The organism is Pseudomonas sp. BBP2017, from assembly GCF_003024385.1.
Taxonomy (GTDB): Bacteria; Pseudomonadota; Gammaproteobacteria; order Pseudomonadales; family Pseudomonadaceae; genus Aquipseudomonas.
In genome coordinates this window covers 1-56668 of the sequence record NZ_PVZN01000013.1, presented here as the reverse complement: position 1 = coordinate 56668, position 56668 = coordinate 1, and the positions used below count along the sequence as shown (strand labels likewise).

51 protein-coding genes, 3 tRNA genes and 3 pseudogenes (1 of these 57 cut by a window edge) are annotated in these 56668 nt (G+C 59.7%); 31 read left to right on the top strand and 26 right to left on the bottom strand.

Translation table 11 applies throughout. From position 1 onward, the window contains the following. Positions 1 to 150: the beginning of a bifunctional methylenetetrahydrofolate dehydrogenase/methenyltetrahydrofolate cyclohydrolase FolD gene (folD, locus tag C6382_RS16390; RefSeq protein WP_107025438.1), read on the bottom strand. Its footprint begins 705 nt before the window's first position; only the first 150 of its 855 coding nucleotides appear in the window; it begins with the start codon at positions 148 to 150; its stop codon lies beyond the left edge, outside the window. A 285-nt stretch (positions 151 to 435) separates the two neighbouring features. Between folD and C6382_RS16385 the strand changes: the two genes are divergently transcribed. From C6382_RS16385 to C6382_RS16340, 10 genes are all read left to right on the top strand, one after another. Next, positions 436 to 512: transfer RNA gene (locus C6382_RS16385), tRNA-Arg, on the top strand. Between the two features lie 41 nt (positions 513 to 553). Beyond that, a tRNA-His gene (locus tag C6382_RS16380) sits at positions 554 to 629 on the top strand. A 53-nt stretch (positions 630 to 682) separates the two neighbouring features. Then, positions 683 to 767: transfer RNA gene (locus C6382_RS16375), tRNA-Leu, on the top strand. Between the two features lie 280 nt (positions 768 to 1047). After that, positions 1048 to 1350: a DUF6388 family protein gene (locus C6382_RS16370; RefSeq protein WP_038613048.1), complete on the top strand. Its 303-nt coding sequence runs from the start codon at positions 1048 to 1050 to the stop codon at positions 1348 to 1350. 274 nt (positions 1351 to 1624) lie between these two features. Continuing rightward, a complete protein-coding gene (gene tig, locus C6382_RS16365) occupies positions 1625 to 2935 on the top strand; it encodes a trigger factor (protein ID WP_107025437.1) in 1311 nt (436 codons plus the stop codon). Between the two features lie 91 nt (positions 2936 to 3026). Next, a complete protein-coding gene (clpP, locus tag C6382_RS16360; protein ID WP_038613044.1) occupies positions 3027 to 3668 on the top strand; it encodes an ATP-dependent Clp endopeptidase proteolytic subunit ClpP in 642 nt (213 codons plus the stop codon). Between the two features lie 107 nt (positions 3669 to 3775). Beyond that, positions 3776 to 5059 carry an ATP-dependent Clp protease ATP-binding subunit ClpX gene (gene clpX, locus C6382_RS16355; protein ID WP_107025436.1) on the top strand — a complete coding sequence of 428 codons (1284 nt, stop codon included), beginning with the start codon at positions 3776 to 3778 and terminating at the stop codon, positions 5057 to 5059. 150 nt (positions 5060 to 5209) lie between these two features. Beyond that, a complete protein-coding gene (lon, locus tag C6382_RS16350; protein WP_107025435.1) occupies positions 5210 to 7606 on the top strand; it encodes an endopeptidase La in 2397 nt (798 codons plus the stop codon). A 148-nt stretch (positions 7607 to 7754) separates the two neighbouring features. Beyond that, the gene (locus C6382_RS16345; RefSeq protein WP_038613039.1) at positions 7755 to 8027 is read left to right on the top strand and encodes an HU family DNA-binding protein; all 273 of its coding nucleotides are present in this window, start codon (positions 7755 to 7757) and stop codon (positions 8025 to 8027) included. A 195-nt stretch (positions 8028 to 8222) separates the two neighbouring features. Next, the gene (locus C6382_RS16340) at positions 8223 to 10094 is read left to right on the top strand and encodes a SurA N-terminal domain-containing protein (RefSeq protein WP_107025434.1); all 1872 of its coding nucleotides are present in this window, start codon (positions 8223 to 8225) and stop codon (positions 10092 to 10094) included. Positions 10095 to 10144: 50 nt separating this feature from the next. Here C6382_RS16340 and C6382_RS16335 read toward each other — a convergent pair whose 3' ends face one another. The 7 genes from C6382_RS16335 to gloB form a co-directional block, all read right to left on the bottom strand. Next, positions 10145 to 11758: an ABC transporter ATP-binding protein gene (locus C6382_RS16335; RefSeq protein WP_107025433.1), complete on the bottom strand. Its 1614-nt coding sequence runs from the start codon at positions 11756 to 11758 to the stop codon at positions 10145 to 10147. Between the two features lies 1 nt (position 11759). Then, the gene (locus C6382_RS16330; RefSeq protein WP_107025432.1) at positions 11760 to 12779 is read right to left on the bottom strand and encodes an ABC transporter permease; all 1020 of its coding nucleotides are present in this window, start codon (positions 12777 to 12779) and stop codon (positions 11760 to 11762) included. A gap of 1 nt (position 12780) precedes the next feature. Then, complete coding sequence (locus C6382_RS16325) at positions 12781 to 13854, bottom strand: microcin C ABC transporter permease YejB (RefSeq protein ID WP_107025431.1); 1074 nt, start codon at positions 13852 to 13854, stop codon at positions 12781 to 12783. 1 nt (position 13855) lies between these two features. Then, positions 13856 to 15709: an extracellular solute-binding protein gene (locus C6382_RS16320; RefSeq protein WP_107025430.1), complete on the bottom strand. Its 1854-nt coding sequence runs from the start codon at positions 15707 to 15709 to the stop codon at positions 13856 to 13858. Further along, entirely contained in the window at positions 15706 to 17538 is a 1833-nt protein-coding gene (locus C6382_RS16315; protein WP_107025429.1) for an extracellular solute-binding protein, read from the bottom strand. The genes C6382_RS16320 and C6382_RS16315 overlap by 4 nt, the downstream gene beginning before the upstream one ends. A gap of 124 nt (positions 17539 to 17662) precedes the next feature. Beyond that, entirely contained in the window at positions 17663 to 19084 is a 1422-nt protein-coding gene (locus C6382_RS16310) for a transglycosylase SLT domain-containing protein (RefSeq protein ID WP_107025428.1), read from the bottom strand. A gap of 99 nt (positions 19085 to 19183) precedes the next feature. Next, on the bottom strand, positions 19184 to 19963 hold the full coding sequence (gene gloB / locus C6382_RS16305; protein WP_107025427.1) for a hydroxyacylglutathione hydrolase: 780 nt from the start codon (positions 19961 to 19963) through the stop codon (positions 19184 to 19186). 79 nt (positions 19964 to 20042) lie between these two features. Between gloB and C6382_RS16300 the strand changes: the two genes are divergently transcribed. The 4 genes from C6382_RS16300 (at position 20043) to C6382_RS16285 (ending at position 24471) form a co-directional block, all read left to right on the top strand. Further along, the gene (locus C6382_RS16300) at positions 20043 to 20801 is read left to right on the top strand and encodes a class I SAM-dependent methyltransferase (protein ID WP_038613021.1); all 759 of its coding nucleotides are present in this window, start codon (positions 20043 to 20045) and stop codon (positions 20799 to 20801) included. Between the two features lie 50 nt (positions 20802 to 20851). Beyond that, entirely contained in the window at positions 20852 to 21298 is a 447-nt protein-coding gene (gene rnhA, locus C6382_RS16295; protein ID WP_038613019.1) for a ribonuclease HI, read from the top strand. Between the two features lie 85 nt (positions 21299 to 21383). Then, complete coding sequence (gene dnaQ, locus C6382_RS16290; protein ID WP_256589120.1) at positions 21384 to 22133, top strand: DNA polymerase III subunit epsilon; 750 nt, start codon at positions 21384 to 21386, stop codon at positions 22131 to 22133. A gap of 76 nt (positions 22134 to 22209) precedes the next feature. Next, positions 22210 to 24471, top strand: a complete 2262-nt coding sequence (locus C6382_RS16285; RefSeq protein ID WP_107025425.1) for an arginine/lysine/ornithine decarboxylase — start codon at positions 22210 to 22212, stop codon at positions 24469 to 24471. Here the strand turns inward: C6382_RS16285 and C6382_RS16280 are convergent. Continuing rightward, positions 24455 to 24673: a hypothetical protein gene (locus C6382_RS16280; protein ID WP_107025424.1), complete on the bottom strand. Its 219-nt coding sequence runs from the start codon at positions 24671 to 24673 to the stop codon at positions 24455 to 24457. The genes C6382_RS16285 and C6382_RS16280 overlap by 17 nt on opposite strands. Positions 24674 to 24818: 145 nt before the next feature. On the opposite strand from C6382_RS16280, the gene C6382_RS16275 reads away from it, so the two are divergent. Beyond that, positions 24819 to 25373 carry an NADPH-dependent FMN reductase gene (locus tag C6382_RS16275; RefSeq protein ID WP_107025423.1) on the top strand — a complete coding sequence of 185 codons (555 nt, stop codon included), beginning with the start codon at positions 24819 to 24821 and terminating at the stop codon, positions 25371 to 25373. Between the two features lie 70 nt (positions 25374 to 25443). Here C6382_RS16275 and phnX read toward each other — a convergent pair whose 3' ends face one another. Continuing rightward, on the bottom strand, positions 25444 to 26271 hold the full coding sequence (gene phnX / locus C6382_RS16270) for a phosphonoacetaldehyde hydrolase (protein WP_107025422.1): 828 nt from the start codon (positions 26269 to 26271) through the stop codon (positions 25444 to 25446). A 30-nt stretch (positions 26272 to 26301) separates the two neighbouring features. Continuing rightward, positions 26302 to 27408, bottom strand: a complete 1107-nt coding sequence (locus tag C6382_RS16265; RefSeq protein ID WP_107025421.1) for a 2-aminoethylphosphonate--pyruvate transaminase — start codon at positions 27406 to 27408, stop codon at positions 26302 to 26304. A 112-nt stretch (positions 27409 to 27520) separates the two neighbouring features. Between C6382_RS16265 and C6382_RS16260 the strand changes: the two genes are divergently transcribed. The 7 genes from C6382_RS16260 to C6382_RS16230 all read left to right on the top strand — a co-directional run bounded on the left by C6382_RS16260 (position 27521) and on the right by C6382_RS16230 (position 35194). After that, positions 27521 to 28384 (top strand): LysR substrate-binding domain-containing protein, encoded by an 864-nt coding sequence (locus tag C6382_RS16260; RefSeq protein ID WP_107025420.1) that lies wholly within the window; start codon positions 27521 to 27523, stop codon positions 28382 to 28384. Between the two features lie 73 nt (positions 28385 to 28457). Continuing rightward, the gene (locus C6382_RS16255) at positions 28458 to 29480 is read left to right on the top strand and encodes an AraC family transcriptional regulator (RefSeq protein ID WP_107025419.1); all 1023 of its coding nucleotides are present in this window, start codon (positions 28458 to 28460) and stop codon (positions 29478 to 29480) included. Between the two features lie 146 nt (positions 29481 to 29626). Further along, a complete protein-coding gene (locus tag C6382_RS16250) occupies positions 29627 to 31279 on the top strand; it encodes an AMP-binding protein (RefSeq protein WP_107025418.1) in 1653 nt (550 codons plus the stop codon). Between the two features lie 12 nt (positions 31280 to 31291). Further along, positions 31292 to 32059 (top strand): SDR family NAD(P)-dependent oxidoreductase, encoded by a 768-nt coding sequence (locus C6382_RS16245; protein ID WP_107025417.1) that lies wholly within the window; start codon positions 31292 to 31294, stop codon positions 32057 to 32059. A gap of 17 nt (positions 32060 to 32076) precedes the next feature. After that, positions 32077 to 33270 (top strand): acetyl-CoA C-acyltransferase, encoded by a 1194-nt coding sequence (locus tag C6382_RS16240; RefSeq protein WP_107025416.1) that lies wholly within the window; start codon positions 32077 to 32079, stop codon positions 33268 to 33270. An 8-nt stretch (positions 33271 to 33278) separates the two neighbouring features. Continuing rightward, entirely contained in the window at positions 33279 to 34406 is a 1128-nt protein-coding gene (locus tag C6382_RS16235) for an acyl-CoA dehydrogenase (RefSeq protein ID WP_107025415.1), read from the top strand. Positions 34407 to 34420: 14 nt separating this feature from the next. Beyond that, the gene (locus C6382_RS16230; protein ID WP_107025414.1) at positions 34421 to 35194 is read left to right on the top strand and encodes an enoyl-CoA hydratase; all 774 of its coding nucleotides are present in this window, start codon (positions 34421 to 34423) and stop codon (positions 35192 to 35194) included. Positions 35195 to 35209: 15 nt separating this feature from the next. Here C6382_RS16230 and C6382_RS16225 read toward each other — a convergent pair whose 3' ends face one another. Next, complete coding sequence (locus C6382_RS16225; protein ID WP_107025413.1) at positions 35210 to 39751, bottom strand: DUF6543 domain-containing protein; 4542 nt, start codon at positions 39749 to 39751, stop codon at positions 35210 to 35212. 334 nt (positions 39752 to 40085) lie between these two features. Here C6382_RS16225 and C6382_RS16220 point away from each other — a divergent pair, with 334 nt between their 5' ends. Together C6382_RS16220 and C6382_RS16215 are read left to right on the top strand one after the other, a co-directional pair. Beyond that, positions 40086 to 40490: a TraR/DksA C4-type zinc finger protein gene (locus C6382_RS16220; RefSeq protein ID WP_038612989.1), complete on the top strand. Its 405-nt coding sequence runs from the start codon at positions 40086 to 40088 to the stop codon at positions 40488 to 40490. Between the two features lie 169 nt (positions 40491 to 40659). Continuing rightward, positions 40660 to 40875: a hypothetical protein gene (locus tag C6382_RS16215; RefSeq protein ID WP_107025412.1), complete on the top strand. Its 216-nt coding sequence runs from the start codon at positions 40660 to 40662 to the stop codon at positions 40873 to 40875. An 8-nt stretch (positions 40876 to 40883) separates the two neighbouring features. Here C6382_RS16215 and C6382_RS16210 read toward each other — a convergent pair whose 3' ends face one another. Continuing rightward, entirely contained in the window at positions 40884 to 41096 is a 213-nt protein-coding gene (locus tag C6382_RS16210) for a hypothetical protein (RefSeq protein WP_107025411.1), read from the bottom strand. Between the two features lie 315 nt (positions 41097 to 41411). Between C6382_RS16210 and C6382_RS16205 the strand changes: the two genes are divergently transcribed. Together C6382_RS16205 and C6382_RS16200 are read left to right on the top strand one after the other, a co-directional pair. Continuing rightward, on the top strand, positions 41412 to 41882 hold the full coding sequence (locus tag C6382_RS16205; protein ID WP_107025410.1) for a hypothetical protein: 471 nt from the start codon (positions 41412 to 41414) through the stop codon (positions 41880 to 41882). Then, entirely contained in the window at positions 41879 to 42088 is a 210-nt protein-coding gene (locus C6382_RS16200) for a hypothetical protein (protein WP_107025409.1), read from the top strand. The genes C6382_RS16205 and C6382_RS16200 overlap by 4 nt, the downstream gene beginning before the upstream one ends. A gap of 3 nt (positions 42089 to 42091) precedes the next feature. On the opposite strand, the gene C6382_RS16195 is transcribed toward C6382_RS16200, so the two are convergent. The 7 genes from C6382_RS16195 to C6382_RS16165 all read right to left on the bottom strand — a co-directional run bounded on the left by C6382_RS16195 (position 42092) and on the right by C6382_RS16165 (position 49248). After that, the gene (locus C6382_RS16195; RefSeq protein WP_107025408.1) at positions 42092 to 42457 is read right to left on the bottom strand and encodes a Na+/H+ antiporter subunit G; all 366 of its coding nucleotides are present in this window, start codon (positions 42455 to 42457) and stop codon (positions 42092 to 42094) included. Further along, positions 42454 to 42732, bottom strand: a complete 279-nt coding sequence (locus C6382_RS16190) for a K+/H+ antiporter subunit F (RefSeq protein WP_038612978.1) — start codon at positions 42730 to 42732, stop codon at positions 42454 to 42456. Before C6382_RS16190 ends, C6382_RS16195 begins: the two co-directional genes overlap by 4 nt. Next, positions 42729 to 43217, bottom strand: a complete 489-nt coding sequence (locus C6382_RS16185) for a Na+/H+ antiporter subunit E (RefSeq protein ID WP_107025407.1) — start codon at positions 43215 to 43217, stop codon at positions 42729 to 42731. Before C6382_RS16185 ends, C6382_RS16190 begins: the two co-directional genes overlap by 4 nt. Further along, complete coding sequence (locus tag C6382_RS16180) at positions 43214 to 44896, bottom strand: monovalent cation/H+ antiporter subunit D (protein ID WP_107025406.1); 1683 nt, start codon at positions 44894 to 44896, stop codon at positions 43214 to 43216. The genes C6382_RS16185 and C6382_RS16180 overlap by 4 nt, the downstream gene beginning before the upstream one ends. Then, on the bottom strand, positions 44893 to 45237 hold the full coding sequence (locus tag C6382_RS16175; RefSeq protein ID WP_010224297.1) for a Na+/H+ antiporter subunit C: 345 nt from the start codon (positions 45235 to 45237) through the stop codon (positions 44893 to 44895). Before C6382_RS16175 ends, C6382_RS16180 begins: the two co-directional genes overlap by 4 nt. Then, positions 45237 to 48152: a monovalent cation/H+ antiporter subunit A gene (locus C6382_RS16170; RefSeq protein ID WP_107025405.1), complete on the bottom strand. Its 2916-nt coding sequence runs from the start codon at positions 48150 to 48152 to the stop codon at positions 45237 to 45239. Before C6382_RS16170 ends, C6382_RS16175 begins: the two co-directional genes overlap by 1 nt. 148 nt (positions 48153 to 48300) lie before the next feature. Then, positions 48301 to 49248 carry a DMT family transporter gene (locus C6382_RS16165; RefSeq protein ID WP_107025404.1) on the bottom strand — a complete coding sequence of 316 codons (948 nt, stop codon included), beginning with the start codon at positions 49246 to 49248 and terminating at the stop codon, positions 48301 to 48303. An 83-nt stretch (positions 49249 to 49331) separates the two neighbouring features. On the opposite strand from C6382_RS16165, the gene C6382_RS16160 reads away from it, so the two are divergent. Continuing rightward, the gene (locus C6382_RS16160; protein WP_107025403.1) at positions 49332 to 49895 is read left to right on the top strand and encodes a helix-turn-helix domain-containing protein; all 564 of its coding nucleotides are present in this window, start codon (positions 49332 to 49334) and stop codon (positions 49893 to 49895) included. Here C6382_RS16160 and C6382_RS16155 read toward each other — a convergent pair. Further along, positions 49892 to 50461 (bottom strand): cysteine hydrolase family protein, encoded by a 570-nt coding sequence (locus tag C6382_RS16155; RefSeq protein ID WP_107025402.1) that lies wholly within the window; start codon positions 50459 to 50461, stop codon positions 49892 to 49894. The two genes, C6382_RS16160 and C6382_RS16155, sit on opposite strands and share 4 nt — an antisense overlap. Before the next feature lie 106 nt (positions 50462 to 50567). Here C6382_RS16155 and C6382_RS16150 point away from each other — a divergent pair, with 106 nt between their 5' ends. Continuing rightward, positions 50568 to 51545: a GlxA family transcriptional regulator gene (locus C6382_RS16150; RefSeq protein ID WP_107025401.1), complete on the top strand. Its 978-nt coding sequence runs from the start codon at positions 50568 to 50570 to the stop codon at positions 51543 to 51545. A gap of 33 nt (positions 51546 to 51578) precedes the next feature. Here C6382_RS16150 and soxR read toward each other — a convergent pair whose 3' ends face one another. Then, a complete protein-coding gene (gene soxR, locus C6382_RS16145; protein ID WP_107025400.1) occupies positions 51579 to 52049 on the bottom strand; it encodes a redox-sensitive transcriptional activator SoxR in 471 nt (156 codons plus the stop codon). 88 nt (positions 52050 to 52137) lie between these two features. Between soxR and C6382_RS16140 the strand changes: the two genes are divergently transcribed. Beyond that, positions 52138 to 52521, top strand: a complete 384-nt coding sequence (locus C6382_RS16140; protein WP_107025512.1) for an antibiotic biosynthesis monooxygenase — start codon at positions 52138 to 52140, stop codon at positions 52519 to 52521. Here C6382_RS16140 and C6382_RS16135 read toward each other — a convergent pair. Both C6382_RS16135 and C6382_RS16130 read right to left on the bottom strand, forming a co-directional pair. Next, a pseudogene (locus C6382_RS16135) lies at positions 52497 to 52712 on the bottom strand (alpha/beta hydrolase); the annotation flags it as partial. The gene C6382_RS16140 and the pseudogene C6382_RS16135 overlap by 25 nt on opposite strands. Beyond that, positions 52691 to 52825, bottom strand: a pseudogene (locus C6382_RS16130) (DUF3182 family protein); the annotation flags it as partial. The pseudogenes C6382_RS16130 and C6382_RS16135, both read right to left, overlap by 22 nt. On the opposite strand from C6382_RS16130, the pseudogene C6382_RS24380 reads away from it, so the two are divergent. Together C6382_RS24380 and C6382_RS16120 are read left to right on the top strand one after the other, a co-directional pair. Then, positions 52806 to 53006 (top strand): annotated as a pseudogene (locus C6382_RS24380) (IscS subfamily cysteine desulfurase); the annotation flags it as partial. The pseudogenes C6382_RS16130 and C6382_RS24380 overlap by 20 nt on opposite strands. A gap of 56 nt (positions 53007 to 53062) precedes the next feature. After that, a complete protein-coding gene (locus tag C6382_RS16120) occupies positions 53063 to 54871 on the top strand; it encodes an aminopeptidase P family protein (RefSeq protein WP_107025399.1) in 1809 nt (602 codons plus the stop codon). A 64-nt stretch (positions 54872 to 54935) separates the two neighbouring features. Here the strand turns inward: C6382_RS16120 and C6382_RS16115 are convergent, their stop codons facing one another. Continuing rightward, complete coding sequence (locus tag C6382_RS16115) at positions 54936 to 55217, bottom strand: hypothetical protein (RefSeq protein WP_107025398.1); 282 nt, start codon at positions 55215 to 55217, stop codon at positions 54936 to 54938. A gap of 182 nt (positions 55218 to 55399) precedes the next feature. Continuing rightward, positions 55400 to 56287, bottom strand: a complete 888-nt coding sequence (gene rhtA / locus C6382_RS16110; protein ID WP_107025397.1) for a threonine/homoserine exporter RhtA — start codon at positions 56285 to 56287, stop codon at positions 55400 to 55402. Positions 56288 to 56668 lie beyond the last annotated feature (381 nt).

Sequence of the window (56668 nt, the reverse complement as noted above, 5' to 3'; positions counted from 1 at the left end):
ATAGACCTGAGAAGCCGGGTCGGTGCCGACCAGGATCACCGCCAGGCCTGGAGTACGCAGGCCTTGCTGGCGACGCTCCACAACACGTTGGGCGATCTGCTGGCGCAGGCTGGCGGCGATCGCCTTGCCGTCTATAAGGTGTGCAGTCATGACGCGTGATTAACCATCGAGAGGGAATAAAAAGAGCGCGCATTCTCGCATGAAGGGGGCTGAGGGCAAAGGCGCTTGGTCCGGCTATTCCCCTAAGCCCTTAAATAAAATGAATTTTTTTCAAAAAAGAGTTGACGACCTAACCGCTCGTCTATAACATTCGTCGCACTTGTCGGGCAGAGCCTAGCACTGGTTAGCAAGGTCAGGCAGAATGAGCGGATTTGGTAGCTTGTTCGGTACGGCTAAAAGTTAATTTGTAATCGTAACAGAAAGCAGATTAAATATGCGCCCGTAGCTCAGCTGGATAGAGCATCCGCCTTCTAAGCGGATGGTCGCAGGTTCGAGTCCTGCCGGGTGCGCCAATAGGCAGCTTTGGCACAAGTAAAGCGGTAAGTGCAATATGGTGGGCGTAGCTCAGTTGGTAGAGCACAGGATTGTGACTCCTGTTGTCGTGGGTTCGATCCCCATCGTCCACCCCATATTCCAAAAGGCGCCCGATGAAAATCTGGCGCCTTTGCTTTAAAAGCTTCACGCGGACGTGGTGAAATTGGTAGACACACTGGATTTAGGTTCCAGCGGCGCAAGCTGTAAGAGTTCGAGTCTCTTCGTCCGCACCATCCAAGCTTTCACTGTCCTTCGCTGAAGTGCGTGAAAGCCTCGAAAAAGCCGCCTAGTGCGGTTTTTTTCGTTTTTGCTGCCTGCTCAGGCATGTCATCTTCCTGCTCACCAGCAGCCGTCCTTTTCTATGTTCAGATTTGCTCCTGGCGTTAAGTCGGTGCGTTGTGTTCGCCTGTCTGTCACCCCTGTGCTGCCGTGCACTGGTGGCAAGTGCTCAAAAGCTGATAGATTTCAGCTGGTTGAAGCCGTGGCCAACGGCAAGGTAGTGAGGACAGCTCGATGATTTCAAAAGAACGCCAGGCCAGCGCATTGCAGCGTTTCGCCGCAGCCAATCCGCAGCTACTCGAAGAAATTGCCGGGCTTAGCGCCCATGAGCAGCAACAGCAGATCGAGTGGGCCTTTGAAGATGCCGCGCAGGAGCAGGGGCTTGAGCCCTGGGAATTGACCCTGCAACTGATCGCCGGCTCCGACGCAGAGCTTCAGGCCATGCGCCTGGAAGTGCATCGGGAGGTCGCTGAGGCGCTGGGCATGGAATGGGAAGAGTATTGCAGTATCAACGAGATCGACGATGCGGCGCCCTGAGCGCCGAGCCGTGATCCTGTAGTGTTTTGACAAGTATTTCTGGCTGTTCGAGGTCAGGCGCGCCGTCATGATCAAAGGAGGCGTCCAGGCCTTGAGCAGCGGGTCTTGAGCGTCCCAAGGCAAGGTTTTTGCCGGGGGCTGTAAATGAAATGGACCGGCGTACTTTCCCGTCGTCTTGAACGGGGTGACTTCTGGTCTTTGAGCCACTAGAATGCTTGCCCTTGATTCTGGAGTCGGGTATCGCCGGCTAACGTCTGTGCAACGAGGAATATCCATGCAAGTTTCTGTTGAAAATACTTCTGCTCTCGAGCGTCGCATGACCATCGCCGTTCCGGCAGAGCGCGTCGAGAACGAAGTCAACAAGCGTCTGCAACAGACTGCCCGTCGCGCCAAGGTTCCAGGCTTCCGTCCTGGCAAAGTGCCGATGAGCGTGATCCGTCAGCGTTATGAAGATGCTGCCCGTCAGGAAGCCTTCGGCGACCTGGTCCAGGCTTCTTTCTATGAAGCTGTGGTCGAGCAGAAGCTGAACCCGGCTGGCGCCCCTGCCGTCGAGCCTAAATCGTTCGAAAAAGGCGGTGACCTGGAATACGTCGCCACTTTCGAAGTGTTCCCTGAGTTCACCGTTGCCGGTTTCGACTCGATCGCCATCGAGCGCCTGAGCGCCGAAGTGGCTGACGCCGATCTGGACAACATGCTGGAAGTACTGCGCAAGCAGAACGTTCGTTTCGAAGCCGCTGATCGCGCTGCCCAGAACGAAGACCAGCTGAACATTGATTTCGTCGGCAAGGTCGACGGTGAAGTGTTCGCCGGTGGCTCGGCAAAAGGCACCCAGCTGGTACTGGGTTCCGGTCGCATGATCCCGGGCTTTGAAGAAGGTCTGGTTGGCGCCAAGGCGGGTGAAGAACGCGTTCTGAACCTGTCCTTCCCTGAGGACTACCAGAACCTGGATCTGGCTGGCAAAGCCGCCGAGTTCACCGTTACCGTCAACAGCGTTTCCGAGCCTAAGCTGCCAGAGCTGAACGAAGAGTTCTTCGCCCAGTTCGGTATCAAGGAAACCGGCATCGACGGTTTCCGCGCCGAAGTTCGCAAGAACATGGAGCGTGAACTGCGTCAGGCCATCAAGACCAAGGTCAAGAACCAGGTAATGGACGGCCTGCTGGCTGCCAACCCGATCGAAGTGCCAAAAGCCCTGCTGGAAAACGAAGTGAACCGCCTGCGCGTTCAAGCCGTTCAGCAGTTCGGTGGCAACATCAAGCCTGAGCAACTGCCGGCCGAGCTGTTCGAAGAACAAGCCAAGCGCCGCGTCGTGCTGGGTCTGATCGTTGCTGAAGTGGTCAAGCAGAACGAGCTGAAGCCGGACGAAGCCCGCGTTCGCGAAATGATCCAGGAAATGGCTTCGGCTTACCAGGAGCCAGAGCAGGTCGTCGCTTGGTACTACAAGAACGACCAGCAGCTGAACGAAGTGCGTTCGGTTGTGCTGGAAGAACAAGTTGTGGATACTGTTCTGCAGAAAGCGACTGTGACCGACAAATCGGTCTCGTACGAAGAAGCGATCAAGCCAGTGCAGGCTCCTGCCGCTGACTGATTTCCTTCTCTCGTAGGAAAACACCACAAGCCAGCCTTCGAGCTGGCTTGTGCGTATTCAAGACATGACTATTTGGGAGTGAGTGCAGGACATGTCCCGCAATTCTTATTATCAGCAGAGCTCTGACATCCAGGCCGCAGGCGGCCTGGTCCCGATGGTTATCGAGCAATCCGCTCGTGGCGAACGTGCCTATGACATCTACTCGCGCCTTCTGAAGGAGCGGGTGATCTTCCTGGTCGGCCCGGTAGAGGACTACATGGCCAACCTGATCGCGGCGCAATTGCTGTTCCTTGAAGCGGAAAACCCGGACAAGGATATCCATCTCTACATCAACTCGCCGGGCGGTTCGGTGACTGCCGGCATGTCGATCTACGACACCATGCAGTTCATCAAGCCGGACGTCTCCACCACCTGCATCGGTCAGGCCTGCTCCATGGGGGCCTTCCTGCTCGCCGCCGGTGCCAAGGGCAAGCGTCACTGCCTGCCTAACTCGCGGGTGATGATTCACCAGCCACTGGGCGGTTTCCAGGGGCAGGCGACGGATATCGAAATCCACGCCAAGGAAATCCTCTCCATCAAGTCGCGGTTGAACGAACTACTGGCCTACCACACCGGTCAGGAGCTGGAAACCATCAAGCGTGACACTGAGCGCGACAATTTCATGAGCGCGCAACGTGCCGCCGAGTACGGTCTGATCGACTCGGTACACGAGAAGCGGCAAATGGCTGTCTGATTAAGGCGCTAAAGCAGGTGGTTGGGCTTTCCCGCCACCTGTGGACTTGAAAAAGCCCGCAATTGCCTTCATCTTGTGTTGCAAGCCTACCGGATTGGATCGATCGAATGACTGACACCCGTAACGGCGAGGACAACGGCAAATTGCTCTATTGCTCCTTCTGCGGCAAAAGCCAGCATGAAGTGCGCAAGTTGATTGCCGGCCCCTCGGTATTTATCTGCGACGAGTGCGTCGACCTGTGCAACGACATCATCCGCGAGGAGGTGCAGGAAGCCCAGGCCGAAAGCAGCGCGCATAAACTGCCTTCGCCGAAAGAAATCAGCACCATCCTGGACCAGTATGTCATTGGTCAGGAACGTGCGAAAAAGGTACTGGCGGTAGCGGTGTACAACCACTACAAGCGCCTGAACCAACGCGACAAAAAGAATGACGACGTCGAGCTCGGCAAGAGTAACATCCTGCTGATCGGTCCGACGGGCTCGGGTAAAACCCTGCTCGCCGAAACCCTCGCACGTCTGTTGAATGTACCGTTCACTATCGCCGATGCCACCACCCTGACCGAAGCCGGTTATGTCGGTGAAGACGTCGAGAACATCATTCAAAAGCTGCTGCAAAAGTGCGACTACGACGTGGAAAAGGCCCAGATGGGCATTGTCTACATCGACGAAATCGACAAGATCTCGCGCAAGTCGGACAACCCGTCGATCACCCGTGATGTCTCGGGCGAAGGCGTGCAGCAGGCGCTGCTCAAGTTGATCGAAGGCACGGTTGCCTCGGTACCGCCGCAAGGTGGCCGCAAGCATCCGCAGCAGGAATTCCTGCAGGTCGACACGCGTAACATCCTGTTTATCTGTGGCGGCGCGTTCTCGGGCCTGGAAAAGGTCATTCAGAGCCGTTCCACCCGCGGCGGCATTGGCTTCGGTGCTGAAGTGCGCAGCAAGCAGGAAGGCAAGAAGGTTGGTGAGTCGCTGCGTGAAGTCGAGCCTGACGATCTGGTCAAGTTCGGTCTGATCCCGGAATTCGTCGGCCGCCTGCCGGTGTTGGCAACCCTCGACGAGCTCGACGAAGCTGCCTTGATGCAGATTCTCACCGAGCCGAAGAACGCCCTCACCAAGCAGTACGCCAAGCTGTTCGAGATGGAAGGTGTGGACCTGGAGTTCCGCAGCGATGCGCTGAAGTCCGTGGCTCGCAAGGCCCTGGAGCGCAAGACCGGTGCCCGTGGCCTGCGTTCGATCCTCGAAGGCATCCTGCTCGACACCATGTATGAGATTCCTTCGCAGAAGGATGTCAGCAAAGTGGTGATCGACGAGAGCGTCATCGAAGGTGCTTCGCAGCCGCTGCTGATCTACGAGAACAGCGAGCCGCAAGCCAAAGCTGCACCCGACGTCTGAGTCGCTAAACGGCTCGAGTCTGCAAGGGGCCTTCGGGCCCCTTTGCTTTTCCTGTCGTAGAGCTTGTTTTTTTGCGGGGCTGCCCCCACATTGAACTCACGCTCAAATTCCACCGGTTTCCGGCCACAAGGCCGCTGTAGAGGCGAAATCATGAAGACCACCCTCGACTTGCCTCTTTTGCCATTGCGCGATGTCGTCGTCTATCCGCACATGGTTATCCCACTGTTCGTGGGGCGCGAGAAGTCCATCGAAGCCCTTGAGGCCGCAATGACGGGCGAGAAGCAGATTCTCCTGCTGGCCCAGAAGAACCCCTCTGATGACGATCCAGGCGAAGACGCCCTGTATCGCGTCGGCACCATTGCCACTGTCCTGCAACTGCTGAAACTGCCCGATGGCACCGTCAAGGTCCTGGTCGAGGGCGAGCAGCGCGGTGCAGTCGAGCGTTTCAACGAAGTCGACGGCCATATCCGTGCCGAAGTTTCGTTGATCGACGAGTCGCAGACCGCCGAGCGCGAGTCTGAGGTCTTCGTTCGTAGCTTGTTGTCACAATTTGAACAATACGTTCAGCTGGGCAAGAAAGTCCCGGCTGAAGTCCTCTCGTCGCTCAACAGCATCGACGAGCCAGGACGCCTGGTCGATACCATGGCCGCGCACATGGCGCTGAAGATCGAGCAAAAGCAGGAAATCCTCGAGATTCTCGACCTGGCTACCCGTGTCGAGCATGTGATGGCGCTGCTGGACGCTGAAATCGACCTGCTGCAGGTGGAAAAACGCATCCGCGGCCGGGTCAAGAAGCAAATGGAGCGCAGCCAGCGCGAGTACTACCTGAATGAGCAGATGAAGGCCATTCAGAAGGAGCTGGGCGACAGCGAAGAAGGTCACAACGAAGTCGAAGAGCTGAAGAAACGCCTCGACGCCGCTGGCCTGCCAAAAGATGCCTATGCCAAGGCTCAGGCCGAGCTGAACAAGCTCAAGCAGATGTCGCCGATGTCTGCTGAGGCCACCGTGGTGCGCTCTTACCTGGACTGGCTGGTGCAGGTGCCGTGGAAGGCTCAGAGCAAGGTGCGTCTAGACCTGGCCAAGGCTGAAGAGATCCTCGACGCCGACCATTACGGCCTGGAAGAGGTCAAGGAGCGTATCCTTGAGTACCTCGCCGTGCAGAAGCGGGTGAAGAAGATCCGTGGCCCTGTGCTGTGCCTGGTCGGTCCTCCAGGGGTGGGCAAGACCTCCCTGGCCGAGTCGATCGCCAGCGCCACCAACCGCAAGTTCGTGCGCATGGCCCTGGGTGGCGTGCGCGACGAGGCCGAGATTCGTGGTCACCGGCGTACCTACATCGGTTCGATGCCGGGCCGTCTGATTCAGAAAATGACCAAGGTCGGTGTGCGCAATCCGCTGTTCTTGCTCGACGAAATCGACAAGATGGGCAGCGATATGCGTGGCGATCCGGCCTCCGCGCTGCTTGAGGTGCTCGACCCGGAGCAGAACCACAACTTCAACGATCACTATCTGGAAGTCGATTACGATCTTTCCGATGTGATGTTCCTCTGCACTTCCAACTCGATGAACATCCCGCCAGCTCTGCTGGACCGGATGGAAGTCATCCGTCTGCCCGGCTACACCGAAGACGAGAAGATCAACATCGCAGTGAAGTACCTGACGCCCAAGCAGATCAAGGCTAACGGCCTGAGAAAGGGCGAGCTGGAAGTCGACGTCACGGCGATTCGCGACATCATTCGCTACTACACCCGTGAAGCCGGTGTGCGGGGGCTGGAGCGCCAGATCGCCAAGGTCTGCCGCAAGGTGGTCAAAGAGCACGCCGGCCTCAAGCAAGTGGCTGTGAAGGTCACTGGCGAGCAGCTGGAGCACTTCCTCGGTGTGCGCAAGTTCCGTTATGGTCTGGCTGAGCAGCAGGATCAGGTGGGCCAGGTCACTGGCCTGGCCTGGACCCAGGTCGGTGGTGAGTTGCTGACCATTGAGGCCGCTGTGATTCCGGGCAAGGGGCAGTTGATCAAAACCGGCTCCCTGGGCGATGTCATGGTCGAGTCGATCACTGCGGCGCAGACGGTTGTCCGTAGCCGGGCGAAAAGCCTGGGCATTCCGGCCGACTTCCACGAGAAGCGTGATACCCACATTCACATGCCTGAAGGCGCGACGCCCAAGGATGGTCCAAGTGCCGGTATCGGCATGTGCACCGCCCTGGTCTCGGCGCTGACGCAGATTCCTGTGCGTGCCGATGTCGCCATGACCGGAGAAATCACTCTGCGTGGGCAGGTGTTGGCCATTGGTGGTTTGAAAGAGAAACTGCTGGCAGCACACCGGGGTGGGATCAAGACGGTGATCATTCCTGAAGAGAATGTGCGGGATTTGAAAGAAATTCCTGAGAATATTAAGCAGGATCTTCAGATTAAACCGGTCAAATGGATTGACGAAGTCCTCCAAATTGCGCTGCAATACGCCCCGGAGCCCTTACCAGATGTGGCTCCCGAGATTGTCGCCAAGGATGAAAAGCGCGACAGCGATTCCAAGGAAAGAATTAGCACGCATTAGTACGTATTTGGCTGGGGGGCTTTCTTGACAGTTTTTTCAGGCCCTTGTTATAAAGCGGCGCTTAAGCGTCAATAGGCCACCCAGCGCTCGTTAGGCTTTTCATTACATACTTAGATACAAACTCAATAGAGATATAAGGGGACTTAGAGTGAACAAGTCGGAACTGATTGACGCTATCGCCGCATCTGCTGACATCCCGAAAGCTGTAGCTGGCCGCGCACTGGACGCAGTAATCGAATCCGTCACTGGCGCCCTGAAGGCAGGTGACTCCGTGGTACTGGTAGGCTTCGGTACCTTCTCCGTCACCGACCGCCCAGCGCGCACCGGCCGCAACCCGCAAACCGGCAAGACTCTGGAAATCCCTGCTGCCAAGAAGCCAGGCTTCAAGGCTGGCAAGGCACTGAAAGAAGCCGTCAACTAAGACCTTCCTTCAGGCTTACGCCTAACCGAGCCTGGCTCATGCCTGGCTTGGCTGCTGAGCATCGGGACACGCTGAAAAGCACCTGATGTTCGGCCGGTTACGAGAAGGCGCATCTTCGGATGCGCCTTTCTTCTATCAGGAATCTACCCACGCTCCACGGTTGTTTCATTCCGTACAACCGTTTCTGGGGGACGCATGCTGCAGAATATCAGGGACAATTCACAAGGTTGGATTGCCAAGACCATCATCGGTGTCATCGTAGCCTTGATGGCACTGACCGGCTTCGATGCCATCTTCCAGGCCACCACCAACAGCCAGGATGCTGCCAAGGTCAATGGTCAAACCATTAGCCAGAGCGAGCTGAGCCAGGCCGTCGATATGCAACGTCGGCAGCTGATGCAACAGCTGGGCAAGGATTTCGATCCGTCGCTGCTCAACGACAACATGCTGCGTGAAGCGGCGCTCAAAGGCCTGATCGACCGCAAGCTGCTGTTGCAAGGCGCCGAAGACGCCAAGTTCGCCTTTTCCGAAGCGGCACTGGACCAGTTGATCCTGCAGACGCCTGAGTTCCAGGTTGACGGCAAGTTCAGCGCCGAGCGTTTCGATCAGGTGATTCGCCAGATGGGCTACGGCCGTCTGCAATTCCGCGAGATGCTGGCTCAGGAAATGCTCATTGGGCAGCTGCGCGCAGGCCTGGCCGGCAGCGGTTTTGTCACCGACGACCAGGTCAATGCTTTCGCCCGTCTGGAAAAGCAGACCCGTGATTTCGCCTCGCTGACCTTCAAGGCTGACCCGGCTGCGGTCAAGGTCACCGACGAGCAGGTCAAGGCGCATTATGATGAGCACGCCAAAGAGTTCATGAGCCCGGATCAGGTCGTCATTGACTACATCGAGTTGAAGAAGTCGGCATTCTTCGATCAGGTCACTGTCAACGAAGACGAGCTCAAGGCACTGTACGAGAAGGAAATCGCCAACCTGGCCGAGCAGCGCCATGCCGCGCACATCCTCATCGAAGTCAACGACAAGGTGGACGAAGCGCAGGCCAAGGCGAAGATCGAAGAGATCCAGCAGCGTCTGACCAAGGGTGAAGACTTTGCCGCACTGGCCAAGGAATTTTCCCAGGACCCAGGCTCGGCCAACAACGGCGGTGACCTCGGTTTCGCCGGGCAGGGTGTGTATGATCCGGCCTTTGAAGAGGCGCTGTATGCGCTGAACAAGGATCAGGTTTCGGCGCCGGTGCGTACCGAGTACGGTTTCCACTTGATCAAGCTGCTGGACGTGCAGGCACCTGAGGTGCCGAGCTTCGCCAGTTTGAAAGACAAGCTGACCCGCGAACTCAAGACCCAGCAGGTCGAGCAGCGCTTTGTCGAAGTGACCAAGCAACTGGAAGACGCTGCGTTCGAGGCATCCGACCTGGCCCAGCCCGCCCAGGACCTCGGCCTGAAGGTCCTCACCTCGGCAGCCTTTGGTCGTGAAGGCGGCGAAGGTATCACGGCCAACCGTGCCGTGATCCAGGCCGCCTACAGCACCGAAGTACTGGAAGAGGGTGGCAACAGCACCGCCATCGAATTGGACCCGGAAACCATCGTGGTCCTGCGCGTCAAGGAGCACCGCAAGCCTGAGCAACTGGGTCTGGATGTGGTGTCTGACAGCATCCGCCAGCATCTGGCCAGAGAGCAGGCCACTGCGGCCCTGAAAGCCAAGGCTGACAAGCTGATCGCCGGTCTGCGCGACGGCAGCATCGCGCTGGATGCTACCCAGGAAGGTCAGCGCTGGAAGGTCCAGGAAGCGGTCTCGCGCAGCCATGAAGGCATCGACCCGGTCGAGCTGCAGGCAGTGTTCCGTATGGCCAAGCCAGAGGCCAAGGACAAGCCGGTGTACAGCAGCGTGACGCTCAACGATGGTAGCCTGGTTGTATTGCGTCTGAACGGCGTTAACGAAGGTGCTGCAGCCACCGATGAAGAGAAATCGGCATACCGCCGCTTCCTCGCCTCGCGTGCTGGCCAGCAGGACTTCGCCGCTTACCGCAAGCAGTTGGAAGCCAAGGCGGACATCACTCGTTACTGAGTGATCCGCGCTAGAAACAGAAAAGGCCGCTTATGCGGCCTTTTCTGTTTCTAGCACCTGGCTCCTCCAGGTGCCAGGAAAGCTGCCTCCAGCAACTGTCGGGTATAGGCATGTTGCGGTGCGGCAAAGATATCTGCTGCAGTGCCTTGCTCCACCACCTTGCCCTGTTTGACCACCATCAACTGATGGCTCAGCGCCTTGACCACTGCCAGATCATGACTGATGAACAGGTAGGTGAGGTTGTATTTGCTCTGCAGTGAGCGCAACAGCTCGACCACTTGGCGTTGCACTGTCCGGTCCAGCGCCGAGGTCGGCTCATCCAGCAGGATTAGCGCTGGCTTGAGCACCAGAGCGCGGGCGATGGCGATGCGTTGGCGCTGGCCGCCAGAGAACTCATGGGGGTAGCGGTGACGGGCCTGGGGGTCCAGACCAACTTCCTGCAGGGCGGCGATGATTGCCTGCTCCTGTTCGGCCGCAGTACCGATGCGATGAATGCGCAGGCCTTCGCCCACGATATCGCTGACGCACATACGCGGGCTGAGGCTGCCGAACGGGTCCTGGAAGACCACCTGCATCTGCCGGCGCAACGGGCGCACTTGGTGTTGATTCAAGCTTTCAAGCGCGGTGCCCTGGAAGCGAATGGCGCCTTGGCTGCCGAGCAAACGCAGGATCGCCAGGCCCAGGGTGGATTTGCCCGAACCGCTTTCGCCAACGATTCCCAGGGTTTGCCCCTGAGGCAGGCTGAAGTTGATGCCGTCCACTGCTTTGACGTGATCGACGGTGCGCCGCAGCAGGCCTTTTTTGATCGGGAACCAGACGCGCAGGTCTTCGACTTCCAGCATTGGCGGACCCGCCGGGTTGTCGGCCGGTCCGCCGCTGGGCTCGGCGCCGAGCAACATCTGCGTGTACGGGTGTTGCGGGCTGTGGAACAAGGTCGCGCAGTCAGCCTGTTCGACGATGCAGCCGCGCTGCATCACGCACACCCGGTGCGCGATGCGCTTGACCAGGTTCAAGTCATGACTGATGAGCAACAGAGCCATCCCCAGGCGCGCCTGTAGCGACTTGAGCAATTCGAGAATCTTCAACTGCACGGTGACGTCCAGCGCCGTGGTCGGCTCGTCGGCAATCAGCAGCTCCGGTTCGTTGGCCAGCGCCATGGCAATCATTACTCGCTGCCGCTGGCCGCCTGAGAGCTCGTGTGGCAGGGCTTTGAGGCGCTTGTGTGGCTCAGGGATGCCTACCAGGTCGAGCAGCTCCAGCGTGCGCGCAGTGGCCTCCTTGCCGCGCAGGCCCTTGTGCAGCAGAAGGATCTCGTTGATCTGCTTTTCGATGTTGTGCAGCGGGTTGAGCGAGGTCATCGGCTCCTGGAAGATCATCGCGATGCGGTTGCCACGAATATGACGCATCTGCTTTTCATCCAGGGTCAGCAAGTCGCGCCCTTCGTAATGAATAGTGCCGGATGGGTGGCGGGCCAGCGGGTAGGGCAGCAGGCGCAGGATCGAATGGGCGGTAACCGATTTGCCAGAACCGCTCTCACCGACCAGGGCCAGGGTCTCGCCGCGGCGGATGTCGAAGCTGATGCCTTCGACCACCCGTTGGCTCTGCTCGCCGGTGACGAACTCGACCGCCAGGCCACGCACTTCGATCAAGGTTTCATTGCTCATTTCATTTCCTCGGGTCGAAGGCGTCGCGGGCGGACTCGCCAATGAATACCAGCAGGCTGAGCATCAGCGCCAGCACGGCAAAGGCGCTGATGCCCAGCCAGGGCGCTTGCAGGTTGGACTTGCCCTGGGCCACCAGTTCACCCAGCGATGGCGCACCAGGCGGCAAACCGAAGCCGAGGAAGTCCAGGGCGGTCAAGGTGCCAATGGCACCGGTGAGAATGAAGGGCATGAAGGTCATGGTCGAGATCATGGCGTTGGGCAGGATGTGCCGGAACATGATCGGACCGTCCTGCATACCCAGGGCGCGTGCCGCACGAACGTACTCCAGGTTGCGGCCACGCAGGAACTCGGCGCGCACCACATCGACCAGGCTCATCCAGGAAAACAGCAGCATGATCCCCAGCAGCCACCAGAAATTGGGCTGCACAAAGCTGGCGAGGATGATCAACAGGTACAGCACCGGCAGGCCCGACCAGATCTCCAGGAAGCGTTGCCCGGTCAGGTCCACCCAACCGCCATAGAAACCCTGCAAGGCGCCAGCAATCACGCCGATGATCGAGCTGAGAATGGTCAGGGTCAGGGCGAACAGCACCGAGATGCGGAAGCCGTAAATCACACGCGCCAGTACATCACGGCCCTGATCGTCGGTGCCCAGCCAGTTCTGGGTCGAAGGTGGCGCTGGAGCAGGCACCTTGAGGTCGTAGTTGATGCTCTGGTAGCTGAACGGGATCGGCGCCCAGAGTACCCAGCTGTCCTTGGCCGCCAGCAACTCGCGGATGTAGGGGCTCTTGTAATTGGCCTCCAGCGGGAACTCGCCGCCGAAGGTGGTTTCCGGGTAGCGCTTGAGCGCCGGGAAATACCATTCGCCGTCGTAACGCACAGCCAGGGGCTTGTCGTTGGCGATCAGTTCGGCGCCCAGGCTCAGGCCGAACAGAATCAGGAACAGCCACAGCGACCACCAGCCGCGGCGGTTGGCCTTGAAACGCTCGAAGCGTCGACGGTTGAGAGGGGACAAGGTCATCTCAGTGCTCCCGGCTGTCGAAGTCGATACGGGGGTCGACCAGGGTATAGGTCAGGTCGCCGATCAGTTTCACCACCAGGCCGAGCAGGGTGAAGATGAACAGGGTGCCGAAGACTACCGGGTAGTCGCGGTTGATCGCTGCTTCGAAACTCATCAGGCCCAAGCCGTCGAGGGAGAAGATCACCTCGATCAACAGCGAGCCTGTGAAGAAGATGCCGATGAAGGCCGAGGGGAAGCCGGCGATCACCAGCAGCATGGCGTTGCGGAACACATGGCCGTAGAGCACCCGGTTCGGGCTCAGTCCCTTGGCTTTGGCGGTGACCACGTACTGCTTGTTGATCTCGTCGAGGAAGCTGTTTTTGGTCAGCAGGGTCATGGTGGCGAAGTTGCCGATTACCAGCGCGGTGACCGGCAGGACCAGGTGCCAGAAATAGTCGAGGATCTTGCCGGTGGTACTGAGCTCGTCGAAGTTGTTCGAAGTCAGGCCGCGCAGCGGGAACCAGTCAAGGTAGCTGCCACCGGCAAACACCACGATCAGCAAAATGGCGAAGAGGAACGCCGGGATTGCGTAGCCGACGATAATCGCCGAACTGGTCCAGACGTCGAAGTGGCTACCGTGACGGGTGGCTTTGGCGATCCCCAAGGGGATCGACACCAGGTACATGATCAGGGTGCTCCACAGGCCCAGGGAGATCGACACCGGCATCTTCTCGACGATCAGGTCGATGACCTTGGCATCGCGGAAGAAGCTGTCGCCGAAATCCAGATGGGCGTAGTTCTTGATCATGATCCACAGGCGTTCCGGCGCCGACTTGTCGAAGCCGTACATCGCTTCGATTTCCTTGATCAAGGCCGGGTCCAGGCCTTGCGCGCCGCGGTAGTTAGAGCCCGCCACCGAGACCTCGGCACCGCCACCGGCGATGCGGCTGGTGGCGCCCTCGAAGCCCTCGAGCTTGGCGATCATCTGCTCGACCGGCCCACCGGGTGCGGCCTGGATGATCACGAAGTTGATGATCAGAATGCCCAGCAAGGTCGGAACGATCAGTAACAGACGACGAAAGATATAGGCCAGCATGCTATTGCGCCCCTGCAGTCGGTGGTGCATCTGGCGCAGAGTTGACGGGCACGGCCGGTTCGACGTCCGGCTTGATCCACCAGGTATTGATGCCAATGTCGTACTTGGGCGATACCTTCGGGTGGCCGATGTGGTTCCAGTAAGCAACTCGCCAGGTCTTGATGTGCCAGTTGGGGATCACGTAGTAGCCCCACTGCAAGACCCGGTCCAGGGCGCGGCAATGCTCGATCAGGCTTTGCCGGGAGTCGGCATTGATCAGCGCCTCGACCAGAACGTCGATGGCCGGGTCCTTGAGGCCGATGAAGTTGCGGCTGCCCGGATTGTCGGCGGCGGCGCTCTGCCAGAATTCGCGTTGCTCGTTACCCGGCGAGTTGGACTGCGGGAAACCACCGACGATCATGTCGAAATCTCGCGAACGCAAGCGATTGATGTACTGGGAGACGTCCACCCGGCGAATCACCAGGTCGATACCAAGGTCAGCCAGGTTGCGTTTGAACGGCAGCAGGATCCGCTCGAACTCGGTCTGGGCCAGGAGAAATTCGATGGATACCGGTTTGCCCTGAGCGTCGACCATTTTGTCGTCGACGATGCGCCAGCCGGCGTCCTGCAGCAACTTGTAAGCCTTGCGCTGTTGTTCGCGGATCATTCCGCTGCCATCGGTGATCGGGTTGGCGAAGGCCTGGGTGAAGACCTGCCCAGGGATTTTGCTGCGCAGCGGGTCGAGGATTTTCAGTTCGGCTGCATCAGGCAAGCCTCTGGCGGCCATTTCGGAGTTTTCGAAGTAGCTGCCGGTGCGGGTGTAGGCACCGTTGAACAGTTGCTTGTTGGTCCACTCGAAGTCCAGCAGCAGGCTCAGTGCCTCACGCACCCGTACATCCTGGAACACTGGGCGGCGAATGTTGAAGACGAAACCTTGCATGCCGGTCGGGTTGCCATTGGGCAGCTCCTCCATGATCAGGCGCTTCTCCCGCACGGCGGGCACGTCATAAGCGGTGGCCCAGCTTTTCGCCGCGGTTTCCAAGCGGTAGTCGAACTGACCGGCCTTCAACGCTTCCAGGGACACCGTACTGTCGCGGTAATAATCGGTGGTCATCACGTCGAAGTTGTAGAAGCCACGGTTGACCGCCAGGTCCTTGCCCCAGTAGTCCTTGACCCGCTCGTAGCGGACCGAGCGTCCGGCCTTGACCTCGGCGACCTTGTACGGGCCGCTGCCCAGTGGGAGTTCCAGGTTGCCCTTGGTGAAGTCGCGCCCCTCCCACCAGTGCTTGGGCAGCACCGGCAACTGCCCGAGGATCAGCGGTAGTTCGCGGTTGTTGCTGTGCTTGAACTTGAACAGTACCCGCTGCGGGTCTTCGGCAATCACTTCGGCGACATCGGCGTAATAACCACGAAACAGTGGCGCGCCACTGTTGATCAGGGTGTTGAAGGTGAACACCACGTCTTCGGCGTGAATCGGGTGGCCATCATGAAAGCGTGCTTCCGGGCGCAGGTAGAAACGAACCCAGCTGTTGTCCGGGGCCTTTTCGATTTTGCCGGCCACCAGGCCGTACTCGGTGAAGGGCTCGTCCAGACTCTGGGTCATCAAGGTGTCGTAGATCAGCGTGATGTCATCGGCCGGGACGCCCTTGTTGATGAACGGGTTGAGGCTGTCGAAACCACCAAAACCGGCCTGGCGGAAAGTGCCACCTTTTGGTGCGTCCGGGTTGACATAGTCGAAGTGTTTGAAGTTGGCCGGGTACTTCGGTGGTTCGTCATACAGGGTCAGGGCGTGTTGCGGTGCAGCCAGAGCCTGGAAACTGAAGCAGGCCAGCAGCAGGACGCAGGCCTTCAGGCGTAGGCCGGGCAGTGACATCATTGGGCGTTCTCCGAAGGCTTTATCCACCAGCTATTGAGCCCCAGGGTGTAGGGCGGCGTGGTGACGAAGGCGAACCGGTTACGGTAGGCCAGGCGGTGATTGTCCAGGTACCAGTTGGGAATCATGTAGTAGTGCCACAGCAACACCCGGTCCAGGGCCCGTGCGGCCGCCACCTGATCGTCGCGGCTCTGGGCGGCGATCAGGGTGTCGAGCAGGTGATCGACTACCGGGTCTTTGACCCCAGCGTAGTTCTTGCTGCCTTTGGTCGCGGCCTGGCTGGAGTGAAAGTACAACCATTGTTCAAGGCCGGGGCTGAGGGTCTGGTTCAGGGTCATCAGAATCATGTCGAAGTCGAACTGGTCCAGACGTTGTTTGTACTGAGCCCGGTCCACGGTGCGCAAGCGCGCATCGATGCCAATGCTGGCAAGATTTTCGACATAAGGTTGCAGGATCCGCTCCAGGTTCGGATTGACCAGCAACAGCTCGAGCTTCAGCGGGTTGCCTTTGTTGTCGAGCAGGCGCTGACCGTTGAGCTTCCAGCCAGCCTGGCCCAGCAGGTTAAGGGCTTGGCGTAGCGTCTGTCGGTTGATGCCGCGCCCGTCGGTGTGGCTGACTTTGTAAGGCTCGGTGAACAAGGCGGCGGGCAGTTGCTCGCGGTAGGGGGCAAGTAACAGCCACTCTTTGCCCTCCGGCAGGCCACTGGCGGCGAATTCGCTGTTGGGATAGTAGCTGCTGGCGCGGCGATAGGCACTGCTGAACAGGGTGCGGTTGGTCCACTCGAAATCCAGCATCAGCCCCAGGGCCTGTCGGACCCTGGCGTCGCTGAAGGCTGCACGGCGGCTGTTCATGAACAGGCCTTGGGTCTGGGTCGGGATCTTGTGTGGAATCTGCGCCTTGATCACTTGGCCACGGCGCACCGCCGGGAAATTGTAACCATTGGCCCAGTTCTTGGCCTGGTGCTCGATGTAAATATCGAACTCGCCGGCTTTGAACGCTTCGAAGGCCACGGCGCTATCGCGGTAGAACTCGTACTCGACCCGGGCGAAGTTGTATTTGCCGCGATTGACCGCCAGATCCTTGCCCCAGTAATCCTTGACCCGCTCAAATACCAGTCGCCGCCCTGGCTGGACCTGGGTGATGCGATAGGGGCCACTGCCCAGCGGCGGCTCGAAGGTGGTGGCCTTGAAGTCGCGGCCTTTCCAGTAATGCGCCGGGAGCACCGGCATCTCGCCCAGGCGCAGGATCAGCAACGGATTGCCGGCGCGCTTGAACACGAAGCGGATACGCCGTGGGTTGAGGATGTCGACCCGCTGCACTTCCTGCAAGTTGGTTCGGTAGATCGGGTGACCTTCCTTGAGCAGGGTGCGGTAGGAAAAAGCCACGTCGCTGGCCGTGATGGGATGGCCGTCATGAAAGCGGGCTTGCGGGCGCAGGTTGAACACCACCCAGCTGCGGTCTTCGCTGTACTCCACGGAGCCTGCGATAAGGCCGTAACTCGAGGTCGGCTCGTCACCCGAGGGGTCGTATTGCCCGGTGCCAACCATCAGGGGTTCGTTAAGCTCGGTTACCCCATACTGCAAGAAATTCGGCGTGGTGACCGGGCTTGACCCCTTGAAGGTGTAGGGGTTGAGCGTATCGAATGTGCCAAATGCCATGGCGCGCAAGGTGCCGCCCTTGGGCGCTTGCGGGTTGACCCAGTCGAAGTGGGTAAATTTGGCTGGATACTTGAGCGTGCCGAACTGGGCGTAACCGTGGCTTTCGCTGATTGTTGCGCCCGCGGGAAAGCTCAAGGCCAGGCTGAATGACAGCAACAGGAGGGGACGTATCAAGTCGGCGATCCGATCCAGGCGGCTTGGGCTTTGTTCCAGCTACAGTAACAGCTTGTATCGGCTGGAAAAAGGGGGCCGCCAGGACGGTCGGTGTGGCTCCGGTCTACGGCGCGGAGCCTGATGCTCAGTGTGGCAGGTAAACGGTCAGGGTCTGGCCTGGCTTGAGGGCGTGACCGCTGCGAGGATTCCAGCGCTTGAGGTGCTGCATTTCGACGTTGAAACGCTTGGCCACCAGGTACAGCGAGTCACCTTTGCGGACCTTGTACTGGGTGGATTTTTTCTGGTTTTTGCCCTGCACCGGCTGGGCGCTTTGCATGACCAGTGTCTGCCCCGCCTTGAGGCGGTTGCCAGACAGCTTGTTCCAGCGCTGCAGGTCTTTGACGCTGACCTTGTTGGCCTTGGCGATGCTGCCCAGGCTGTCGCCACGTTTGACCCGGTAGCGGCTGTTGCGGGTTGTGGTTGTGCGCGGTGCGGTTTCGGCCAGTGCTGCTTCGAATACGGCCTTTTTCGGCTGCAGCGAGAGCAGCTCTTCCGGCTTCATGTTCGACAGGCTGGCGGTCAGCAACTGCGCCTTGGCGGTCGGTACCAACAGTTGTTTGGGGCCATCGACGGTCATGCGCTTCTTGAACGCCGGGTTGAGCTGGAACATCTCGTCTTCGTCGATATTAGCCAGCTCGGCGACCCGCGACAGGTCCAGACGGTCGTTGATGGCAACGGCTTCGAAGTAGGGTTCGTTGGCGATCGGGTTGAGATTCACGCCATAGGCCTGCGGCGTCATCACCACCTGCGACAGGGCCAGGAGCTTGGGCACGTAGTCGCGGGTTTCCTGCGGCAGCGGCAGGTTCCAGTAGTCGGTCGGCAGGCCGAGCCTTTCGTTACGCTCGATGGCGCGGCTGACGGTGCCTTCGCCGGCGTTGTAGGCGGCCAGGGCGAGCAACCAGTCACCGTTGAACATGTCGTGCAGGCGGCTCAGGTAGTTCAGCGCGGCGTTGGTCGAGGCGGTGATGTCGCGACGGCCGTCGTAGAAGCGGGTCTGGCGCAGGTTGAAGTGGCGACCGGTGGACGGAATGAACTGCCACAGTCCCACCGCATGGGCACGCGAATACGCCATCGGGTTGTAAGCGCTTTCGATGGCCGGCAGCAGGGCCAGCTCCAGCGGCATGTTGCGCTCTTCAAGACGCTCGACGATGTAATGGATGTACAGGCTGCCACGGTCGCCGGCGGTTTCCAGGAACGAGGGGTTGCTGGCGAACCACAGGCGTTGCTGTTCGATGCGCGGGTTGACCGCCATGTCGTCTTGCAGGGCGAAACCCTGGCGCATGCGCTCCCAGACATCCTGGGGCGCCTGCTCGGTTTGCTTGACCGGGACGAACACCGGTTTTTGCTTCATCCGCGCCTGGTAGTTGTGCGCGCGAACGCTCTCGGATTCGTCGAGCTGACGGGTGCTCTGGCAACCCACCAGGGTGGCGGCCAGGGCCAGCGCACTGGCTTGGGCCAGACGCGTCAGGGCGACGGAATTGAAGGTTCTGCGGCTATTAGACGACATTGGCTGGGACAAAGTTCCGGGCAAAAATGTCGGGCGATTCTAGAAAGCAGCCCCTCTGTGGTCAACCTTTGAGAACTTTCAGGACCTGGCAGCCGCTGTTTAGAAGCTGTCCTTCCAAGCCCGCAACCCAGCAAAAACAGCACTTGGCGTAGGGTTTATAAGGGCGTTCCGTTCGTCTAGTTTTTCTTTAACGGATGTTTCGGTGGTGCGCAAAAAGGGGTTGGTCAGCTTTTCCAGTGCCAGGGTTGATGGCAACGTGATGCGATCGTGCTCGCGAAGTTGGGTAACGTCGGCGAAGCGTTGGGCAATGTGCTCGTTATCGGGCTCCACGGCCATGGCAAAACGCAGGTTGCTCAGGGTGTATTCATGGGTGCAGTACACCAGGGTCTGGGCGGGCAGGGCCGCGAGGCGCTCTAGGGAATGGTGCATCTGCTCGGCGGTGCCTTCGAACAGGCGACCGCAGCCCGCCGCGAACAAGGTGTCGCCACAGAACAGCAGCGGAGTGGCGGTTTGCCCGCAATAATAAGCAATATGTCCCAAGGTGTGTCCAGGTACTGCAATGATCTGGAAGTCCAGACCCAGGACGCGCACGCTGGCGTTGTCGTCCAGGGCCAGGTCACGCCCCGGGATGCGCTCGTGAGCTGGGCCGCAAACCCGCGCAGCGGTGGTTTTCTTGAGCTGCTCGACGCCGCCGACATGGTCGTGATGGTGGTGGGTGATCAAGATGTCGCTCAGTTGCCAGCCCGGGTGACGCTCGAGCCAGGCCAGCACCGGTGCCGCATCACCCGGGTCGACCACCGCACAGCGCTGGTTGGCAGAATCCTGTAACAACCAGATGTAGTTATCGCTGAAAGCGGGCAGGGCATCGATCTGTATCATGGTGCAATTCGCCAAACGTTGGACATGGGTGCATCTTAGTAGTTATGCACGTTGTCGAGAACCTTCAAGGGAGACTGCAATGACCGATCAAGCCTTCGCCCAGGCCGATCCGCAGTGGCTGGAGCTGATCAGCCTGGCCCGCGACTGGTTCGCCGGCCCCCTGGGGCAGTTGATGCTGCATGAAGAACAACGCCTGCTCGAAGAAGAGTTGGGGCGCTACTTCGGCGGCTATCTGGTGCACTACGGTCCCTGTGCCGAAGCGCCGCCCAAAGCCCCGCAAGTGCAACGCAATGTGCGCCTGGGCGCACCGCTGCCCGGGGTCGAGATTGTCTGTGAAGAACAGGCCTGGCCGTTGAGCGAGCACGCCGCCGATGTGGTGGTGCTACAGCATGGCCTGGATTTCAGCCTGTCGCCCCATGGTCTGTTGCGTGAAGCCGCCAGCAGCGTGCGTCCGGGCGGGCACCTGGTGATCATCGGCATCAACCCCTGGAGCAGTTGGGGCGTGCGTCGGGTGTTTGCCCATGATGCCCTGCGCAAGGCGCGCTGCATTTCCCCGTCGCGGGTCGGCGACTGGCTTAACCTGCTGGGCTTTGCGCTGGAGAAACGCCGCTTCGGGTGCTATCGTCCGCCGCTCGCGTCCCCGGCCTGGCAACAGCGCCTGGCGGGCTGGGAACGAGTCGCCGGTGGCTGGCAAGGCGCGGGTGGCGGCGTCTACCTGCTGGTGGCGCGCAAAATGGTGGTCGGCCTACGGCCACTGCGCCTGGAACGCCGCGAGCCGATGGGCAAGCTGCTGCCATTGCCGATGGCCAAGGTCAACCGGCGCCACTCCGAACCCTGAGTTCCGGGCCCGCAGGGCGCGGGCCCCAATCATTGATGAAAAGGCTGTAAATGAGCGATAGCGTCGAGATCTTTACCGATGGTGCCTGCAAGGGTAATCCCGGCCCGGGCGGCTGGGGCGTGCTGATGGTTTGCAAGGGCGTCGAAAAGGAGCTGTGGGGCGGCGAGCCGGAGACCACCAACAACCGCATGGAGCTGATGGCGGCGATCAAGGGCCTGGAAGCGCTCAAGCGCGAGTGTGAAGTGCTGCTGGTCACTGACTCCCAGTACGTGATGAAAGGCATCAACGAGTGGATGGTCAACTGGAAAAAGCGCGGCTGGAAAACCGCCGCCAAGGAACCGGTGAAGAACGCCGACCTCTGGCAGTTGCTCGATGAGCAGGTCGGGCGCCATAAGGTAACCTGGAAGTGGGTCCGTGGGCACATCGGCCATCATGGCAACGAGCGCGCCGACCAACTGGCCAACCGCGGTGTTGACGAAGTGCGCGGGCTGCGCTGAGCACACCAGCCGCCACTCGGCCGCGAGCTGAGGTAGAATGGCCAGCTTTCACCAGACAAGCTGTACTCGACAGGAGACCACCGGCGTGGAGATTCAGAGCAACAGGTCGGTCGTCCTCGACACCGAAACCACGGGTATGCCGGTCACCGACGGTCACCGGGTCATCGAGATCGGTTGTGTCGAACTGATGGGCCGGCGCCTGACCGGGCGGCATTTCCACGTCTATCTGCAGCCTGATCGCGAAAGTGACGAAGGCGCTATTGGCGTACACGGTATCACCGACGCCTTTCTGGTCGACAAACCACGTTTTGCCGAAGTGGCCGATGAATTCTTCGACTTCATCCAGGGCGCCCAGCTGATCATCCACAACGCGGCGTTCGACGTTGGTTTCATCAACAACGAATTCGCTTTGATTGGCCAGCACGACCGCGCCGATATCTCCCAGCATTGCACCATTCTCGATACCCTGATGATGGCCCGCTCGCGGCATCCGGGGCAGCGCAACAGCCTCGATGCATTGTGCAAGCGATACGGCATCGATAACTCCGGCCGGGAGTTGCACGGCGCTTTGCTCGACTCGGAGTTGCTCGCTGACGTCTACCTGAGCATGACCGGTGGCCAGACCAGCCTGTCACTGGCCGGACAGGGCGCCGATGGCGAGGAAAACAGCGAGGAGCGCCGTGGTAGCGAAATCCGCCGCCTGATCGGTCGTCAACCGGGGCGTATCATTCAGGCCACCGAGCAGGAGCTGGAAGCTCATCTGGCGCGTCTGGATGCCATTGCCAAATCGGCTGGTGGTCCAGCGTTGTGGCAGCAATTGTCCGAGGCCAACTGAGGAAGAATCCGCGCAAGGGGGCTGGCGAGCTTCTACCCTGAAATGACCGACCCGTCATTCGGAGCAGTCCCCTCTAATGTACAAGGACCTCAAGTTCCCGGTTCTGATCGTTCACCGCGATATCAAGGCCGACACCTTGGCCGGCGAGCGCGTGCGCGGTATTGCCGAGGAGCTGGTCCAGGATGGTTTCAGCATCCTTACGGCTATCGATTACGCCGAAGGCCGCCTGCTAGCCTCGACCCATCACGGCCTGGCCTGCATGCTGATTGCGGCTGAAGGCGTTGGCGAGAACACTCACTTGCTGCAGAACATGGTCGAGCTGATTCGCTTGGCCCGACTGCGTGCGCCGCACCTGCCGATCTTTGCCCTGGGCGAACAGGTGACCCTGGAGAATGCACCGGCTGAAGTCATGAGCGAGCTGAATCAGCTGCGCGGCATTCTCTATCTGTTCGAAGACACCGTGCCGTTTCTGGCCCGGCAAGTGGCAAGGGCGGCGCACAATTACCTGGATGGTTTGTTGCCACCTTTTTTCAAAGCGCTGGTGCAGCATACTGCACAGTCCAATTACTCTTGGCATACACCTGGGCATGGCGGTGGCGTGGCCTACCGCAAAAGTCCGGTGGGGCTAGCGTTTCACCAATTTTTCGGCGAGAACACCTTGCGTTCGGATCTCTCGGTTTCGGTCCCTGAGCTCGGTTCGCTGCTGGATCACACCGGCCCTTTGGCGGCGGCTGAAGCCAGGGCGGCAAAGAACTTTGGCGCCGATCACACCTTCTTTGTCATCAACGGCACTTCCACAGCCAACAAGATCGTCTGGCATTCGATGGTTGGCCGTGATGATCTCGTGCTGGTGGATCGCAACTGCCACAAGTCGGTGGTACACGCGATCATCATGACGGGCGCCATTCCCGTGTACCTGTGTCCGGAGCGCAATGAGCTCGGCATCATCGGACCGATTCCGCTGAACGAGTTCAGCCCCGACTCGATCCGCGCCAAGATCCAGGCCAATCCCCTGACCCAGGGGCGGGCGCCTAAAGTGAAACTGGCGGTAGTGACCAACTCCACCTATGACGGGCTTTGTTATAACGCCGAGCTGATCAAGCAAATGCTGGGCAACAGTGTCGAGGTGCTGCATTTCGATGAGGCCTGGTACGCCTACGCCGCGTTCCATCCGTTCTTTGCCGGCCGCTATGCCATGGGCACCTCGCGCAGTGCTGACAGCCCTCTGGTGTTCAGCACCCACTCGACCCACAAGTTGTTGGCGGCCTTCAGCCAGGCTTCGATGATCCATGTGCAGGATGGCGGTGTGCGACAGTTGGACCGTGACCGTTTCAATGAAGCGTTCATGATGCATATCTCCACCTCGCCGCAATACAGCATCCTGGCCTCGCTGGATGTGGCTTCGGCGATGATGGAGGGGCCGGCCGGGCGTTCGCTGTTGCAGGAAATGTTCGACGAAGCGCTGAGTTTTCGTCGGGCCATGGCCAACTTGCGCACGCACATTGCCGCCGACGACTGGTGGTTCAGTATCTGGCAACCGCCGCAGGTCGAGGGTGTGCAGCAAGTGAGTACAAGTGATTGGTTGTTGGCGCCGCAGGCGGACTGGCACGGGTTTGGTAATGTCAGCGATGATTATGTGCTGCTTGATCCGATCAAGGTCACCCTGGTCATGCCTGGGCTCAACGCAGGTGGTGCGTTGAGCGAACACGGGATCCCGGCTGCGGTGGTCAGCAAGTTTCTCTGGGAGCGTGGCCTGGTAGTAGAAAAGACCGGGCTCTATACCTTCCTGGTGCTGTTCTCCATGGGTATCACCAAGGGCAAATGGGGCACCTTGTTGACCGAGTTGCTGGAGTTCAAACGCAACTATGACGCCAACACCGACCTGCTCGAAAGCCTGCCCTGTGTCGCCCGTCTTGATCATGTGCGCTATCAAGGGCTGGGCCTGCGTGATCTGTGCGACCAGTTGCACGCCTGTTATCGCAGCAACGCTACCGCCAAGCAGCTCAAACGGCTGTTCACGCGTTTGCCGGAAGTGGTGATGAAACCCGCCGATGCCTATGACCGGATGGTACGCGGGGAGGTGGAGGCGGTGCCGATTGACCAATTGCTCGGACGTGTTGCCGCTGTGATGCTGGTGCCGTATCCACCGGGGATTCCGTTGGTCATGCCGGGCGAACGTTTTACCGAGGAAACCCGTTCAATCATTGACTATCTGGCCTTTGCTGCTGCCTTCGACAGCGGCTTTCCCGGTTTTGTCGCCGACGTGCACGGCCTGCAGCACGAGACCCGTGAGCAAGGGCGGATTTATACCGTCGATTGCATCAAGGAATGCGAATGAGCTCGACGCCACTGCGCGCCAGTTCGAAGCGATTGTCGCCCAGGTGGTTGACCTTGTCGCCGATGGCCAGCTTGTAAGTGGTGATAGGCAGGGATGCGGCACTACCGTCGGCCTCAAGGGTGGCTTCCTGAAACTCATGAACGGGGTAGATGCGGCCTTCTGCGTCCCGTGCATGAAATTGTCCGACCAGTACTGCTGTCATTTACCGTGCAACCTCTAAAAGTTTTCTGTCAGGCATAGACCACTGATTGGCCGGGTAAGTTTTGCTCGTGCGGAAAAAAACTTCAGGCGTTGGGCAGATCATCTATACCTACAAGTTCCTTTGTCCTACATGTCAGGAAGTCACCATGAGCCAGGTGTATTCGGTAGCCGTTGTCGTCGGCAGCTTGCGCAAGGAATCCTTCAACCGCAAAGTCGCCTTGGCGCTGGCGGAGCTTGCGCCCTCGAGCCTCAAATTGAACATAGTCGAGATTGGCGATCTGGCACTTTATAACGAAGACATTGATGTCGATCCGCCAGCGGCTTACAAGGCCTTCCGTGAGCAGATCCGCAGCAGTCATGCGGTACTGTTTGTTACCCCGGAGTACAACCGCTCGGTGCCGGGGGTGTTGAAGAACGCTATTGATGTGGGCTCAAGGCCTTATGGGCAGAGTGCCTGGAGCGGCAAGCCGGGTGCGGTGATCAGTGTTTCTCCTGGTGCGGTGGGCGGTTTTGGGGCCAACCATCATCTGCGTCAGTCACTGGTATTTCTCGATGTACCGTGCATGCAGCAGCCCGAGGCCTATATTGGTGGGGCGGCGAGCCTGTTTGACGAGAGTGGCAAACTATCGGAAAAGACTCGCCCGTTTTTGCAGACTTTTATTGACAAGTATGCGGTGTGGGTCGAACGTCATCAGGCTTGAAATCAACTGGGAGTCATCGCGGGGCAAGCCGGCTCCCACAGTGGGAGCGCGCTTGCCCCGCGATAGCGACTTACACTGACTGCGGCATTTCCCCACGAGCCAGGCGCTTATTGATATCGGCGATCACTTCAGGTAGCTCGTTGATAGTGTCGATCAGATAATGCGGACGCGAGCCTTCGAACAGCGCGTGGATGCGCTTGCGCTCGCTGTCCAGGGTATCTGCGGCCAGAGCGCGGTAGCCTTCGTAGGTCAGCCCCAGTGCATTGCCCGAACACATCAGCGCCACGGTCCACATGCCGGCGCGGCGACCTTCGAGGATGCCGGGCACGGTATCGTCAACCTTGACGCAGGCCGCGACATCGTCGATTCCCAGGGCGATCACGTTAGCCAGCGCCTGGGCAGGCCAAGGGCGGCCGTTAGGGGTTTCATCGGTTGCCACGACATGATCAGCGACGTAGCCATTCTGAGCGGCCAATTCAACCACCTTGTCCATCACCACTTTCGGGTAGCCGGAGCAGGAGCCGATCTTCAGACCGTCGTTGCGCAGGCCCGTCAGCGTGTCCAGAGCGCCCGGGATCAGCGCCGAATGCACGGCAATCTTGTCGATCTGCAAGGGCATGAAGCGTTCATAAATGGCGCTAACGTCATCATCTGTGGGTGTGCGACCAAACACCTTGCGATAGCGCTCGGCAATCTGCGGTTGGTCGCACAGTGTGCGGATATGGTCCCACTTGCCCATACCCATAGGGCCACGGGCTTCTTCGATGGACACTTCGATGTCGAATTCGGCAAAGGCTTCGACGAAGATCTGGGTCGGTGCGAAGGAGCCGAAATCGACCACGGTACCGGCCCAATCGAGGATGGCGGCTTGCAGTTGCGTTGGGTTGCTGTAGTTCATGTGCAAATTCCTAGAGGGAGTGGCAACGCTTCAAATGTCCAGTACTTCCATTTCCCGCAGCACCTCGGCCACCGCGTTCACCGCAGCTTGCATGCCGTCCGGTCCGACGACGCCGATGCAGCCGACGCGGAAGGTTTCAACCTGGGTCAGCTTGCCCGGGTAGAGGATGAAACCCTTGGCCTTGACCCGTTCGTAGAATTCCTTGAATTGATAGCGTGGGTCGTTCGGGGCGTGGAAGGTCACGATGATCGGTGCCTGGATCTCGCTCGGCAGAAAGCTGCGTAGGCCAATAGCTGCCATGCCGTCGAGCAGCACTTTGCAGTTGCTGGCGTAGCGCTGGTGACGGGCAGCCAGGCCGCCTTCCTCGTTGTATTGCAGTAACGCCTCGTGCAGCGCCGCGACGACATGGGTGGGCGGAGTGAAGCGCCACTGGCCGGTCTTGGCCATGTAGGCGTGCTGATCCTGCAGGTCCATGGCCAGGGAGGGCGAATTCCCTTCGGCGGCAGCCAGGGAGGCTTTGTTGGCAAAAACGAAGCCCATGCCAGGCACGCCTTCCAGGCACTTGCCGGACGCGGCAATCAGGGCATCGAACGGCACTTCGCGGGCATCGATTGGCAGCGCACCGAATGAGCTCATGGCATCGATGATCAGGCGCTTGCCGTGGCGGGAGATAACCTCGGCGATTTCTGGCAACGGATTAAGGATGCCAGTGCTGGTTTCGCAGTGGATCAGCGCCACATGGGTGATGCTGGCATCTGCGGCCAACAGGCGACCGACATCGGCCGCGGTGGTCGGTTGGTCTTCAGCGGTTTCAAAAGTGCTGTAGGCGCGGCCCAGGACCTTGCAGATCTTCGCCAGACGCTGACCATAGGCACCGTTGATCAGTACCAGAACCTTGCCATCGCGAGGTACCAGGGTGCCGATGGCGGCTTCCACGGCGAAGGTGCCGCTGCCTTGCAGGGGCACACAGTGGTGGCTGTCGGCGCCGTTGACGATGGCCAGCAATTGCTCGCACAGGCTGGCGGTCAGTTGGTTGAAGTCACGGTCCCAGGAACCCCAGTCCACCATCATCGCTTGGCGGGTGCGGGACGAGGTGGTCAAAGGACCTGGGGTCAGCAGGATAGGGGCGTTGCTCATTCCGAAGTTCCTCACAAGCGGTGGGCTGAAACTACGGGGCCTAAGTTGCAATTCTGTGCGTCATCAATCAAATTGTTTGTTGTTATGCCAGCCATAAGTCAGGCCGATAGATATGAATTTGTTCCAGCTCCGCGCGTTTGATGCCGTGGCCCGCGAGGGCAGCTTTACCCGTGCTGCGGCGCGGTTGTTCATCAGCCAGCCGGCGGTCACTGGCCATATCAAGGCTTTGGAAGAGCATTACCAGATCACCCTGCTGCGGCGCACCGCACGGCGTGTCGAGCTGACCGAGGAGGGCACGCGCCTGGCAGCGATCACCCGGGCGATGTTTGGTCTGGCCGAGGAAGCCCAGGCCATGCTTGAGGCCAATCGCCAGTTGCTTACCGGCCGCCTGGAAGTGGCTGCCGATGGACCGCACCGGGTCATGCCGATGCTTGCCCAGCTACGTGCACGTTACCCCGGCATTACCGTCAACCTGCGCTTGGGCAACGCCCAGGAAACCCTGGCTGCGCTGCTGAGCGAACATGCGGATGTGGCCGTGTTGACCGAGGTCGAACCACGCAAAGGATTGCACCTGCAAAGCCTGGGTGAATCGCGGATGTGTGCCCTGTTGCCCGTCGGCCACCCATGGGCGGATGGCAAGGGCGAGTTGCCGCTGGCCAAGCTTGATCGCCAGATCATGGTGCTGCGCGAACCCAGTTCGATTACCCGGCGCACATTCGATCAGGCCTGCGCCGAGGCCAAGGTGCAGCCACGGGTGTTGCTTGAGTTGGACAGTCGCGAAGCGGTCACCGAGGCGGTGGCGGCAGAGCTGGGCATCGGTATCGTTTCGTCGGTGGAGATCAGCCATGATCCGCGTGTGGTGGCGAGAGCGATTGGCGGTCCGGGACTGGTCAATCGACATATGATCGGCTGTCTGCAGCGTCGCCGCGAACTGCGCCTGATCCAGGCGTTTCTGGGCTTGGCGCCGACGCTGTAAAGCAGCGCTGGCATTTTCTGCTGCGGCCCCTAAGATGGCCGTCAAACAAGACGGGTAAGGCGAAGTACTGTTGATGGCGGGCAAAGACACCATCTCCATGCAATTGGTGCGCGAGGCACTGCTGCAAAGCTGCGCGCCGGGGGCGCCGAGTCAGGCGATGCTTAGCCGCATCGGTATTGATCCGGCAATCCTTGAGCAAGCTGATGCGCGGGTGCCGGCCAGTGCCTATGCACAGCTCTGGCGCCTTTTGGCGCGGCGCTGCAACGACGAATTCTTCGGCATGGACCCGCGCGGTTTACGCAGTGGCAGCCTGGCTTTTCTTTGTCGTGCGGCGATGGCCCAGCCAACCCTGGGCGCCGGACTGGATACGGCCTTGAGCTTTCTGTCGTTGATGCTCGAAGACTTGCAGCCGGCCTTGATACGCCAGCAGAGTCTTGCCGAGATCGTCATTGGCGAGCCCCGTGAGCAGCCGCGACGTGCCTTCACTTATTTCACTTTCTGGATGATCGTCCACGGCGTGGCCTGCTGGCTGGCTGGGCGGCGTATTCCGATCCTGGCCATCGAACTGCGTTGTGCAGAGCCGCCTTTCTGCGACGACTACCGGGTGATGTTCTCGGAAAACCTGCAATTCAATCGCCCGCGCTCGCGGATGATCTTCGCCGCGGACTGTCTTGACCTGCCACTGCGGCGCAGCGAGGAAGAATTGCAACGCTTCCTCGCCGAGGCGCCCGGCAACATCCTGGTTAAGTACCGCGACCCGGCCAGCCTGGCGCGCCGTATTCGTCATGACCTGCGCCAGATGGACCCAGGTCACTGGCCTGATGCCGATAGCCTGGCGCGCCATCTGTGTCTTTCCGTTTCGACGTTGCGCCGCCGCTTGGCAGAGGAAGGGCAGACCTATCAGGGGCTTAAGGACAGTGTGCGGCGGGAACTGGCGATCACCTGGCTGGCCGAGGTTGAACTAGGGTTCGCCGAGATTGCCGAGCGCCTTGGCTTTGCTGATAGCAGTTCGTTCTACAAAGCGTTTCGCAAGTGGTTCGGCTGCAATCCGGGCCACTATCGCACGGTGATCCTGCAAGGGCAGGTGCCGGGCTGAAGGCGAGTGTTTTCCTTTCCAGCGTCGGCGACGGGCCAAACCAGTCATCCAGTTTGACAGCTTTGGCCATTGTCCCAGGGCCGGTCCGGCGCGACTATCGTTAGATTCATGGTGCTACTCCAACAATAAGAACCAGGAGTCTGACGATGCGTGATTATTCCGTGGCTGCAAGCGGCTTCGACTATCCCCAGGTGGCCAGCGCAGCCCTGTACGGCAGCCTCGATGCGCTCAATGCTTGTGTTGAATGTTGTGACCGACATATCGGCGGCAATCGTGTTGCACTGAACTGGGAGGGCCGCGATGGTAGCAGTGCCCAGTACAGCTTCGAGCAGTTGCAACAGTCGGCGGCGCGCCTGGCCAATGTGCTCAAGGCCCAGGGTGTGAGTGCCGGAGACCGGGTCGCCGGGTTGATGCCGCGTACCGCTGAGTTATTGATTACCGTACTGGCCACCTGGCGCCTGGGTGCGGTTTATCAACCCTTGTTTACGGCCTTTGGCCCTAAAGCCATCGAACACCGGCTGGAGCAGTCCGGGGCCAAGGTGGTGGTCACCGAGCCGCTCAACCGCAGCAAGCTCGACGATGTGCATGAGTGCCCGACGGTCATCTGCGTTGGCGCCCGGGATGGATCCGGTGATGTTGATTTCCACACGGCGCTGGCGGCTGCCAGTGATCGCTGCGAGCCTGTGCTGTTGGGCGCCGATGCGCCGTTCCTGCTGATGTTCACCTCCGGTACCACCGGTCCGGCCAAACCGCTGGAAGTGCCGTTGCGCGCCATCGTCGCCTTCCAGGGCTACATGCGTGATGCTATCGACCTGCGCCCGGAAGACAACTTCTGGAATCTCGCCGACCCAGGCTGGGCCTATGGTCTTTACTACGCCGTGACCGGGCCACTGGCGCTGGGCCATTCCACGACCTTCTTCGATGGTCCGTTCAGTGTTGAAAGTACCTGCCGGGTCATCAACAAATACGCCATCAGCAACCTGGCCGGTTCGCCCACCGCCTATCGCCTGCTGATCGCTGCCGGCAGTGAATTCAGCGCGCCGATCAAGGGCCGCCTACGGGTGGTCAGCAGTGCCGGGGAGCCGCTCAACCCGGAAGTCATCCGCTGGTTTGCCGACGAGCTGGGGGTGACCATTTACGATCACTACGGGCAAACCGAGCTGGGCATGGTGCTGTGCAACCACCACGGTCTGCAGCACCCGGTGCACCTGGGCTCGGCGGGGTTTGCCATTCCCGGGCACCGCATCGTCGTTCTGGATGAGCAGGCCAACGAGCTGCCGGCCGGCCAACCAGGGATCCTCGCCGTGGACCGCGAACAGTCGCCCTTGTGCTGGTTCGCTGGCTATCACGGCTTGCCGACCAAGTCCTTCGTCGGCAAGTACTACCTCAGCGGTGACACCGTCGAACTCAACAGTGATGGCAGTATCAGTTTTGTCGGCCGCAGCGATGATGTGATTACCACCTCCGGTTACCGGGTTGGCCCCTTCGATGTCGAGAGTGCGCTGATCGAGCACCCGGCAGTGATCGAGGCTGCCGTAGTCGGCAAGCCAGACCCGGAGCGTACCGAGCTGATCAAGGCCTTTGTGGTGCTGGCTAGCGGTCAGCAGCCCAGCGAGGAGCTGGCTGAAGCACTGAAACAGCATGTGCGTCAGCGCCTCTATGCCCACGCCTATCCACGCGAAATCGAGTTTGTCCGCGAGCTGCCCAAGACCCCGAGCGGCAAGCTGCAGCGTTTTATCCTGCGCAACCAGGAAATAGCCAAACAACAAGCTGCGCTGGCCTCGACCGCCAGCGCCTGAGGAAAGACCATCATGCAGATTGCCAACAAGAACTTCATCGTCAGCGGCGCCGCCTCAGGTCTGGGAGCTGCTACCGCGCAGATGCTCATCGAGGCCGGTGCTCAGGTGATGCTGGTCGACCTCAATGCCGAAGCCGTAGCCGCCAAGGCCCAGGAACTGGGCGCCAAGGCGCGCTTTGCGGTCGCCGACATCAGCCAGGAAGCCGCCGCCAAGGCTGCGGTGGATGCTGCCATTGGCGCTTTCGGCAGTCTCCACGGGCTGGTCAACTGCGCAGGCATCGTCGGCGCCGAGAAGGTCCTGGGCAAGAACGGCCCGCACGGTCTGGAAAGCTTCAGCCGGGTGATCAATGTCAACCTGATTGGCAGCTTCAACCTGCTGCGCCTGGTCGCTGCGGCCATGGCCGAAGGCGAAGCGGCTGCCGATGGTGAGCGTGGGGTGATCATCAATACCGCCTCGATTGCCGCCTACGACGGGCAAATCGGTCAGGCAGCCTACGCCGCGTCCAAGGGGGCGATCGCCAGCCTGACCCTGCCAGCGGCGCGTGAGCTGGCGCGCTTTGGCATCCGCGTAATGACCATCGCCCCGGGTATTTTCGAGACCCCGATGATGGCTGGCATGACCCAGGAAGTACGCGACTCGCTGGCTGCCGGAGTACCGTTCCCGCCACGCCTCGGCCGTCCACAGGAATACGCTGCGCTGGCGCGGCATATCATCGAAAACAGCATGCTCAATGGCGAGGTGATCCGTCTTGACGGCGCCTTGCGTATGGCCGCCAAGTAATTGCAGGAGTAGCTAACATGACCCTCGCCAATGATCCGATTGTAATCGTCAGCGCCGTGCGCACGCCCATGGGCGGTCTGCAAGGCGACCTGAAAAGCCTTAGCGCTCCACAACTGGGCGCTGCTGCCATCCGTGCTGCGGTCGAGCGTGCCGGGGTTGCCCCCGATAGCGTCGAACAAGTGCTGTTCGGCTGCGTGCTGCCAGCGGGACTGGGCCAGGCGCCAGCCCGCCAGGCGGCGTTGGGCGCCGGACTGAGCAAGAGCACCACTTGCACCACCCTGAACAAAATGTGCGGTTCGGGCATGCAGGCGGCGATCATGGCGCACGACCTGCTGCTGGCCGGCAGCGCCGATGTGGTAGTGGCGGGTGGCATGGAAAGTATGTCCAACGCCCCGTACCTGCTGGACAAGGCGCGCAGCGGCTACCGCATGGGCCATGGCAAGATCATCGACCATATGTTTTTTGACGGCTTGGAAGATGCCTACGACAAGGGCCGGCTGATGGGAACCTTTGCCGAAGACTGCGCCGAGGGCAACGGCTTTACCCGTCAGCAGCAGGATGATTTCGCCATTGCCTCGCTGACTCGCGCCCAGCAGGCGATCAAGGACGGCAGCTTTGCCAGCGAAATCGTGCCGGTAGAAGTGACCGAGGGCAAGACGCAACGTCTGGTCAGTGACGACGAGCAGCCGCCTAAAGCGCGCCTGGACAAGATTCCCCAGCTCAAACCGGCGTTCCGTGACGGCGGTACAGTCACGGCCGCCAACTCCAGCTCCATTTCCGACGGCGCTGCGGCCCTGGTACTGATGCGCCGTTCCCAGGCTGAACAGCAGGGGCTCAAACCACTGGCAGTGATCCATGGTCACGCTGCCTTTGCCGACACCCCGGCGTTGTTCCCGACGGCACCGATTGGTGCCATCGACAAACTGATCAAGCGCACCGGCTGGAACCTGGCCGAGGTCGACCTGTTCGAAATCAACGAGGCTTTTGCCGTGGTCACTCTGGCGGCGATGAAGCACCTGGATCTGCCGCACGACAAGGTCAACATCCATGGTGGCGCCTGCGCCCTGGGCCATCCGATCGGCGCGTCGGGTGCGCGCATTCTCGTGACCTTGCTCGCCGCCCTGCGCCAGAAAGGCCTGCGCCGCGGTGTTGCGGCGATCTGCATCGGTGGCGGTGAAGCAACCGCCATGGCCGTTGAGTGTCTGTACTGAGGTGCACCATGCTAGTCAATGACGAACAACAGCAAATCAGTGACGCGGTCCGTCAGTTCGCTCAGGAACGCCTGCGCCCGTTTGCCGAACAGTGGGACCGTGAGCATCGCTTTCCCAAGGAAGCGATCCAGGAGATGGCCGAACTGGGGCTGTTCGGCATGCTGGTGCCAGAGCAGTGGGGTGGTAGCGATACCGGCTACGTGGCATATGCGATGGCGCTGGAAGAGATTGCCGCTGGCGATGGCGCTTGCTCGACCATTATGAGCGTACACAACTCGGTGGGGTGTGTGCCGATCCTCAAGTTTGGCAATGACGCGCAGAAGCAGCAGTTCCTCACGCCTCTGGCCAGCGGCGCAATGCTCGGTGCCTTCGCTCTGACCGAACCACAAGCCGGTTCTGATGCCAGCAGCCTGAAAACCCGCGCCCGCCGCGAGGGAGATCATTACGTACTGAACGGTTGCAAGCAGTTCATCACCTCAGGGCAGAACGCCGGGGTAGTGATCGTCTTTGCAGTGACTGATCCGCAAGCCGGCAAACGCGGCATCAGCGCCTTTATCGTCCCGACCGACTCGCCTGGCTATCAGGTTGCCCGGGTCGAGGACAAACTCGGCCAGCACGCTTCTGACACCTGCCAGATCGTGTTCGACGATGTGCGGGTGCCGGTTGCCAACCGCCTGGGCGAGGAAGGCGAAGGCTACAAGATCGCGCTGGCCAACCTTGAAGGTGGCCGTATCGGTATCGCATCGCAGTCGGTGGGCATGGCCCGTGCGGCTTTTGAAGTGGCCCGCGACTATGCGCGTGAGCGCCAGAGTTTTGGTAAAGCGCTGATCGAGCATCAGGCCGTGGCCTTCCGCCTGGCCGACATGGCTACCCGTGTCGCTGTTGCCCGGCAGATGGTCTTGCATGCCGCAGCACTGCGTGATGCCGGGCGCCCGGCGCTGGTCGAAGCCTCGATGGCCAAGCTGTTTGCCTCGGAAATGGCCGAAAAGGTCTGCTCGGATGCCTTGCAGACCCTCGGCGGTTATGGCTATCTGAGTGACTTTCCGCTGGAGCGTATTTACCGCGATGTGCGGGTTTGCCAGATCTACGAAGGCACCAGCGATATTCAGCGCATGGTTATTGCGCGCAATCTTTGAAGGGAGCAGCTTGCATGTCATTTGAAACCATTTTGCTGGACATCCACGGCAAGGTCGGCCTGATTACCCTCAACCGGCCGCAGGCGCTCAATGCGCTCAATGCGCAGATTGTTGGCGAGATCAATCAGGCCCTGGATCAGCTGGAGGCCAACCCGAATATCGGTTGCGTGGTGCTTACCGGTTCGGCCAAGGCTTTTGCCGCAGGCGCTGATATCAAGGAAATGGCTGACCTGCGTTACCCACAGATCTATGTCGATGACCTGTTCAGCGATGCCGACCGTATCGCCAACCGCCGCAAGCCGATCATCGCTGCGGTATCCGGTTTTGCCCTCGGCGGCGGTTGCGAGCTGGCGATGATGTGCGACTTCATTCTCGCCGCCGACAATGCCAAATTCGGCCAGCCGGAAATCAACCTTGGTGTGTTGCCCGGCATGGGGGGGACACAGCGTCTGACCCGGGCCGTAGGCAAGGCCAAAGCGATGGAATTGTGCTTGAGTGGTCGTCTGATGGGCGCCGAGGAGGCCGAACGGGCCGGTCTGGTGGCACGTGTAGTACCACAGGCCGAGTTGCTCGAAGAAGCCTTGAAGGTGGCGGCAACCATCGCCAGCAAGTCGATCCCGATGACCATGATGGTCAAGGAAAGCGTCAACCGCGCCTTCGAGGTCAACCTGGCAGAAGGCGTGCGCTTCGAACGCCGGGTGTTCCATGCCGCCTTCGCGACCGAAGACCAGAAGGAAGGCATGGCGGCGTTCATCGCCAAGCGTGAAGCGCAGTTCAAGGACCGTTGACAGCCTCCTGTGTTGTTACAGGTTGAAGAAATACCTTTCGGCCGAAGCCAAAGTGATAGGCGCACGGTAGATATCGACGAGCTTGCCGGTGCGGGCATCAGTCATGCTCGTGCCGGCGGCATGTCGTTGGGCGGCGGTTTTCAGGTGCCCAACGATGAAGCTTTCGCGTGGTGTGTCCATGGCTGGATAGTGGAAATGGGCATACCACAGTCCCTCATTCTGGTGACGGATCTCGTACTCATCGAGAAAGTCGTCCGCGCGTCCCTTGACCTTGGCCAGTTGTGTTCGCGGACCTGCAGCACGAACCTGGACCTGACCATGATCGATCAGATACTGCACTTCTGCCATTCTCGGTTTCTGTACTAAGGCGGCCTGAGTTCGCAGCTTCAGTGCTTGGGTTTTCAGGGTCTGGGTCAACTCATCGAGCGACTTTATGGTCAGCGCGGCATCCTCGGTGCTCACCGCCTCATCGGTCTGGTTGGCGATGGTCAAGCGTTGCTCGATGGCTCCACGTTCAGCTTCCAGTTGCGATTGCTGATGCTCAAGCAGTTCTTCAATTTCGACCGGCAGATAGCTCGCAGAGTCTGCTTTTTGAAGGCTTAGCAGTACTGCGTGGGCGTTTGCTAACCGTATACGGCCGCGCTTGAGCAAGCGCTTCAGTGAAGGTGAAGTGCTCTGCGCAGGGGCGGGCCGGGGGCTGCTAGGCACTTCGACCCAGTCTTCCTGCGTATGTCGAAAGGTGCGTGACGGGGTCTTGTTGTCCGGGCCTGGAATGTCAACCAGTGTGTCATCGCCAGCCCTGGGTTCCGCCAACAGCAGGCCGTGCCCCGTGGTCTCGATCAGCCCGGGGACCTGGCTACGTAATTGCTTGACCGTGCTGGTGGGGGGGTAGTCGGGAAACTCGGCAAGATCCTGGTGCACGCTATCGGCCATCTGTTGCACGTGGCTGTGCAGTTGGGTCAGTACCGGTTGCATGGTGGGCTCTTGGAGTAGCGATTTCAGATTGTCCAGTTGTCGCAGTGTGGCACTGAACTGATCCTCAATGCTGCGCAGCAGGCGAACACTCAGCTCTATAGCCGGTTGTTCAAGGTCAGCCAGGCGCAGCTGCTGTGCAATACCCAGATTGAGGTTTTTCCAGGCACGATCCAGCCAGTAGGTTGCCGGGTCGTCCAGCGAGTACAGCAGGCTCAGACGGTTGAAGTTGTTTTCCACCCGCAGGAAACGCCACATCAGATGCTCCGAGGTACTTTCCTGATTTGCCTGAACCCAGTCATTGAGCTTGGTAATTTGTTCTTGTTGCCGACTGGCCAGACGATTCAACTGTTTTCGTGCCTGCGTCATCGACTGCGTAGCGGTGATCAGTTGTTCGAGCATTGACCCCATGGTGTCCAGGCGTTCCCTGGCGCTGCCATTGTCCGCGCCGGAAAGCGCTTCAGATGCGACCTGTTGGCCGGACAGCTCCAGCATCTGCGCGCGTAGTGGTAGAAAGAGCTTTTTCAGTGAGCCATAGCTGCTCTGTTCGCAGCGTATCAATTCGTAAAGCGCCGTTGGCCTCACGATCTTGTAGTCCGGGAATGGAGTGATCTCGTTACTTTCTTCCAGCATACGCAGGAGCTCAGTGAAGAACTGGGCGTAACCCTGGGTCTTGGTCAGTACCTGGCGTAGATGGTTTGTCTCGGTAATACGCGCAGCCAGGTCCAATGCCAGATCACGTTCAGCTTTCCCATCCTTCAACTGCTTGAGACTGACCACCAATTTGGCTTTCAATGCGCTGTTTGCTTGCGCCGCTTGTTGTGCTGCGTGTGCCAGTTGCTTGCGCAGCGGCATGCCCGCGCGAAGCCGCAGCGCCAGATCAAACTGCCAGCGACCGGCCTCATCCCTGGTCAACCAAGGGCCAGGTGCGTCTGCGTCATCGCCTCCAACAATACGGGGTTGTTCACGCATGGGGTCCATCTCGACCCGGTAGATCTGATTGTCCAGCCTCGCCCAGAGCTGATCGTTGTACAGGAACAGTCCGCGCAGCGGACCGCTTGGTATCGGGCTGTGCAATTGCGACAGGGCAACGTTGGCCTGCAGCTTTTCCAAGGCCACGCGTTGCATGGTTTTGAGTGTGTGATCAGGGCGAGCCCAACTGAAATCCAGTGGCGTCTCACTGGCTTGGACGGGTATCAGTGGGGTTGACGATGGAGCGGAAGGAATGTCTGGCAATAGCTCCACGACCGGTGTGTCCAGGCTCAAGCCTTGATAGGATTGAGAAAACAGCAACACAGCGACATTGACCAACAAGTTGATCAGCGCAATTCGCTTGCCGGTCGGGTCGTTCTGGGTATCGGCATTGACGTAGGCGGCCAGGGCAACGCTCATTTGCACGAGCCAGGCGGCCTTGGCCAGGACGCTACCCGTCAGTGGCAGAAGGGTGTTGAACAGTAGCCAGCCCAGTGCTTGCCAACGCTTCCAGCGTGTTGCTGCGGTGCTGGCTGATTGTGCCTTGAAGTGCTGGATAGTCTCTTCAACACAGGCCTGGTAGAGGCTTGCACCGATGTCAGGGAGTCGGGCTTCGAGCGAAAGCCTGGCCGGTGCCGGGGTACCAAACGGTACGGTGAAATCGTCCTCGACGGACCGGTACAGATGAGGCTCCAGGAACCCACCGTGGGCGTAGATCCGGCGAGACTGTTCGGGCAGGCGCTGGAGCAGGTCGTCTTGCAGTTCGCCCGGGCTACTGATAGCGACGAACAACGCCAAACGATCTGAAAACTCCAACAAGGGCTGCGCATGCATCGGACGATAAAGCACGCAAGGGCTTGTGGCCGGGTCTTCGGCTTCGATCAGCCAGGCATTGTGCAGCAGGTCCGACGTTGCGCCAGGCTCTCTGATCAAGCCCATCGGCCGTATCACCCAGGCATCCGGCGTGGGGCTTGGCAACGTTTGGAACGCCTGGCTGATGCCGCTTGCAGCGGCATCGCTCAAGCTCTTGTCACGCAGGTGCAGCTCAAGGGCGAATGCAGGAATCTGGGTGCGCAACTGGGCGTCGAACAGCCGCTGGCGCAATTGTCGCTGGTCTGAATCGTCGAGCATATTGTGCGTGAGCATCTGCGGATAAGACGTGCCGATGTCCAGCTTGCTGATCAGTTGACGCAGGTAGTTTTCGTCCATCCAGGTTGGCAAGGCCTGACCCGAAGCCGATACCAGTTCAACCCGTCCGGGTTGGAGCAGGCTTAGGTTGCCGATGGCGAGTCGAGCCAGTGAGAAGCGTACAGGATGGACTGTGCCATCGACGATCAGTGAATCCTGGCCGGGTATGGCCGCTGCTTCGACCTGATGGTTGATGACCACCATGTCGCGAACGGCCAGATTGTTGCCTGGGTGGTCGATTTCGATTTGCCGCTCCAGTTTCTGGTAACTGAACGTTTCGGCGTCGTCGATTCCGTCAAGCCAGAATTGTCCCGCAGCGTCGTCGTAGCTCTGTGCTGCATCAAGGAGCATCGCGCCATAGCGGCGCATGAGTGCCCCCTTGGCATTACGCAGCCAGTCCGGCAGGTGCTCGAAAAGTTGTTTACGGGCCTTCTGTTCTGCGGCGCTGCACAAATCAATCATCGAACTCAGGCGGTCCAGCTCAAGACTCATCAGCGCGGCGCTGTACTCGGATTGATACTGCTGCGCCAACACCCTAATCGTCCGCAGTTGTTGATTCAGCACACCCTGTGCTTGGGTCTCGAAATTGTTGCTTGGTGTGTGCGTCAGGTGCAGTTTCGGCCGTACGGCGCTCCTGTCTGGCCACAGTCGACCAAGCCCATCAAATAGCGCCTGACGTGAGGCTATCGGTACCAGTTGCCCGGATGTTGTGTAGATCAGCGTGACCGAACGCTGCGGCGAACTGTCTGGATGTTCGAGAAGCAGTGCGCTGGCCAGATCGGCATCCAGGTAGGCACTGGCTGAGGTGTCCAGCTCGAGCTGTTGCAGATCAAGTTTGCTGGCATTGGGCCAGGCGCTACGTTCCTGGGGGGTGGGGTAGCTGTAAATCAGTCTGGCCATGGCCGCAGCGGTCTGGCTCAGCGTGCCGGCATCGAAGCCGGTGTCGATGGCGGACTTGAAGTTTTGTCTGAGATAGTCCGTGTACCATTGCCAAGGTGTCAGCCCTGATCGGTCTGCTTCGCCCCAGAAGGCTACCAGGGCGTGTTGGTAATACTCCAGCAGGAAAGGGCCGGATTCATTGATCAATTGTTCAATAGCATGCAAGTCGATGTCTATGGCGCTGTGTGGGTCAGCGTCTTCTTTGAGGCTGAGGAAGTCCTCTGCGGTGGTGAGGTTGAGCGTGGCATGGCGGCAAAAGCGCTCGGCCAGGGCTTGCTGCAACGGGCGCACGTAGGTCCTTTCTGGTGTGCTATCGAGGCTGACCAGGTAGAGCAGGCGCGGGTCATGATGACTGATCTTGCGCGTCGACCATTGTTCTTCGAGGAGGCGGGCGCACACCTCGAACAGGGTTGGGCGCAGACTGAAATGATGGGCAACGGCGCAATTGAGGTCGGTGTTGAGGGCGAGGCGTTCTTGCAGACTCATGGGGGAGCGGCTCCACAATGGGTGAAGTGCTCATTCAACCGAGCGTGTCGGTCATCTGGGTTGTAGCGGGATAACACCTACGCGATGCTGCAGGGGCGGGTAAGCAGCCACGCACAGGAAAGCGTGCAGGCACTTCTACGGGGCCGATTAGCGGATTCCAGCCCGTTTCGGACTGTCGCGCTGTCATTTTTGTTGCCCAGTACGACGTGGCGCCTTAGACTCCCGCCCCTCGTAAATAGAGTGCCGTAGGGTGCTTGAAGAATTCCGCCGTCGGCGAACTGTCGGTGATGGCAATCCAATCGCTTAAATGCACGTTATTTTCATAGAGAAATCGATGACCAAGGAAAAGTTGCTGGCCATGCCGGCCGATGACTACATGAACGCCGAGCAACATGCGTTCTTCACCAAGTTGCTGCAGTCGATGAAAATCGAGACCCAGGAGCGCATCGAACAGAGCCGCATAGCTATCGAGAGTCTGGACACTCCCGCAGATCCGGCAGATGCCGCCTCTGTTGAAGAAGAGCGTACCTGGTTGGTCAACGCTATCGACCGCGACCAGCGCCTGTTGCCACAACTGGAGATGGCCCTGGAGCGAATCAGGGACGACAGCTTTGGTTGGTGCGACGACAGCGGTGAGCCAATTGGCCTCAAGCGCCTGTTGATCAGTCCGACCACCAAGTACTGCATCGAAGCTCAGGAGCGTCACGAGCAGATCGACAAGCACCAGCGTCAGGCCTGATCGGCAGTCTTTCCAAGGCCCCGTGGAGCGATCCCCGGGGCCTTGGTGTTTTTCGCCTGTTTGTTGCTTGTGGTGCAACACAGCTATACCGGCTATAGCTTTTTCCGCTGCAGAAGCGGGCGTATGATGGCGATATCGTTAGGTTGCTAATTAAATTCCGGAGGGAATGATGGATAGCCGAGTCGATGTCGCCGTGATGATTGGCAGTGGCGTTCCTGCGTCCTTGCAAGCGGTTGGCAAGCGTGTTTGCTGGGTAGTGTTGGTCAATGGCGAGCGGCGTGGCACTGCGTTCGCCAGCCGTGATGAGGCTGAGGAGTGCCAGATTGCATGGCTGGAGCAATTACGCGGTAGGCAACAGCCTGGAGCAATACGCCAGGCTGTTTGAAGGCGGGCTCAACGCTCCAGTGTTCGCGCCAGTTCGCAGGCATCGATGTGCCGGCAGCGGAAACCCTTGACCTGTCCAGTAGTGTGCTCGGTGATGTGAAAGAAGTTGATCCCGGCAGGCACCACGATGTAGCGCGTGCCATGCGCGCTTGAACCTGGGTTTGTAGTATTAAGGCAAGAAATGTTGCTTGCCTCTCGACGGATTTCGGTATTTTCGTGCATATTCCTTCCCTGTGATGTGTAGATTGATCCGGGGGCCCGTTCTGCCGAGGGGCCTGGATGTATCTATCGCATTTTCCTGGCAGTTTTGATGTCAGAAAGTACGTTTCCGTTGACGGAAATCTGCCGAATGCCTGTCGTGAGGCCGTAGCTGGCTTGCAAGGATGACGATTCCTTCAGGCTGCAGCACCCGGCCGCACAGACGCTTCGTGCTTTTACCCATTAGTCTTTCAGACTTCGACATTGAAGTGACGTTGCCTTCACGGGGCCATGCTGTTCCTGTGGGGACGTCGTGTAATCGGTTTGAGGAATTCTTCATTGGCAGTCAGTAATCTGGATACACACGCCTTGTTTGTGCTGGGCGATCTTCGGGCCAAACTGGTCAAACAGTTTCAATCGCGTTTTGTTTATGTCACCGAACAAAACGCCGAAGGTCTGTACATGGCCGAAATCGACACTGAAACCGCGCTGGTTGTCGATGACAAACAGCGATTGGAGCTCAAGGTCGGTGATCATTTCCGCGCTGCGGTATTGCCCAGTCGCGAAGGTGGCAAGCTGGAAGTTCGTTTTCGTGAAATCAAACTTACCGTCTATGGTTTGGGCGACTATGCCTTTGTCTCTGTGCCTGAAGGCGAGGGTATCGTCCTGCGTGAAGGCCAGGGCGTGGTGATGATTTTTGCCACTCACGAGCAGCTACAGGAAGGCCTCAGTAAGATCCTCAAGGCAGCCACCCGCAAGGTGGCCAAATGGCAGAAGGGCGAGCTGACCACGTTCAAGGCCAGCGAGTGAGCAAGCCGGCTGAGACGATAAAGGGACGTGCCGATTTTCATGCGCGGCATCAAGCTCAGGCCCGTGAGCAAGCCGAGCAATGGCTTGTGCAACGCGAGTACCTGCAGGGGCGCTGGTTCGATTGGGTGGCCAGCCAGTTGTATCAGTTGAGCCCGCCTGAGTATGCGGCCATGGTCCGCCGCGAACTGCAGGCACTGACCCAGTAGGTGCTAGTGACCACGATCGCGCCCGCTGCTGACTTCCTCCGGCACGTCATCACCGGCCATGCGCTTGCGAAACAGTGCGGCGCGTGCCAGCAGCAGGGTGGTCACAGGCACAGTGATTGCCATCAGAATCGGGATCAGCCAGGCATGCAGCACCGGCCCTTGCTTGAGCGCCGAGAAATACAGGATCGAGGCCAGTGCGACGCACCAGGTCCCCAGGGTCGAGGCCAGGGCCGGCGGGTGCATGCGCTGAAAGAATTCTTTCAGGCGGACCAGGCCCAGCGCCCCGCTCAGAGCGAACAGGCTGCTCAGCAACAGCAGTGCGGCAACCAGCAACTCGACCCAGAAGGGCAGTTCGTTCAGGTTGTTCATTCGATCACCTCGCCACGCAACAGGAACTTGGCCAGGGCAAACGAGCCGACAAAGCCGAACAAGGCAATCAACAGTGCCCCCTCGAAGTAGGTGTCGCTGGCATATCGAATACCCAGCACCAGCATCATCAGCATCGCCAGGATGTACAGGTAATCCAGCGCCAGGACCCGGTCCTGGGCCGAAGGGCCGCGAAACAGCCGGAATAGGGTCAGGGCCATGGCCAGGGCAAAGATGAACAGGCTGGCGAGAATGGCGTTGGCAAGCAGGCCAGTCATTCGAAGATCTCCATCAGCGGACGTTCATAGGTCTGTTTGAAGTGTTCAATGAATTGCGCTTCATCGTCCAGGTCGAATACATGCAGCAGCAGGATGCTGCGGTCCAGTGCCAGCTCCGACCAGATGGTGCCCGGGATCACCGTGGTGATCATCGATAGCGCCGCCAGACCATGGGCATCGCGCAAGTCCAGAGGGATATGCACGAAGCGAGAGCGCGGCGCACGGCGCTTGGCAGCCCAGACCCCACGAGCCACCTGCAGGTTGGAGACCAGCACGTCAACGCCGACCCGCATAATCAGGCGCAGGACCGTCCAGGGGTGGCGGATGTGTGCTGACACGGGCCGCAACGGTGCCATCAGCAGTGGCGCAAACACGCCCAGCAGAACAGCAAGCAACAGGTTGCCTGGGCTTATCGAGAGGTTCAGTAGCAACCACAACAGGCACAGGGACAAGGACAGCAGCGGAGCGGGGAACAGGCGCTTCATGGCTGCACCTGTGCGCTGGCAGCCTGGCTGGTGGGGCCGGGAATTGGCCGGGTAGCGAGCACCGCGCTGACATATTGCTCAGGGTCCTGAAGGCTTGCAGCGGTGTCCTGGGCATAACGCAGTAGCGGTTCGGCGCGTACGCTCAAGGCAATACACAGCCCAAGCAAGACGACGATTGGAATGCATTCGTAGCGCCGCAGCGCCGGCGAGGGGCGCTCCTGCGGCGTCCAGAAGCGCTGGATGCCGACGCGGGTCAGGGCAATCATCGAGGCCAGGCCGGAGAGCACCAGCAGTGCAACCAGGGCCCAGCCTTGGATCGAGAGCGGTTGCTCGGGAGGGATTCCCAAACCCTGGGGGTTGAACAGCGCGGCAATCAGGCTGATTTTGCCGATAAAGCCCGAGAGTGGCGGCATGCCGATGATCAGCAGTGCACAAGCAATAAAGCTCAAGCCGAGAAAGGCCATGGTCCAGGGGATCGCTTGGCCGATCACAGCCTTCTGTTCGTCATCGAGGTTGATGCCTTTGGGTGGATGCAATGATTCGAGCGGGGAGGGGTGGCAATCGTCGTCATCCAGTGGCAGCTCGTTGGCCGAGCGCGAACGCTCGATCAGCTCGGCCAGCAGGAACAGGGCGCACAGCGCCAGGGTCGAGCTGACCAGGTAGAACAACGCCCCGGCCGTCAATGCGGCCTGACCGAAGCCGATGGCAGCCATGAGCGTGCCCGCCGAAGCCAGGATGCTTATGCTCGCCATTCGCTCCAGGCGCTGGGCGGCAAGGATCGACACGGCTGCGCAGCCCAGCGTTGCCAGGCCGCCATAGACCAGCCAATCTCCACCAAAGAACGATGAGGCCCCGGCCTGGCCGGAAAACAGCAACGTCCACAGGCGTAGCACGGTATAGAAGCCAACCTTGGTCATGATTGCGAACAGCGCCGCCACAGGCGCACTGGCGGCGGAGTAGGCCGGCACCAGCCAGAAGTTCAGCGGCCAGATACCGGCCTTGGCCAGGAACGCCGTAGCCAGGATGGCGGCACCTGCATGCAGCAGGCCACGATCAGCTTCTGGTACCAACGGGATTTTCAGGGCCAGGTCGGCCATGTTCAGGGTGCCGGTGACGCCATAGAGCATCGCGGCACCGACCAGGAATAGCGACGAGGCGAACAGGTTGATGGCGATGTAATGCAGGCCGGCCTTGACCCTTGCCCGCCCGGAACCGTGCAGAAGCAAACCGTAAGACGCCGCCAGCAGGACCTCGAAGAATACGAACAGGTTGAACAGGTCGGCGGTCAGGAATGCCCCGTAGAGGCCCATCAGCTGAATCTGGAACAATGCATGGAAGCTGGCCCCAGCGCCGTCCCAACGAGCCATGGCGAAAATCAGCGCGCTGACGCCGACGATCCCGGTAAGCACCAGCATCAATGCCGAAAGTCGGTCAACAACCAGTGCGATGCCAAACGGTGCTGGCCAGTTACCCGGCAGATAGACACCAATCGAGCTGGCTTGACCCTGAGCCTGGACCCACAACAGCAAGGTAATCGAGATTGCCAACCCCAGGAGGCTGGAGAACAGGTTAAGGCGGGCCTTGAGGGGCCTGCGTTTTTCGCCCAGCAGCAACATCAGTGCCGCAGTGAGCAGTGGCAGCAGGATCGGCGCGACAATCAGTTGGTTCATGAAGCTCATTCGTTGGGCTCCCGGCCATCCACGTGGTCGGTGCCGGTCAGCCCGCGCGATGCCAGCAGTACCACCAGAAACAGTGCGGTCATGGCAAAGCTGATAACGATGGCGGTGAGTACCAGGGCCTGCGGAAGGGGATCGGTATAGTTGAGCAGGTCCTGGGGCACGCCATCCTTGATGATTGGCTCCTTGCCGATGAACAGGCTACCCATGCTGAAGATGAACAGGTTGACGCCATAGGACAGCAGGCACAGGCCCATCACTACCTGGAAGGTTCGCGGACGCAGGATCAGCCAGACTCCGGAGGCAGCGAGTACTCCAATGGCGATTGCAATGACTTCTTCCATCAGGCGGCTCCTGTCTGGGGGGCTTTGGACTGGCTGGCAGGACGGTGTCCGCGCACCGACTGGTGAGCCAGGGCAGTGAGGATCAACAGGGTCGAACCGACCACCACGGTGAAGATGCCGATATCGAAGAACAATGCACTGGCGACATGGATATCACCCAGCAGCGGCAGATGCAGGTGAGCGGTGTGCGTGGTCAGGAAGGGATAGCCGAGCAGTATGGCACCGCCGCCAGTGAGGGTGGCGCAGAGCAGGCCGGTGCCCATCCAGCGCAGGGGACGCAAGCTCATTTGCGCTTCCACCCATTGGGTGCCAGCGACCATGTATTGGAGGATGAAGGCCACCGACATCACCAGCCCCGCGACAAAGCCGCCGCCGGGCTGGTTGTGTCCGCGCATGAACAGGTACATCGACACCACCAGCGCGATCGGCAGCAGCAGGCGCACCAATACTGCCGGAACCATCATGAAGCCCAGTGCCGTGTCGGCAGCATGGCGCGGGTTGACCAGGTCGGTGACCACATCAGGTGCCAGCAGGCGTTGCTGGGCCGGCAGTTGCATGCTCTCGCGGGGTGGACGGAAGCGCCGCAGCAGGGCAAACACCGCCAGCGCCACGGCCACCAGCACGGTCACTTCACCCAGGGTGTCGAAGCCGCGGAAGTCCACGAGCATGACGTTGACCACATTGCTGCCGCCGCCCTCGGGCAAAGCCCGGCTCAGGTAGAACGAGGAAATGTCGTTGGGGGTCGGGCGCGTCAGCATCGCGTAGGACAGCAGCGCCATACCGCCACCCACCAGCACTGCAAGAATCAGGTCGCGAAGGCGCCGCAGGCGTGCCTGCTCCTGGCTACCAGGCAAGGGCGAAACGCCCTCGATACGCCGTGGCAGCCAGCGCAAGCCGAGCAGGATCAGTACCGTGGTGACCACTTCAACCGCCAGTTGGGTCAGGGCCAGGTCGGGTGCCGAGAACCAGACGAAGGTAATACAGGTCATCAGGCCACAGATGCTGACCATGGTCAGGGCTGCCAGACGATGGTACTTGGCTTGCCAGGCGGCGCCCAAGGCACAGGCAATGGCAATTAACCAGAGTGTGACGAAAATCCCGGAACCCGGGATTTTCGGCCGGTCACCCCAGCTCAGGCCGCTTTGCAGCATGGGCAGCAGGCCTGCCAGGAACGCTACCAGCACCAGCATGAACAGCTGCTTCTGCAAGCGCCGGGTGGTCATGGTGCGCTCGAAGCGGCGGGCCATGCGCATCAGTTGCACCTGGCTGTGTTCGAACAGACGCTTGCCATTGAACCTTTCGATCAATGGCGGATAAGGAAAGCGGCCAAGCTTGAGCTGATTGCGCAGTAGCAGGTAGAGCACGATACCGCCGCTCATGGCGATCAGGCTCATGACCAGCGGCGCATTCCAGCCGTGCCAGATCGCCAGGCTGTATTCAGGCAGTGTACCGCCCACTACCGGCAGCGCGGCGGCAGCCAGCAGCGGCCCGACCGACTGGGCTGGAAACATGCCGACCACCAGGCAGGTCAGCACCAGCAACTCGACCGGCGCGCGCATCCAGCGTGGCGGCTCGTGCGGAGTATGGGGCAGGTCAGTGGCCGGCGGGCCAAAGAATACATCGACGGTAAAGCGCAAGGCGTAGGCCACGCTGAACGTACCGGCGAGGGTGGCGATTACCGGCAGGGCGGCTTCGATCCAGGTGCTGGAATTGATGAACACGGTTTCGGCGAAGAACATTTCCTTGGACAGAAAGCCGTTCATCAACGGTACCCCGGCCATGGAGGCGCTGGCCACCATGGCCAGAGTCGCGGTAAAGGGTATCAGCCGGAACAGGCTGCTGAGGCGACGGATATCGCGGGTGCCGCTCTCATGGTCGATGATGCCGGCAGCCATGAACAGCGAGGCCTTGAAGGTGGCATGGTTGAGGATATGGAACACCGCCGCCACTGCCGCCAGCGGGCTGTTCAGGCCCAGAAGCAGGGTGATAAGCCCTAGGTGACTGATGGTCGAATAGGCCAGCAGGCCTTTGAGATCGTTCTGGAACATGGCCGCGAAGGCGCCCAGCAACAGGGTGCAGGCCCCGGCACCGCCAACGATCCAGAACCATTCTTCGCTGCCGGAGAGGACCGGCCACAGGCGTGCAAGGAGGAACACCCCGGCTTTGACCATGGTCGCCGAATGCAGATACGCCGAAACCGGTGTAGGCGCAGCCATTGCATGTGGCAGCCAGAAGTGGAAAGGAAATTGCGCGCTTTTGCTCAAGGCGCCGAGGAGAATCAGGGGGAGCAGAACAGGGTACAGGGCATGATTGCGAATCAGCTCGCCGGCAGCGAGGACCTTGTCCAGGTCATAGCTGCCGACCACATGGCCGAGCAGCAACACCCCCGCCAGCAGGCACAAGCCGCCAGCACCGGTGACCATCAGGGCCATGTAGGCACCGCGGCGGGCATCGGCGCGGTGGTGCCAGTAGCCGATCAGCAGGAACGAGAACACGCTGGTCAGTTCCCAGAAGAACACGATCTGGATTAGGTTGCCGGAAATCACCAGGCCGAGCATTGCACCCATGAACGCCAGGAAAAAGGCAAAAAACCGTGGCACCGGGTCCTGGGGCGACATGTAGTAGCGCGCATACAGCGACACCAGAGTACCGATACCCAGCACCAGCAGGGAGAACAGCCAGGCAAAGCCGTCCATGCGCAGGACCAGGTTCAGGCCCAGGCTCGGCAGCCAGAGAAATTCTTCGCGGATCACACCACCGTGAGCGACTTGCGGGTACAGCAGGGCTACCTGGACGGTACCGACCAAGGCAACGAGCCCGGCAAGCAACGACTCGCTGTTGCGGGCGTTGTGCGGCAAGACAGCCGCCAGGCAACTGCCGATGAACGGCAGAAGCAGTAGCACTATCAAGGACATAGATTTCTTATCTGCAGGAGTTTGTAGGGGATCATACGTGGCGTACCGTCGATCACCAACACAGAAGCTGTGGCAGAATTCTACAAAGGCGCTGTATCAAATGTTTTTTTATAACAGTTTTTTTCAAAGGATAGGCCGGTTCTGGCCCCTAGAGCCCCGCTTCTCGTCCTTGTTCAGGCGCTTCAAATACGTTGGGCGGCTGTTCCCGGCGTTTGATTTTCAATTCGCTGACTATCACGGCAATGACGATCAGCAACCCGCCAAACAGCGCGATGCCCGGTAAACGCTCGCCTGCAATGCGCCCAACGATACCGGCCCAGACTGGCTCGCCTGCATAGATCAGCGTTGCCCGGGTTGGGGAAACCGATTTCTGCGCCCAATTCATGGCCACCTGAATGACCGCGCTCATGGCGCCAAGACCCAGGGCGCTGAGCAGGAGCAGCCAGGAAAAGCCCGGCAGTGGCTCCTGGGTAGGCAGCACCATCAAGAACGACAGCACCGAGGCCGTTGCCAGCTGCACCACGGTGACCCGGCGTACATCGACCTTGCCGGCATAGCGGCTGATCAGGATGATTTCCGCGGCGATCGCAACGGCACTGACCAGCGTGACGATCTCGCCGGTACTGAACTGCAGCGAGCCGCCTTCCGGGCCAGCCAGCAACATCAGGCCGACAAAGGCCAGGCCAATCCCCAGGCTTGGCATCAGGCCTGGACGTCGGCCCAGTACCAGCCATTGCAGCAAAGGCACAAAGGGCACGTACAAGGCGGTGATAAAGGCCGACTGGCTGCTGCTGATGGTCTGCAGTCCATAAGTTTGCAAGCCATAACCGAGCATGATCGAGGCTCCGATCAATACGCCGGCTTTGAATTCAGTGGCGGTCAGTCCCGACAATGCACGGGCCGAGACCAGGCCGACGAACAGGGTGGCGGCGGCAAAACGCAGGCCGACAAAGAACATCGGCCCGCTGACGGTCATCACGTTATGCACCAACAAGAAGGTGCCGCCCCAGAGTATGGTGATAAACACTAGGACCAGTTCGGCCTTGCTCAGTCGGAACGTAACGGAAGGGCGATCTGCATGGTTAATGGAAGTCATGGCCTTGCACACGGAAGAAGGGCGACGCACAATTGCGGCGAAGTGGGCAGTATACTGCGCAAATACTATTGGTGAGCAATATAGTGCACAAAAACTCCAGCCAGCGCGCCTCCGTGCTACAACATGTCAGCCAGAATATTCGGCGGCTGCGCCACGCGGCTGAACTCAGTCAGAGTGCTCTGGCGGAAAAATCCGGGGTCAGCCGACGCATGCTGGTTGCCATTGAAGCTGGGGAGAAGAATGTCAGCCTGACCACCCTGGATCGCCTTGCCGAAGCGCTGGGAGCAGCCTTTACCGATTTGATTCAGGCCCCTGACAACCGCGACCCGAGCCGCATCAACGAACTGGCCTGGGCCGGGGTCCATCCCGGTAGTCGCGCGGTGTTGTTGGCCAGCTCGGCCGCCAGCCGCGAGGTGGAGTTGTGGGAGTGGCGACTGGAGCCGGGTGAGGTGTATCAATGCGAAGCTGACGCCGATGGCTGGAGCGAGCAACTGTATGTAGCTGAGGGTTGCCTGACCTTGGTCATCGGTGATCAGCAGCACTTGCTCCGGGTCGGCGATTTTTTCAGTTATGCCAGCAATTGCATTCATGCCTATCGCAACGATGGCGAGGTACCTGCACGGTTTGTGCGTAACGTAGTGATCTAGTTGGCCGCGCTGCGGTGATTGTCGGCCAGATACTCCTCAGTGGCAATCACCTGGGCATAGGCGAATGCCAGCGAAGCCATGTAGGCAGCATGCACTTGAGCGGCAGGCACTGTCACACCATTGAATTCCAGGTCGCGAGTGGCGCAGGCATCATGGATCACTGTGACGGCATAGCCGAAGTCGGCGGCGGCACGGGTGAAACCGTCGATGCACATATGGCTCATGCTGCCGATCACCGTCACTGCTTCGATGTTGTGCTCGTCCAGCAGCGCCTTGAGCTCTGTGTTCAGGAACGAATTGACTTTATGCTTGAGTACGACGGGTTCCTTGGCCAGCGCCGCAACCTTGGGGTGGATCTGCGCACCTTCTGACCCCGGGGTGAAAAAGGGCGCGTCAGCAGATTCGAACTCATGGCGCACATGTACCACCAGGTCACCTTTGGCCCGGGTTGCGGCAAGAATCCTGGCGGCATTGTCGGCAGCGTGATCGGCGCCATCCAGGGTCCATTTGCCGCCTGGGAAGTAGTCGTTCTGAATGTCGATGATGATCAGGGCGTGCTTGCTCATTTCAAAAGCCTCTATCGGTGAGTGGTTGTGGTCTGGTGATAGTTATAGGCTTGAGCGCTACGCTTGCGGATTGGCGCGAACGACAAATTGGCGGGAAAAACTGACAATGACCAAAGGCTGCGACACGCTGGAAATCGGTCTGCTGCTTTACCCCGGCGCGCAGGCCGCAGCAGTGCATGGATTAACCGACCTGCTCACTATCGCCAATCGCCTGCGTCTTGAGCTGGGTGCGCTGGAGCGCCCGGAGCTGCGTGTCAGTCATTGGAGTGAAAGTGCGGACCGGCAGCTGACAGTGGCGTTCGATAGCCATCCAGGTGGTCACCATCGGCTGCAGGTAATGATTATTCCTCCGAGCCTGACCCAGGCACCGTCCGCTGAGCTGCTCGAGCGTTATCGCCAGGATCTGCGCCAGTGGCATCGCGATGGCGCTTTGCTGGTGTCGGTGTGTGTCGGAGTGTTTTTCATCGCCGCCAGCGGCCTGCTCGATGGCCGGCCAGCCACTACCCACTGGAACTTCGCCCAATCCCTGGCTGAGCGCTTCCCGGCGGTAAAAGTCGAGGCCAACGTGCCGCTGCTCGATGACGGCGACATCATTACCTCCGCCGGGTTGATGGCCTGGACTGACTTGGGGCTGACGCTTATTGAGCGTTACCTGGGCGAGACCCTGGCTGCCGAGACTGCGCGTTTTCTTGCGGTAGAGCGCGTCAGTGGCAACGCACCCGGCAGTGTTTTCACTCCGCGCCTGAATCATGGTGACGAAGCGGTGCTCAAGGTCCAGCACTGGTTACAAAGCAGCGGTGCGCGGGATGTGAACTTGAAGGTCATGGCTGATTGCGCAGGCTTGGAGTCGCGTACCTTCCTGCGTCGCTTTCGCAGTGCCACTGGTCTCAAACCCACCGAGTATTGCCAGCAGGTGCGGGTTGGCCGTGCTTGTCGGATGCTCGAGTTCACCAACCGCAGTATCGACCAGATCGCCTGGGGCGTGGGATATCAAGATCCGGGTGCCTTTCGTAAGGTCTTCCACAAGGTCACCGGGCTTGCGCCCAGCGACTATCGGCGTCGGGTGACAGAGAGTATCGGTTGATCCTGGCTTGCAGGGGCTGGCTCTGTGCTTGGCCTAACCGGCCGCTTCCGGCCCGGGCGCCAATAACTGTGGACCCGGTCCGTGCTCACTCAACTGATCATCACAATTGCGCAACGGACAACTCTGCAGCGACATGCAGCCGCAGCCGATGCAGCCATCGAGCTGGTCACGCAGCACCAGCAACTTGTCGATGCGCTGGGTCAGGTCATGGCGCCATTGCTCGGACAACCGTTGCCAGTCCGTGACGCTGGGCGCACGCCCCACGGGGAGCGTCTGTAGTGCGGCGTGAATGGTCGCCAGAGGGATGCCCAGGCGCTGCGCCATCTTGATCACCGCTACCCGGCGCAGGGTTTCGCGCGGGTAGCGCCGTTGGTTGCCACTGCTGCGGGTGCTGTGGATCAGCCCTTTGCTTTCGTAGAAGTGCAGGGCGGTGACCGCAACCCCGCTGCGGGCTGCCAACTGGCCGACAGTCATTATTTTCTCGGCGGTGCAAGGTTGCGGCATGCTGATAAATCTCTTGACCTTGAGTTAACTGGAGGTTTTACCCTGCCTGCCGTCGCATCGCAAGTTCAATGGCAGGGAGAAAATGCCGATGATGGTTTCAGAGCGCAGCTTGTGCTTTATCCAGATGATCGAATTCGAGGTGATGCCAGAGCGTCAGCACGCTTTGGCCCAGGCGCTGAACGAACGAAGTGAAGCGCTGGTTCTACGCCATTCGGGTTTGCTTGGCGCGAGCATTCAGGCCAGTGTTGATGGCTGCCGTGTACTGCAGTACCTGCAATGGCAGTCGCGCAGTGCCTGGGAGGCGGCGGCCAGCAGCTTTGCACAGGAACCCTTCCTGCAGCTGATTCAGCAGCATCAGGCCAAAGGTGTGAACTTCGCCGCCTTTCAGACCTTGAGCAGCTTGTCACGTAGCGCGACGGAGGGGCTGCATTGCCAACTGCCGGCAGCTCAGGAATACCAGGGCGAGTGGTAAGGGTAGTGGTCCAGGCCGGCACCAATGACCATCTCGCTGACCCAGGCGCCGAGGATCGAGCTGTAGGCTTTCTGGCTGCGGTCACTGGACAGCGCATGATCATCGTGCTCGGATTCGACCAGCAGCACGTCACCGGCGAATTCGGCGCATGCCCCTAGGGCACGATTATCGGCGGGTCCGAGCGGGCGACGTCATAGTTGCGGCGTGAGGCGATAAATCCGGGGAAGTTTCGTAGCGCCGCTTGCTCATAGGTTCTGGCCTGGATGATGGCCAGACGCAGAGGTTCTTCGAGTCCAACCTGCAACTTGTCGAGCAATAAGCCCTTACATGGGTTGCTGGCATTGGGGCTCAAACCGCAGTTTGCGCGCCAGACCATACGCTTGAGCCTTGGCCGCTATACCCGGGAGCAGGATGTCGATCAGGCTGCGGCGGCAATCAAAGCCTCGTTACACTCGCAACCTTTCTGGGCGGTTGCCGGGGGCTGAAGCCTGCTCCATTATCTGCGGCTATAACAACGGATGCCGTGGTAGCAGGAGTCAGCATGAATACTCAGTCTTCAACGCAGGGAGCGGTGAACGCACGCCTGGCAGCGATTCGCCTGGTGATGAATCGGGAAGGGGTCGACGCCCTGCTGGTGCCGTCGGCTGACCCGCATCTTTCCGAGTACCTGCCGGAGTATTGGCAAGGCAGGCAATGGTTGTCCGGCTTCCAGGGGTCGGTAGGCACGTTGATCGTTACGCCAGCATTCGCAGGCCTGTGGGCTGATAGCCGATATTGGGAACAAGCCGAGAAAGAGCTGGCCGGTAGCAGCATCCAGTTGATGAAATTGCAGCCAGGCAAGCCGGGTCCGCTGGACTGGTTGGCCGAACACGTACCCGAGGGTGGTGCAGTGGCGGTTGATGGTGCGGTCATGGCATTGGCTTCGGCGCGCCAACTGGCGGAGCGCCTCTCTGGCCGTAACGCACATCTGCTCACAAAAAGCGACTTGCTCACCCAGGTTTGGGATGATCGTCCGGAGTTGCCAAACAATCCGGTGTACCAGCACCTGCCGCCCGAAGCGACGGTGAGTCGTACCGAAAAACTTGCCCGGTTGCGCCAGGCGCTACGCGAGCGAGGCGCCGATTGGCACTTCATTGCTACCCTTGACGATGTCGCTTGGCTGTTCAACTTGCGTGGCAGCGACGTTCCCTACAATCCGGTATTTGTATCCTTCGCACTGGTTAGCCAGGACCAGGCGATCCTCTTTGTTGCGCCCGGCAAGCTGGAGGCATCGCTTTACCAAGTGCTTGAAACCGATGGCATTGAAGTGCGCGATTATGTGGCTATCCATGCGGCATTGGCGGGGATTCCGGCCGGCGATAGCCTGCTGATCGATCCAGCGCGGGTTACCCAGGGATTGATTGACAGTTTGTCGACTGAAGTGCGATTGGTCGAAGGTCTCAACCCCACGACCCTGGCCAAATCGCAGAAAAGTACGCAGGACCTGGCCCATATCCGCAATGCCATGGAGCAGGATGGTGCAGCATTATGTGAGTTCTTTGCCTGGTTCGAAGCCGCGTTGGGACGTGAGCCGGTTACCGAGCTGACCATCGATGAGCAGCTCAGTGCCGCCCGTGCGCGTCGTCCGGGTTTTGTCTCGTTGAGCTTCTCGACCATTGCTGCTTTCAAGGCCAATGGTGCGATGCCGCATTATCGAGCAACCGAAGCGTCCCACTCGCGCATCGAAGGCGATGGCCTGCTGCTGATTGACTCAGGTGGTCAATATCTGGGCGGCACCACGGACATCACGCGTATGGTGCCAGTGGGGACGCCCACTGTGGCGCAGAAACAGGATTGCACCCGGGTGCTCAAGGGCGTGATTGCACTGTCACGTGCGCGGTTCCCGCGAGGTATTCTTTCACCGTTGCTCGATGCTATCGCCCGGGCGCCGATCTGGGCTGATCAGGTCGATTATGGTCATGGTACCGGGCACGGTGTAGGTTACTTCATGAATGTGCATGAGGGGCCACAGGTCATTGCCTACCAGGCCGCAACGGCACCGCAGACAGCAATGCAGGCCGGAATGATTACCTCAATCGAACCAGGCACCTACCGTTCAGGGCAGTGGGGGGTGCGAATCGAAAACCTGGTTTACAACCGTGAGGTGGGGCGCAGTGAGTTTGGGGACTTCCTTGAGTTCGAAACCCTGACGCTGTGCCCGATTGACACTCGCTGCCTGCTGTCGGAGCAGCTGAGCGAACAGGAGCGCAGTTGGCTCAATGGCTACCATCAACAGGTGCGAGAGCGTCTTGCGCCACTGCTCGATGGGGCGGCGCTGCAATGGTTAATGGTGCGCACCGAAGCACTCTGATCTTCGGGGTATCGGCGTAAGCACAAAGGGCAGCCGATTGGCTGCCCTTTGTGCTGTAGGTTCTTTATTTGCAAATCACGATCATGCTGCGGCTGGTATAGCCGGCCGGATTGAGACCGAAGGGGTAATCACCGGGCTCTGTATCGTCGTCGCCAGAGCGGGCGATTACCTTGTAGCCTTTTTCGCCGCAGGCTGTGGTTGCTTTGCTATAGCACTTGTCCCAGGATGACGAGAGGCCTGAGCAGCTGATATGCAGGCCTTTCTTGCCGCGCTTGACTTCAGTTTTCGCAGTCGCCGCGCACCCAGCAATGGCCAACATGGCCAGGATGAGCAAAAATCGTTTCATTCCCGTCCTTAATACGTGCCGGATCTGTCGCCCGGGTCTGTGTCTGCAGCTACTTCCTGATACTTCCTGCGTCCTTGTCTTGTCAATTAGATAACATCAAGGTTGACGTTCCATGACAGCTTAAAGATCGTAGATGCGCGACACAATGACCAGCTCTGATTTAAATGTAAATGCTTCTCAAATCAATCGGCGGCAACCAACGCGGGGCACTCCTTGCGCATCGACAGCGTTGCCCCCACTGACGCAGTAATGATCGCTCCGATGGCCAGCCATTGCGACGCGCTCAGGACTTCCCCGAGAAACAGTAATCCGCAGAGTGCGCCAAAAGCAGGTTCGATGCTCATCAGCGTGCCAAAGGTCCTGGCGGGCATACGCGTCAGGGCGACCATCTCCAGGCTGTAGGGGAGGGCGGTTGAGAGTATCGCGACGCCAAGAGCGATCGGCAGTAGTGCCGGATTGAGCAAGGCGCTGCCCGCATGGGCGATGCCGACGGGCGCTACAAACAGGGCGGCAATCATTACGCCTAGCGCCGCAGTCTGAATGCCGTTCTCGGCACCTGCCTTTTGACCATAAAGGATGTACAGGGCCCAACATACGCCGGCGCCCAGTGCATAGCCAGCGCCGATCGGGTCGATTCCGCCGCCGGTTTGGCCAATGGGGATCAGCAACAATAACCCCACTACAGCCAGGCCGATCCAGAGGAAGTCCACCGCACGCCGGGAGGCATACAGGGCCACGGCGAGGGGGCCGGTGAACTCCAGAGCTACGGCAATCCCCAGTGGCACTGTGCGCAAGGACATATAGAAGAGGAGGTTCATGCCGCCCAGTGCCATGCCGTAAATGATGACTGTGCGCAGGGTGCTGGCGCTAAGGCGTGCACGCCAGGGGCGCAGTAGTAACAGCATGATGACGCTGGCGAAGATCAGCCGCAGGGTAGTGGTGCCTTGCGCGCCAACGACGGGGAACATGCTCTTGGCCAATGACGCGCCGGATTGAATCGAAGCCATGGCGATTAGCAGCAGGCCGATGGGGAACAGCGTGGCGGCCAGGCTGCGGGGTTGGGCGTTCATTGTGGATGAGTGTTCCTTTATATAGGTTGGGCGCACAAGGTCGATGTCTTAGGCTTATGATGCGCAAAGCGTGAATAATGAGCAATATAGTGCGCAATTTTCTTTTATATAGGTTTTCCCAAATTAAAGCTTGACGCTCGATTAAAACACTCTATAATTCGCTCCACTTCCGGCGTACTCGGAACGGAAAACTCCTTGAAATTCAACGAGTTAGATGTTTCAGGTGGTGTCGGAAGGGCTTCGATCGAAAGATTGGCAGCGGTGAAAAAGGTGGTTGACAGCGGATTGAAACGCTGTAGAATTCGCCTCCCGCTGACGAGAGATCGCAGCGAGTTAAGCGCTTGAAGTTGAAAGAGAAATTCTGAAAGACTTCAAAATAAA

Bases quoted from the DNA above. Each gene is read 5' to 3' on its own strand.
- C6382_RS16340 (WP_107025434.1), top strand. From the start codon at position 8,223: ATGCTGCAGAATATCAGGGACAATTCACAAGGTTGGATTGCCAAGACC.
- C6382_RS16310 (WP_107025428.1), bottom strand. From the start codon at position 19,084: ATGTCGTCTAATAGCCGCAGAACCTTCAATTCCGTCGCCCTGACGCGT.
- C6382_RS16275 (WP_107025423.1), top strand. From the start codon at position 24,819: ATGAGCCAGGTGTATTCGGTAGCCGTTGTCGTCGGCAGCTTGCGCAAG.
- C6382_RS16230 (WP_107025414.1), top strand. From the start codon at position 34,421: ATGTCATTTGAAACCATTTTGCTGGACATCCACGGCAAGGTCGGCCTG.
- C6382_RS16220 (WP_038612989.1), top strand. From the start codon at position 40,086: ATGACCAAGGAAAAGTTGCTGGCCATGCCGGCCGATGACTACATGAAC.
- C6382_RS16175 (WP_010224297.1), bottom strand. From the start codon at position 45,237: ATGGAAGAAGTCATTGCAATCGCCATTGGAGTACTCGCTGCCTCCGGA.
- C6382_RS16225 (WP_107025413.1), bottom strand. From the start codon at position 39,751: ATGAGTCTGCAAGAACGCCTCGCCCTCAACACCGACCTCAATTGCGCC.
- C6382_RS16320 (WP_107025430.1), bottom strand. From the start codon at position 15,709: ATGATGTCACTGCCCGGCCTACGCCTGAAGGCCTGCGTCCTGCTGCTG.
- C6382_RS16245 (WP_107025417.1), top strand. From the start codon at position 31,292: ATGCAGATTGCCAACAAGAACTTCATCGTCAGCGGCGCCGCCTCAGGT.
- C6382_RS16195 (WP_107025408.1), bottom strand. From the start codon at position 42,457: ATGAACAACCTGAACGAACTGCCCTTCTGGGTCGAGTTGCTGGTTGCC.
- C6382_RS16250 (WP_107025418.1), top strand. From the start codon at position 29,627: ATGCGTGATTATTCCGTGGCTGCAAGCGGCTTCGACTATCCCCAGGTG.
- clpX (WP_107025436.1), top strand. From the start codon at position 3,776: ATGACTGACACCCGTAACGGCGAGGACAACGGCAAATTGCTCTATTGC.
- C6382_RS16210 (WP_107025411.1), bottom strand. From the start codon at position 41,096: ATGCACGAAAATACCGAAATCCGTCGAGAGGCAAGCAACATTTCTTGC.
- C6382_RS16335 (WP_107025433.1), bottom strand. From the start codon at position 11,758: ATGAGCAATGAAACCTTGATCGAAGTGCGTGGCCTGGCGGTCGAGTTC.
- C6382_RS16370 (WP_038613048.1), top strand. From the start codon at position 1,048: ATGATTTCAAAAGAACGCCAGGCCAGCGCATTGCAGCGTTTCGCCGCA.
- C6382_RS16235 (WP_107025415.1), top strand. From the start codon at position 33,279: ATGCTAGTCAATGACGAACAACAGCAAATCAGTGACGCGGTCCGTCAG.
- rnhA (WP_038613019.1), top strand. From the start codon at position 20,852: ATGAGCGATAGCGTCGAGATCTTTACCGATGGTGCCTGCAAGGGTAAT.
- C6382_RS16180 (WP_107025406.1), bottom strand. From the start codon at position 44,896: ATGAGCTTCATGAACCAACTGATTGTCGCGCCGATCCTGCTGCCACTG.
- C6382_RS16185 (WP_107025407.1), bottom strand. From the start codon at position 43,217: ATGAAGCGCCTGTTCCCCGCTCCGCTGCTGTCCTTGTCCCTGTGCCTG.
- rhtA (WP_107025397.1), bottom strand. From the start codon at position 56,287: ATGAACGCCCAACCCCGCAGCCTGGCCGCCACGCTGTTCCCCATCGGC.
- gloB (WP_107025427.1), bottom strand. From the start codon at position 19,963: ATGATACAGATCGATGCCCTGCCCGCTTTCAGCGATAACTACATCTGG.
- tig (WP_107025437.1), top strand. From the start codon at position 1,625: ATGCAAGTTTCTGTTGAAAATACTTCTGCTCTCGAGCGTCGCATGACC.
- C6382_RS16150 (WP_107025401.1), top strand. From the start codon at position 50,568: ATGACCAAAGGCTGCGACACGCTGGAAATCGGTCTGCTGCTTTACCCC.
- phnX (WP_107025422.1), bottom strand. From the start codon at position 26,271: ATGAACTACAGCAACCCAACGCAACTGCAAGCCGCCATCCTCGATTGG.
- C6382_RS16325 (WP_107025431.1), bottom strand. From the start codon at position 13,854: ATGCTGGCCTATATCTTTCGTCGTCTGTTACTGATCGTTCCGACCTTG.
- soxR (WP_107025400.1), bottom strand. From the start codon at position 52,049: ATGCCGCAACCTTGCACCGCCGAGAAAATAATGACTGTCGGCCAGTTG.
- C6382_RS16260 (WP_107025420.1), top strand. From the start codon at position 27,521: ATGAATTTGTTCCAGCTCCGCGCGTTTGATGCCGTGGCCCGCGAGGGC.
- C6382_RS16280 (WP_107025424.1), bottom strand. From the start codon at position 24,673: ATGACAGCAGTACTGGTCGGACAATTTCATGCACGGGACGCAGAAGGC.
- C6382_RS16215 (WP_107025412.1), top strand. From the start codon at position 40,660: ATGGATAGCCGAGTCGATGTCGCCGTGATGATTGGCAGTGGCGTTCCT.
- C6382_RS16300 (WP_038613021.1), top strand. From the start codon at position 20,043: ATGACCGATCAAGCCTTCGCCCAGGCCGATCCGCAGTGGCTGGAGCTG.
- C6382_RS16120 (WP_107025399.1), top strand. From the start codon at position 53,063: ATGAATACTCAGTCTTCAACGCAGGGAGCGGTGAACGCACGCCTGGCA.
- lon (WP_107025435.1), top strand. From the start codon at position 5,210: ATGAAGACCACCCTCGACTTGCCTCTTTTGCCATTGCGCGATGTCGTC.
- C6382_RS16115 (WP_107025398.1), bottom strand. From the start codon at position 55,217: ATGAAACGATTTTTGCTCATCCTGGCCATGTTGGCCATTGCTGGGTGC.
- clpP (WP_038613044.1), top strand. From the start codon at position 3,027: ATGTCCCGCAATTCTTATTATCAGCAGAGCTCTGACATCCAGGCCGCA.
- C6382_RS16190 (WP_038612978.1), bottom strand. From the start codon at position 42,732: ATGACTGGCCTGCTTGCCAACGCCATTCTCGCCAGCCTGTTCATCTTT.
- C6382_RS16285 (WP_107025425.1), top strand. From the start codon at position 22,210: ATGTACAAGGACCTCAAGTTCCCGGTTCTGATCGTTCACCGCGATATC.
- C6382_RS16255 (WP_107025419.1), top strand. From the start codon at position 28,458: ATGGCGGGCAAAGACACCATCTCCATGCAATTGGTGCGCGAGGCACTG.
- C6382_RS16155 (WP_107025402.1), bottom strand. From the start codon at position 50,461: ATGAGCAAGCACGCCCTGATCATCATCGACATTCAGAACGACTACTTC.
- C6382_RS16170 (WP_107025405.1), bottom strand. From the start codon at position 48,152: ATGTCCTTGATAGTGCTACTGCTTCTGCCGTTCATCGGCAGTTGCCTG.
- C6382_RS16330 (WP_107025432.1), bottom strand. From the start codon at position 12,779: ATGACCTTGTCCCCTCTCAACCGTCGACGCTTCGAGCGTTTCAAGGCC.
- C6382_RS16240 (WP_107025416.1), top strand. From the start codon at position 32,077: ATGACCCTCGCCAATGATCCGATTGTAATCGTCAGCGCCGTGCGCACG.
- C6382_RS16165 (WP_107025404.1), bottom strand. From the start codon at position 49,248: ATGACTTCCATTAACCATGCAGATCGCCCTTCCGTTACGTTCCGACTG.
- C6382_RS16140 (WP_107025512.1), top strand. From the start codon at position 52,138: ATGATGGTTTCAGAGCGCAGCTTGTGCTTTATCCAGATGATCGAATTC.
- C6382_RS16265 (WP_107025421.1), bottom strand. From the start codon at position 27,408: ATGAGCAACGCCCCTATCCTGCTGACCCCAGGTCCTTTGACCACCTCG.